We start from the raw sequence: 55,500 nt of genomic DNA, 5'->3' as shown, positions 1-55,500 counted from the left end.
GTCGACTGGCTCGTAGCCTCACATGCGGGGTTCTTCGGCGCTGCATAGGTACCCCGGCCACGGATTTGAACCCCGTTCGGCGAGATCGACTTTGCGGTGTGTGCCGTGGACGCCGGTGGCGGAGCCGCCGTCCACCCCGGCATCAGGGATCGGTCGTAATGATCAGGGACTGGTCGAAGCCGACCACCTCGAGAACGAGTGCCGATATGCCGTGCACGCCCCGGAGCAGGAACACGGAGCCGGCCTCGGCGGCGCGGTGTGCGGCGTGTCGCGCGACCGTCGCCCCCGCCGCACCGAAGAACTCGGTCCCGGTCAGGTCACAGCAGACCGGCGTTCCGTCCTTCATCGCTTGCTGCAGGATGTGGTCGAGGTATGCGGCGGCGTCGCATTCCACATCACCGTCGACCGAGATGACGACCAAGTACAGGCCCGCTTCGGGCACCATCGGCTCGGCGTGACGGTAGATCATCGCGGTCACCGTGTCGTCGGTGTCGGTGATCGAGGCAACTGTCGCACGCTCCGGCGACCGGAAATTTGGTTGAAGGCTCAATGAGAATACGCCTTCCGCCGGCCGGAATACGACGGGCACGCGGCTTGACCCGCAAGCGACTTTAAAACGTTCAGCCGCATCCGGCAAGACAGGCGCCCCGGCGATCGCCGGGCGCACCGCGGTACGGTGCCGCGCGGTGATACTGCCGCCTGACCGTGCGCCGACGCCCGCCCGAATGGCCGGTATACCGTCATCATCCGCCTGGTCGACAGCGATGCGGCGCCCGCGAGGAGCGGCCGCCGCATCATGCGATCGGGCGCCGGGGCGCGCACTCTGCTCACCGCTTGCCGAAGGCCTCGCTCACGTCGTTGGGTGAGTTGTAGCGGTCGAACGGCAGGCTCTCCAGCGTCTGGATCACGTCGTCGTCGGCGCCCTGGTCCTTCGCCGTCTTGACGAGAGTCTGCTTGTCGGTCGGGTAGTCCACGCCACTCAGGTACTTCTGCAACTGGATCGGGTTGTTCGTCATGCGGCCCGGTTACCCGTGCGATCCCGCAGTATGCGTCGGTGAACCGTGTCCGCGGCGCTGCCGTGCCCGACGAGGGCCGGAGGCCCGGCAGCTTCGCCGCCCGTCGCACGCCCGTCGCCGCTACTTACCTCGTGCTTTGCGGGTGCTCGAGGCATTGGCCTTCTCGATCGCGTCGACCAACTCGGATTTCGTCATCCGGCTGCGGCCGCTGATCTGGAGTTTCCTCGCCTGCTCCAGCAGGTGCTGCTTGCTGGCGTTCGCGTCCACGCCACCGGCCGTCCTCGCCTTCGTGTCCCGGCCGCCGGCGGCCTTGGCGTCGCTCGGGCCCTTCTTCTCCTTGGGCTCCCAATGGTCCCCGGACTTCTCGAACGAGTGTTTGAGCGAGGCGAACGCGGTGCGGTGGGCGCGCTCACCCTCGCCGTACTCCTCGACCGCCGAATCGTGTGTCTTGGCGTAGGTTTCCTGCGCCTTCTTCGGCGACCGCTTGATCGTGCTCGGCATGTCCTTGCTCGCCGGCATCACAACCTCCTTCGACGTTGATAGTCCGATGCGTGCCCGCTGACATTCCGCTCAAACGGTTCCGGTCCGGATCTGCGGGTAGCGGGCCGCCCGATCGTGCAGGAACGCGGCAGCGGTGGCCAGCGGCAGCGGCGGCGGCAGGGCGTGCCGGTCCGGCACAGCTCGCAGCGCCCGCTGAAAGTTGAAGAACGTCTGCGGATCGCTGGGGTACCGCCGCGGTGAGACACCGGCGAAGCTGCCGGCCGATCGGGCCCGCCGCAGGACGGTGCGCCACTGGTCCGCGCCGGCCATGCCGACCGAGTCGACGCCGTGGCAGAACAGTCCGAGTTGCACGAAGTCGTACGGGTCTGCCTCGTCCAGGTAATGGTGCAGCCGGTCGAGCGAGGGCCGGACCGGAAAGGCGGTCCAGTACGGCACGGCACCGATCCGCAGCGTCCACCAGGGATCCAGCATCATGAACGAGTCGACCAGCAGCCTGGTGGCCGGCAGCCCCCGTTGGGCGTACCACCACCGGTAGAGATCCGCCACGAGCGAACTGACATCCTCCGCCTCGTCGAAGGACAGCCGTTGCACCCGAAAACCACGCCGGGTGGCGAACGTGGTGACGTCCTCCCGCAGCCCCGGCTCGAAGCCCCACTCCGCCTCCGGCGCGTCGGCGTCCGCGGGCGGCGCCTGCCACCGACGCACCGGGGCCCGGTAACGGCGCAGGTAGTCCGCCAGCGGGGCGCCGGCCTCGCGGTACTCCGCCGGCGGCATGCCACCAACGGCACCGAACTGGAAAACGTGCCGTTCGCCAACGGTCGTGACCGGCCACTGCTGCCCGCATTCGGCCAGCAGGACGGTCCCGTCCGGTTCCAGGACATCGGTGAGGAACTGCTCGTAGGCGGGGCCCAACCGGGTGCGCTTCACCCGGAAGTACGCCATCCGGCGCAGGGTGAGCCGGTCCTGGTTCGGATCGTGCATGTGGTGCAGCACCAGATCCGGGTTACGGTCCAGCAGCGCGCGGGCGGTGCGGTCGAACGCATGTACGGCGCGCGCCGGATCGTCGGGCGAAATCCCCCGCTGACGTACGGGCAGCAGCATCGTCTGCGGCAGCCACGGCACTCCCAGCGCGGCGTACAGGTGAGTGAGAGCGCCGTTCGAGGAACCGATCGCCACGGCCGGGTAACGACGGCGCGGATAGACGCCGGCGATCGCCCTCGCCACCGCGTCCGCGTCGAACCGCGCGACCTCGGCCTCGGGGCGGCCCTCGGCACCGCTGAACATGCTGTAGATCCATTGCCGGGTGCCCTCGGGCAGCCGGGCCGCCACGGCGGCGACCGGGCGCAGCGCCCCGAATACGGGTTTGCCGAGGGGCGGCGTGTCCCGGCCGTGCAGGAACCGGGCAAGCGCCACCACCATGGCCGACGCCGAGTCGAACCCGGCGATCTCCCGTGGCAGCTTCATGGCACCTCCAAGACGGTTCATGCCCGATCCGCACGGGTACGAATCCCCGCATGCCGGCCTTCCCGCAGGACGTCGCCACCTCGTTCCACGACGGGGTGCTGGGCCGGATGCGCGGCCGGGCGGTCGGCGAGCCCCGTCCGGGCGTACCGGAAATCTCGCGCACACCTTCCCCTGGCGCGACCCGAGGGCCTGGTCCGAGCCCGTACGCGGCTTTGCCACGGCACCTCGGTTCTGACAAATCTCGCGTGATTCGCTGCTGTGCCCACCGAGTAGGACCGCGAGTTCGACCGCCGAGAGAGGAACCCACCATGGCCGCACATGCCGGCGAAAAAGCAGAGAAAACCGGGGACTTCCACTGTGCTACGTGCAACGCGACAGTGCACGTGCAAGAAGGCCACAAGATCCCCAAGTGCCCGAACGGCCACAGCCAGTTCGACACCCGTACCAAGGAGCCCGGAAACAAGTCGTCGTGACGGCGCGGCTCGGGCCTTCCATCGTCGTCGCGGTTCGCACCGCTTGAACCGGCGGTCAGGGCCGGTCCAGTGCCTCCAGGGTGGCGTACGTGACGGCACCGTAGAACAGGTGCGGCACCAGGTCGCTGAGCCAGTCGGTCGCCGACCACCCGCGCGGGTCACTCACCCGCAACCGGGCCATGGAAACGTCGGTCGACGCCATCGCGCTGAGCGCCACGAGAACCACGCCGATCGGCTTCGGCAGTCGCAGACCGGCATGGTGCAGCACACCGAAGACGGCACCCACGCCGACCCCCGTGGCGATGCCCGACAGGCTGGCGAGGCCACTCACCCGGTTCTCTCGGGTCGCGCCCTCACCGGGTACGGAGACCGGCAGCCGCTGCTCGATCGCCTTCACCGTCTCCTGCGGAGTGCTGCTGCTCCCTCGCCCCCGAACCGTCATGTCCAAATACGTCGCGGCGTCGAGCGCTGCCGTCCCCGCCGCGCCTGCCGCCATTCCCGCCAGGATTCCCGTCGTCATGCGTCGACCTCCGTCGTCGGTCATGCCCGTCGAGCGGTGGACGAAACCTGCGGGAAACCACGAAGGCCTTTCCACTCCTCCGGGGTGTGCTGTCCCGCCGGCGCAACCGGGACCCGGCCCGGGGTCAGCGAGCAGTTTCTCCGACGATGGCCGGCCGCTGAGGCGCCCGAGTAAACCACGCACGGGTGGGTATGCGGACGGTTCCTCTCTGCCGCTCCGGATCTGTGCCGCCCGGGAGAAGCCATGGCCGTTCAACCTTCCGCGAACCCGCATCCCCAAGAGCCAGGTCCCCTGGCCAACGCTCTGGTCACGCTGGCGGGGACGCCGGACCACGCGCACGACGTCGGCTCCCAACTCATGGCCATCGCGAAGTTGGCCGCCAATCGCATCGGCGCCACGACGTACGCATCGGTCACTGCCCTGACCGGCAGGGTGCACGTCACCGTCGCGGTGAGCGACGAACTCGTCCGGGCGGTCGACGAAGCGCAGTACACCGACAGCGCCGGTCCGTGCATCGAAGCGCTGCACACGGGCACACCGGTGGGCGTACCCGACATCGCCGCCACCGTGCAATGGCCACACTTTCACGAGGAAGCACCGCGTCTCGGCCTGCACGCCTCGGTGTCCGTCCCGCTGTGCGCCAGCCGCGGAGAGCCGATCGCGGCCCTCAACCTGTACGGTCACGACAGCGCCGCCATGGCCCCGCTGATCGACGGCATATGTGTGGTGCACGAGCACAGCAGCGGGACGACCGCCGGGTCCGACGACCTGCACCTGCTGGACGAGGGCGGCCGGGAACTGGTCACCGGCTACGCCGAAGCCCTCAGCATCCGCGCCACGATCCGGCTCGCGCTGAGCGTCATCATGAACGAACTTCATTGCGGTGCCGACGACGCGTACCTTGCCCTGTGCATCCGGGCCGGACAGGCCGGCACGGACCTCGCGCGGGCCGCGGGCCGGCTGCTCACCCAGGGCATCTGAGCGCCGGCGGCAGGTGCGTCGCTCAGCCGGCCGCCAGAGCGGCCTGCACCGCCTGCTCCAAGGTCGGGTACGCGGGGAACAGCCGATCGAGGTTCGTCGCCTCCAGCACGGTGCGCACCAGTGACTGGGCACCGGCCAGCCGCAGTGAACCACCGCGCCCGGTGACCTGTCGGTGCAGGCGGACGAAGAGGCTCAAACCGCTGGAATCGCAGAACGAGACCGCGCCGAGGTCGATGACGAGCCGGTCACTGCCGTCCGCGAGTGCCGACGCCGCGGCTTCGTCGAGCACCGACTGGCTGTCCCGGTCGATCTCGCCGGTGGCGGTCAGGACGACGACCGACTCGGTCACGTGCTCGGTGGTGACGTCCAGGATCTGCTCGGACATCAGCGGGGCTCCTCGTTCGTGGCCGGCCGTCCGGTCGTGGGTACGGTCCTCGGCACGGCCGCCTCGGACCATTCCGCCAGCAGCAACGTGGCGTCGTCGTCGGGCAGGCCGCCTTGGTGCTCGATCACGGCGTGGGAGAGCCGGCGCAGCATCTCCGGGGCAGCCAGGTCGGAGCGGGCATGCCGTTCCACCAGACCGACCAGGCGCGACAGGCCGAATCGTTCGCCGCCGGGCGTACGAGCCTCGGTGACGCCGTCGGTGTAGAACAGCAGCCGGTCATCGCGCTCCAAGGTCGCCTCCGCGATATGCATCTGCGGATCGGCCAGACCCAGCGGCATGCGCCGCGCGCCTGGGAGTTCCCGGACGAGCTTGCCGTCGCGCAGCAGCAGGGGCGCCGGATGACCGGCGTTGAGATAGCGCAACCGGCCGGTATCGAGATCGAGTTGCCCGAGAACGGCCGTGGCGAACCTCGCGTCGGAAAACTGTTCGAGTAGCGCCATGTCGGCAGCACTCGCCTGTTCCCGGAGCCCGCGGCCGGCCCGGCGCTCGACCCGGATCGCGGCGAGCGCCACCGCGCACGCCAGCGCCGCCCGCAATCCCTTGCCGACCGCGTCGAGGATCACCAGATGCGCCACCGCCCCGTCGAGTGTGTAATCGAAGCCGTCACCACCCACCTCGTAGCAGGGCTGCAGAACGGCGCTCACGACCGCGCGGTCGCAACTGGCGGTCAACGGTGGCACCATCTGCCACAGCAGTTCCGAGGCCGTCGACATCTCACGGGACCGGCGTACGACGTCGAAGTGGTCCCCGCGCTCGGACGAGGTGGTGATCAGGTGCCCGATCAGCCCCGCCAGCACCTCACAACGCCGCAGGAAATCAGGCTCCTGGGCATCACCGGTGGCCGTGACGACGAACTCGACCACGCCGAGACGGTCCGTGCCGTTCACCATCGGCACCCACCATCGGTGCCGGTCGCCGTCGGCGGCGGCCGGCATCGACTCCACCCGCGCGAACGCCCGGCCCGGCAACGACCCGTCGACCAGGACCGGTGACGGCGTCTCGCGGCCCGGCACGGGTAACGCCCGCAACGTGATCTGCTCGTAGTCGACCAGCCAGACCGTCGTACGCATGCCCAGCCTCACGACCGCCGCCTCGACGGAGGGCGCCAGCTGATCGGGTCGCCACAGGTGCGAGCCGCTCAGGATCTCATCGAAGACGTCGAACCACCGCGCCGCCTCCGCCTGTCCCATGCTCCACACCCTATGACCGGCCGGATGAGACAGCTACCGGGGTACTGCCGGAGTCACCAGCTTCGGCGTCGCGGGGCATCCCAGGGCCGTTACGAGCGCGGCGATGCGCAGCGAAGCCGGACCCCCAAGAGGTTAGCTACCGTCCTCGTTCAGAACATCACCGTAAGTGCTTCATGCTTTCGGCTAGAATCTTGTGGGCTGTTCGACTAGAGTTCGCCGCTGAAGGACGGCCGCCGTCGAATGAGCACTTCGCCCTGTCGGCGTCGACGCCTCCGGTTGGCGAGTAGGCACAACGGCTGTCGAGATCCGTACTGGCCCCGAAAGGCGCCTCGTATTGACCAATGGAGGAACCGCCGAACGGGCCCTGTCGGGTCATGCCGGCCGCGCTGAGGCTGACGCCGCCGATGCGGAAGCCGCCCGCATCACCGCAACACTGGCGGCCCTGCCCTCCAACGACCCGCGCCGCGAGATGCTGCGGCGGCAAGCCATCACCGCATGGGCGCCGCTGGCCCGCCGGCTGGCGCGTCGCTACGCCATCCGTCCCGGCACCCTGGAAGACACCGAGCAAACCGCGATCATCGGCCTCATCAAGGCCGTCGACCGGTTCGAGCCGGACCTCGGCGGCGACTTCGTCGCCTACGTCATCCCGACCATCGTCGGAGAGCTGAAACGCTACTTCCGCGACCACGGCTGGATGATCCGGGTGCCCCGCCGGCTGCATGACCTGCACCTGAAAATCAAGGAAGCCAACGCCCGGCTTCCCCACCAGCTCGGCCGGCGGCCGACAATCACCGACATCGCCCACGATCTGCAGTGCAGCGACGAAGAAATCATCGAAGGGTGGGAAGGCGGGTACGCCTACCGACCTGCGTCGTTGTCCAATCCGACCTCCACGTGTAGCGGCCAGGAGTTGGGCGACACGCTCGGCGCCCAGGCGTGCGCGGTGCTGGCTCCCGAGACGGCATCGGAGCTGGAGGAGTCGGCCGGCAAGCCATGTGCTCAAGCGGTCCTTGACGAGGACCTGCCCATGCCCGGTCCGGTCGCCGACACTGCGGTGTACGGGCAGTGGGCGCAGGTGCGGCTCTCCGACGACACCGTTTTCCTGGGGGTCTTCGGCGATGGGTGGCGGGTGGTGGCCGCCGGCTGCAGTGCCCAAGGCGACCAGCCGTACCACTGCACGCTGCAGGGAGTTTGAGGCGATGCGTTTCCCATTCGTGCTGCTTCTGCTCGTCGTGGCCGCCGGCCTGATCTATTTCTCGACGCTGGGGGTGTTGCACCGGTGAAACGGTTCCTACGGGAGAATGCCCTCGGCCTGGCGTTCGGACTGCTCTTCCTGATCGTGCTGGTCGCCCAGGCCTTCGCCGGGCACGCCGACTTCAACCAGCAGCAACTCTCCGAGGGCCTGCACCCGTGTCGTTGTTGCGGTACATCACCTCGGCCAGCTTCGGCGTCGACGTGCTCGAGAATTGGCAGTCGGAATACCTGCAGTTCTTCCTCTACACCTTCCTGACGGTGTGGCTGCTGCAGAAAGGCTCACCGGAGTCCAAGGAACTCGGCAAGGCGGGCCGCGAGTCAGAGCAGGACCAGAAGATCGGCACGTACGCCGACGACAGCTCACCGAAATGGGCCCGAGCGCGCGGGTTCAAGCTGTGGCTCTTCTCCAACTCGCTGGGTCTGATGATGGGCCTGCTTTTCCTGTTGTCCTGGCTGGGCTAGTCCATCGCCGGCGTGGTCGCCTACAACGAGGAGCAGCTGGGCAACCTGGAAGACCCCGTCTCCTGGCCGCAATACCTTACCGAGCCGGATTTCTGGAACCGCACCCCGCAGAACTGGCAGTCGGAGTTGCTGGCCGTGGCCTCGATGGCGATCTATCTGCGGCAGCGCGGGTCACCGCAGTCCAAACCGGTCGGCAGCGCACACACAGCCACCGGCGTGGAGGGATAGACAACCGTTCCGGAAGCACCGCCATGGACGGTGTCTCCGGAACGCGTACGGAGCATTGCCTTCTTTCGAAAGGGAGGCTTCACCGGTGGGTAAAGACGTAGCTGAGGTGGCATTGAAAGCCCTCGCCGGCGGCCTGCTGGTACTGGCTTTCGCCGCGCTCGCTCAGATTCTCATGCCGAAGCGGTTTGCCGGTATTCTGTCCGCCGCGCCGTCAGTGGCACTCGGGAGCCTCCTGGTCACCGCCCTGTTCAAGACACCGCAGGATATCGCTCTATCCGGCCGGGGCATGGCGGTCGGCGCGGTGGCGTTCACCGCGTATTGCCTGCTCGCCGTTCCGCTGGTGCGCCACTGGGGCGCCTGGCGTGGCGCCGCCGCGGCGCTGGCCGGGTGGGCCGTCGTCGCGGCCGCCGGATACGCGGTGACGTCATGACCGATCAGTCGCCGGACGCCATCCGTGCCAGCGGCGGCAAGCTGAGTAAGCCGCCCATGCGCGATTGGTTCATCCGCTTCGGGTTCGGCGCGGTCGTTTCTGCCGTTGCCGGCCTGGTCTCTGTGATCGGCGGTCCCCGCGCCGGCGGTGTCTTCCTGGCCTTCCCGGCCATCCTGCTCGCCAGCCTGACACTTGTCGCCAAGCAGGAGGGCGAACATCAGGCTCGAGAGGACGCACGGGGCGGTGTTTTCGGCACGATCGGTCTGCTCGCCTTCGCCGTGGTGGTCGCCGTCGCAGCAACCCGGTGGCCGCTGTGGGCCACCCTCGTGACGGCCTCCATGGCCTGGATAGTGGTGGCCCTCCTCGGATACGGAGTCGCTCGCATGGCTGCGGCCGGCGGCGACGAATCACCACGAGACGACACGTCGGATCGATAGGCCCGGTCATGAAGTGATCGCGGGTCATCACGTGATCTAAAACTCTGGCGGATGGGTATACGTGGATCTATGTCGAGGAAGACGAGGCTCGCCGTGGCGGTGACCGCGGTGGTGCTGTTCTGGGCCGGGTTCGTCTATGCCCTGTCCCGGCCGGCGGATTACCAGGTGTATCACCGCACCATGCTGCAGGTGGCCGAGTCCGCGCACGACGCGGCGCAGACCGGCCGGCTGACCGCGGAACAACAACTGGCAGGTCGAGTGACCACGTTGTTCGCCCGGACCGCATTCGACGACGCCGGCAAGGCTCTGGCGGGAGCGCAGAAGAGGTTCGCGAACCAGGGGCCGCCGGATGCCCGGTCGGCGGCACTACGTGACGGCCTGGCACCGCTGCTGTCCACGGCCGTGACCGCCCTCGGCGATACCTCCCAAGCGACCGACAACAGCACCCTGCGTAGCGGCGCGACCGAACTGGACACGCTGGCGCAGCACCTCGACGACTTCATCACGGCACACCAGTGAGCCGGCCGTGAAAAGATTTCTCGCCATCGCCCTGGGTATCCTGACCGCCATCGGCGGCTTCGTCGATATCGGCGACATCGTCGCCAATGCCGAAGCGGGCGCTCGCTTCGGTATCGCCCACGCCTGGGTTCTGCTGGTCGGTGTGATCGGCATCTGCGTATACGCCGAGATGGCCGGCCGGGTCACCGCGGTCAGCGGCCGGCCGGTGTTCGACCTGGTCCGCGAACGCCTCGGCCCGCGCGTCGCCCTGGCCAACCTCGCCGGATCGCTGCTGGTCACCGTACTGACCCTGGGCGCTGAACTCGGCGGCGTCGGTCTAGCGCTGCAACTGGCGACCAGCGTCGACTACCTGCTGTGGGTGCCGGTGGTCGCCTTCGTCCTGTGGGTGGCGCTGTGGCGGGTCAAATTCAGCGTGCTCGAGAACGTGTTCGGGGTGACCGGGCTCGTCCTGATCGTGTTCGTGATCGCGTTCTTCCGGCTGCCCGCCGACTACGGCAGCCTGTGGCAGCAGGCCGCCCATCCCGGGCCACCGCAAGGTGAGGACTGGGGCACCTACTGGTTCTTCGCCGTTGCGCTGTTCGCCTCAGCGCTGACTCCGTACGAGGTGTTCTTCTTCTCTTCCGGTGCGGTCGAGGAGCGCTGGACGACTCGCGACCTGATCACCTCCCGGGTCAACGTGTTCGTCGGCTTCCCGCTGGGCGGCCTGCTCGCCTTCGCCCTGATGCTCACCTCCGCCACCGTCTTCCACCCGCTGTCGATGTCGGTGGACACCCTGTCGCAGGTCGCCATGCCCGCAGCGATCGCCCTCGGCAAGCTCGGCCTCGCCGCGGCGATCCTCGGCTTCTTCGCCGCCACCTTCGGCGCCGCCATGGAGACCGGCCTGTCCGCCGGCTACACCGTCGCCCAGTACTTCGGCTGGACCTGGGGAAAACTACGCCGGCCGCGCAACGCGGCCCGCTTCCACACCGTGGTCATGGTCGCCATCCTCACCGGTGTGGCGGTGCTGATGACCAGCATCGACCCGATCCAGCTCACCGAGTACACCCTGGTGTTCAGCGCGGTGGCCCTGCCGTTGACCTATCTGCCGATCCTCGTCGTGGCCAACGACCGCGGCTACCTCGGCAACCGGGTCAACGGCCGGCTCGCCAACACCCTCGGCGTCACCTTCCTGGTCGTCGTGCTCGCCGCGGCCGTCGCCGCGATACCCCTCATGATCATCACCCGGATGGGAGGTGGCTAGTCATGCTCATCGGCTTCGACCTGCTCGACCGGCAGATCATCGACTCCGACGGCGCACCCGTCGGCAAGGTCGACGACGTCGAACTCACCTACGACGACACCGGCACCCCACACGTCACCGCCCTGCTCCTCGGCCAGGCAGTCCTCGGCGACCGCATCGGCGGCCGGCTCGGCCGGTGGATCGCCGGCACCGCAAGGCGCCTGTCCGACTCCCCGGACCGCCCACCCATGCGCATCAGCATCGACCTGGTCGCCAACATCGGCAGCGCCGTCAACCTGTCCGTCAGCCGCGCGCTGCTGCAAGACCCGCCGCTGGAGACCTGGCTCAGGGATCACCTGATCCAACGGATCCCGGGAGCCACCCATGAGTCCTGACCCGCGCACCGGTCGCGCCAGCGACATCCTCGGCCGGCGCGTGCACGACGACACCGGCAAGCCGATCGGCCGCATCGCCGACCTGATCACCGAACCCGCCCCGGACGGCACTCACCAACGGGTCACCGCCGCCATCGTCGTCCACCACCACTGGGGCAGGCTGCTCGGCTACGAACGCCGTGAGATGACCCGGCCCTGGATCCTCGAACACCTCGCGCGGCTCATCCTGCGCCGCAACGCCCAAGAAGTCCCCTGGCACAAGCTGCGCCTCGCAGCGGACGAACAGTGATAAGTGATCCTGTTCGCTGCGGACGCATCAACGTCGGATGCCCGGGTATGCGACCGACATATCGCATCCACCGACGAGGAGAAAGCTCATGCCCAGTGCAAGAGAGATCATGACCCCGGACGTGACATGCATCGGAGAGAACGAATCCCTGGCTGACGCCGCCCAGAAGATGGCCCAGCTCGACGTCGGTTCCCTGCCCATCTGCGGCCAGGACAATCGGCTCAAGGGCATGCTCACCGACCGCGACATCGTCGTCAAGGCCATCGCGCAGGGCCGGAACCCGGCCGAAGTCACCGCCGGCGAGCTCGCCCAGGGCAAACCCGTCACGATCGGCGCGGACGACGACGCCGGGGAAATCCTGCGCACCATGGGCTCGCACCAGGTGCGGCGGTTGCCGGTCATCGACGGTCACAACCTGGTCGGCATGGTCGCGCTCGCCGACGTGGCCCGCGCCCTGTCCGACCGCCCCGTCGGCGACCTCGTGGACGCCATCTCCAAGTCCTGAGACACCCAGCCGACCGCCCGATCCGCCAAATCAGTCCTCGTTCGCAACACCTCATCGACTGCTGGCCAAGGCCCCGCGTGACCGCCACTGGCACCGCACTCCCGGACCAGCCGGTCCGGGAGTGCGGCGGGTCGCATCAGCGCAACAGGTGCTCGCGGCAAAAGTCATTTCGCACCGCGGTCAGCGAGCGGCGATGAGCGCCTGCGGTGCGGCGGCCTTCATCCGGGTGTTCAGCCAGGAAAGCTGGCGGGACGTTTCCGCCGACGCGTGCTCACAGACAGCGATGAGGTCACCGTCGCGGAGGCTTTGAGCGGCCTGGCGAATCACCGTCCACGTGGTCTGGACGAGCGTGCCGAGCACGTGCAGGTCCTGCAGGTCGCGCAGCAGCCCGACCGGTCCGGTGCGTACGTCCGTGAGGCCGTCGGCGTGCAACCGGTCGGGTTCCTCGACGTCGTCGCCGTGTCGTTGCTCGCCGTACCGTTCGACGATCGGGGTCAGACGACGGACGTGGTCGTCGCTCATCGAGGCGAGCGTCCGGCAGGTGAAGAACACGTCGGGGTGCTGGGCGTGGCCCTGCGCGACCGTGCGCAGCGAGTCGGCCAAGGTCTGCTCGGCACGGTGCACCAGGCCGAGGTAGACGATCAGGTGCATCAGTGGCCTCCGGACGGGTCGGCGCAGGCGGGATCGTTCGAGTACGCCGGTGTCGGCACCACCCGGCTGGTTGTCGGCGCTCCCCCGGCCGTCTGCGGCACCACGCCGGGCGTGGCCGGTGCGGAGGCGGCGGTGGTCGGTGCCTTCGCCGGTCCGCCGCCGTCCCGCACTTTGCGGACGCGGCAAGCGGCAGTCTTGAAGTACGGCTGTTTCGATACCGGATCCCACACGGTCATGGTCAGCTCGTTCGCCTGCCGGGGACAGTTCCACCCACATGTCCGGGGCCGCCTCCCGCAGCGACCGCGAACGTGCCGTCTTGGTACGGGTGTGGAACTGATAGACGGTGCGCCCGGTGGTGTAGAGCAGTGGATATTCCTCGCTGGTCGGTTCGTGCGCCGGCGCGTACTCGGCACCCTTGAGAAACGCCCGGCCGGCCGGGCGCAGTGCCCGGTGTTCCTGCTCGGTGACCGCGGCGCCGGTGAGCAGATCATGGCCGTACGTCTCGCAGACGTCGGTGTCGGTCGGGAACACCGCGTCGCTGTAGAGCCGGTCGGTGCCCTCCGGGTGCGTCTCGTTGACCGGCCACGGGATGCCGGTCGGACCGCGCAGCTTCTCGTACGACAGGCCGGTGTAGTCCACAGGCCGCCCACGGGTCGCCTCCCGCCACGCGTCGAAGGCCTGCTCGGCGGTCCGCCACGCGACCAGCGGGGCGCCGTCGCGATCACGAAAATCCATCGCCTCGGCGTACGCCAGGAAGATGTCCAGATCGCTGCGCGCCTGCCCGGGCGGGTCCACCGCCTTCTCCGACAGGTGCACGGTGCGGTTGACGTTGGTGAACGTGCCGGTCTTCTCGCCCCACCCGGCGGCCGGCAGCACCACATCCGCCAGACGAGCCGTCTCAGTCAGGAAGAGGTCCTGCACCACCACGAAACACTGCTCGCCGGCCAGGATCTGGCGGATTCGCGCCGACTCCGGCATGGACACCGCCGGGTTGGTGGCCGATATCCACAAAAAGCCGATCGAGCCCTCCTGCGCATAGCTGAAGATCTCCATGGCATGGGTCGGGTCGGCCCAGTGCGGGATCACCAGCGGGTCGACGTTCCACAACTGCGCCAGCTCACCCACGTGCTGCTCGTTGTCCCAATTTCGGAACCCGGGAAGGTCGCCGTCGGCGCCGCACTCGCGATTGTTCTGCGCGGTCGGCTGCCCGTTCATCTGCAAGATCCCCGACCCGGGACGGCCGATCAGCCCGCGCAGCAGGTGCAGGTTGTTCACCGCCACCGCCACCGCCACCGCCGACGCGGTTGCCTGATGCGATTGGTAGAAGCCCTGCAGCACCGTGGAGAGCACGTTGCCACTCTCCCCGAAGATGCGCGCCGCGCGTCGCAGATCGTCCGGCTCGATGCCGCAGATCTCGGCGACCCGCTCGGGCGAGTACGAGTCGACGGTCTTGCGTAGCTCGTCGACGCCGAGCGTGTGCTCGCCCACCCACGTCTCCTCCACCCAGCCGTGTTCGAAAAGCTCCCGGGTCAGGCCGTTCATCAAAGCCAGGTTGGTGCCCACACGCGGCGCGAGGTGGACGCCACCCGTCCGCTGCGCCTCCTCGGCCACCTTGGTCCGCCGCGGATCGACACACACCAGCACCGGCGGATCGTCCGCCCGGGTCCGGTCCAGGATCCGCGTCCACAGCACCGTCTGCGTCTCGGCCATGTTGTGCCCGTACAGAAAGATCGCGTCGCAATGCTCGATGTCGGTGTACGAGCCCGGCTGCCCGTCGGTGCCGAACGACTCCTTCAACGCCGACGCCGCGGTCGCCGTGCACAGCCGAGTGTTGCCGTCCATGTGCGGCGTCCCGATGCCGGCCTTGCCCAGCACCGCGAGGGTGTAGTACTCCTCCAGGAAGAGCTGGCCACTGGTGTAGAAGCCGTGCGACAGCGGCCCCTTCTCGCGCAGCAGCCGCTTGGATACCTCCACCACGCGGCCCATCGCGGTCTCCCAGCCGCAGTCGGTCAGGATGCCCCCGTCACGAATCATCGGCCGGGTGAGCCGGTCGGTCGCACTCGCCCCGGCGGTGCTGCCGTACAACCCCTTCGGGCCGAGCCGGCCATGGTTCACCACATCGGTGGCCCGCCCCCGGATGCCGACCATGCGCCCGTCCTTCACGGCGATGTCGCAGCCGCAGCCGTTGCTGCACAGCAGGCACGCGCTGGCGACCCCCCGGTCAACCCCGTCCTCGGTCACTCCGTCGGCCAGGTGCTGGTCGACCCGGGCCGGCCACACCGTGCCCTTGGGGATGCGGCATACCGGGACCCCAGATGTCGGCAATTCCGTCCACCGCGCCGACCTTCCTGATTCACGTCCGTACTGCCGCTTCCCGCGTAGCCGCCTCCCGGAGGGAACCTAGCGCCTCAGCCACCGACCCGCCGCGCAACCATGCCCCCTGCGCTCTTTGCAATATGCAACTTTCGAGACGTACGAGCAAACGCCGTCGAAGCTTCTGATGATTCCGGTGCTTCAGTGCGTCCTCTCCAGGCGTGATCGGACACTGAGCATGCTGACGACTGAGTTGCTGAAGCAGTCGGCGGGAACCGACGGGACTCAAACCGTGGCGGGCGTGAGCGTTAGTCGATGGTGCGCGTCGATGGCCATGTCAGGTAGAGCAGGGCGGTGTCGTCACCGTGGCGGCCGCCGTCGCCGCGCTGGATCTCGGCCAACAGCGCGGTGAGGTACTCACCCGGGTCAGCGATCGCGGCCAGCCGGGAGGCGAGTTCGGCGAAGCGTTGCTCGCCCAGGCGGGTGCCGTCGTGGGTGAAGCCCTCGTAGACGCCGTCGGTGTACAGCAGCAGGCCGGCACCCGGAGGCAGCGTAACGACGGACTCCAGCCAACGGCCGCGCCCGGGAAACATGCCCAACGCGAGATCGTGGCGGATGGATGCAGGGTAGGCGCCACCGCTGGTGATCACCAACGGCGGTGGGTGGCCGGCGTTGACGATAACGGCGTGGGACCGGTCCGCGGCCACCCGTACCGTACATGCGGTGGCGAACATCGCCTCATGAGGGCGTTCCGCGACCAAGACTTGTTCGAGCAACCGCATCCGCTCGGCCTTGCTGACGCCGGCCAAGGTGAGGGTGCGCCACCCGACGCGTAGGCCGACGCCGATCGCGGCCTCATCCGGGCCGTTACCGCAGACGTCACCGACGACGGCGTGGATCGTCGCGTCGTCGTCTTGTACTACGTCGAAGAAGTCACCGCCGAGTAGCGAGCGTTGTCGACCCGGCACGTATCGGCTGACCACCGTCAGGGCGGGATCAGTAGTCAACGGCTTGGGTAGCAGCCCCCGTTGCAGGCGGGCGTTCTCGCTGGCCTGCAACCGGCTCTCCTGCAACTGCCACCCATTGACCTGCGCGCGCTGCCGCTGGATCGCGAGTTGAACCGTCCGGCCGAGCACGGCGCCGTCGACCTGGCCCTTGACCAGATAGTCCTGGGCGCCCGCGGCAACAGCCGCGGCTCCCGTAACCGCATCGCTGCGGCCGGTCAGCACCACCACGGCGGTTTTCGGCCATCGGTCCACTACGCGACGCAGCGCCTCCAAACCCTGGCCGTCCGGTAGGTACAGGTCCAGGAGCACGCAATCCGGTGTCGCGGGTAAAGCCATGCCCTGCGTCAAGGTGCTGGCCTGCTCGATACGGTCGGTGATCCCGCTGTCGCTCAGGTACTCCTGGGTGAGCTGGGCGTCGCCGGGATCGTCTTCGATCAGCAACACCACCGGGACGCCCGGCTGCGGGGCGGAGACCTGCTCAGTCGGCGCCGCCATGCCGCGAGTCGACCGCACCGCACGCAGCTCAGCGTCACCCTTCACGGGCTGTTCCTTTCCGTCCTCCCGCACCGCGGTCGGCGTGGACCCGCTCGCCCATTGTGCGCACGACCGCCCATTATCATCCAGCCGGCAGGGGGACCGACCCTCACCCCCCAAGGGACAGGCCGGCAACACCGGGTTGACGAACACCAGGACAATGCCTGCCGACGGCAGCCTCCGGGCGCGCTCAGACACCGTCAACGGCTGGATACCGGCCATGGCCTGGGTCCACTACCGACGGCGATCCGGCAGCGGCAGCCTCTGGCCCGCGGTGACGGCTACTGCTGGTTCGGCAGCGATGGGGCTTCGACCGCGGCGGCCCTGAAGGCGGGCCGGGGTTGTGGCGGTGTACCGCTGACTCGGGTGATGAGATCGCCGGCGATGTCGCGCAGTTTGCGGTTGCGGTTCTGTGATGCTTGGCGTAGCAGGTCGAAGGCGGTGGCCGCGGTGCAACGCTGCTCGGCCATCAGGATGCCGATCGCTTGATCGATGACGCTGCTGGAGACCACGGCCTGGGCGAGTTGGTCTTGCAGCTGCGCTTGGCGGATCTGACGCATGGTGAGGGTCAACGCGTCGGTGGCCTGGACGGCAAACCCTTCGGCCTGCTCGCGGAGGGGTCCGGTGAACGCGGTGGCGGTGGTCGAGTACAGGTTCAGGGCACCGAGGCGCTCGCCCTCAACGATCAAGGGCAGCGACAGGGAGCCGACGACGCCGTAGGCGATGGCGGCCGGCCGGTACTCATCCCAGCGATCCTCGTGGCTGAGGTCGTCCACCACGACGACCGATCCGCCGCGCAGCGCGTCCAGGCACGGTCCTTCGTCCGTGACGTACTGGACCTGGTCGAGCTGCGCGGCCAGGGGATCGCTGACCGCCGGGGAGAACGGGCGGCCGTCACGGCGGATCGTGATGCCGCAGACCGCGGCCGGTGTCACCACCTCACCGGCGAGGTGCGCCAGCTTGGTGAGCAGGGCGTCCAGATCGGGTGACTGCACGAGCAGGCCGAGCAGGTGCCCGGCGGTCGAGCTGGGCGTGAACGGTTGGGATGTCTCGGACACGGTATGCCGGCTTCCTGAAGCGATGCCTCGGGAATTGATCACCGAAGTCGGCGCAACCGGGACGGCAACGCGCGGAAGAACCGCGGATACATCTGAGTATGCCCCTCCCGGCGCTCTCACGCGGCGACGAGCGTGCCGATCTCTGCCCGCGCGAGGTACGCTGGCGTTCGGTTCAGACACGAGCCTGGGTAACAGCCCAACCGATCTTGCCGTGAGCCGGCCGATCCTCGACCGTGACGTCCACCGGTCGGCATCGCCGCGGTTCAGCTGCGGAGGTCCCGTGTCCACCCGATACTCAGAAGACCAGTTGCGGTCCGAGCCTGGCCAGGCGTCCGCGCTGTCGATGGAGCTGTCCGGCTGCGGTGCGGATGTCGTGATCACCATCCGCGGTGAGCTGGAGAGGGACACCGACCACCTGCTCATCGAACTGGTCGACCATGTCGTCCGTGACCATGCCGGGCCGGTGATCCTCGACATGGCCGGCGTGACGTTCCTCTGCGCCCACGGGGTTGGCGCACTCCTGCGCGTCCGCGACATGATCGCCGCCGCGGGCGGGCGGCTCACGCTTCGTGACCCGTCCCCGCCAACACGCCGGATCCTCGCCATCACCGGTGACGAGCAGCTCTTGGCACTCGCGCCCGCGCCCGCGCAGCCGTACGGTGCGGCATACAAACAGCGCTCGCATCCCGAGGATCGCCGGACCATGTCAACGGTGGTTCGATGATCCCCGACGTGGTCTCTGCCGGCGGCACGACGCCGCCGTGGCCGCCGTCCGGTACGCCACCGCGCCGCGCCGTCGACCCGCCCGTCGAAAGGGATCCAGCCCCGCTGGACACCACTACCAGGGCGCCACAGGACCCGCGGACGGCCGTCTCAGCGCTCCGGCTGGAGGCAGACCGGGCGGCGGCCAGAAGGTCCCGGCAGGATGCGGTAGCCCTCGCAGCAGCGGCCCGCCAGACCCGGATTCGCGCTCAGCGGATGCTCCAGGACAACGACGAGCGACGCGCCCGTCTGCACAGCAGCTCGACAGGCAGCGTGATGCACCCTGGAAGTGATTGTCACGCCCGCGGGTGAATGGTTCATCTCATGTTGCGTTACAGGCTCGTGCCGCTGCCGGCCCGGCCTCTCGGCATGTGAACGCTCGTGTGTAAATCTCGCGAATCGGGGGCACGCGGGGACCCGTGCACGACAGCCTACCCACCGTCGCAGGGCTCGACGACCTCACCGAACTGGTCACCACGTCGACGGAAAGAGATCAACTTTACGTACGATGGTCGGCCGGCCCCGCTGTGGACCTGCGCCGGGACGAGGTCAGCCGGGATTCGCTGACCGGGGTGCCACTGCCCGGCCTCTCGGCCAATCCGCTCGCCGTCGAACGGTGGTGGGGTGACCGGTCCCCGCGGCTCTGGGTCGCCCGCCGCCTGTACGACTACCGCCACCTGCGTAGCCTGCGCGGGCCGCAGGTCCGGCCCTGGATTCTGGTGGGCGATCAGCGCGGTCGCGGACCGGACAACGAACCCTTGGTCAAGGTGCGCCGGCCGGTCGCCTGGATCGCCGACACCGCGCTGATGGAGGCCGAGCAGATGATCGAGGCCCAGGGTTCGGCCGAGTGGGGTCCGCTGGACCGGCGCAACGCCCGATGATCACCGGCCTCTAATTAGCGTGCTTCCGGCGCGCGCTCGACGGACCCGCGTCCGAGCGCCGACCAGATCTCCGTGACCGTGTGGTAGATGATGCCGCCGGGCAACCGGTTCAGATCGTCGAGGACATCGTCCGGCGTTCGTCGACACGCGGGCTGTGCTTGCTGCCGCCTCGTTCCATGGACCGCGGATTCCCCTGAGCAAGCGGCACAAACGGTCGGCGGCGACCGTGGCGGCCGGGCGAGTCGTGGTCGTGGCGGCCGTATGCCCACCGTCCACGTCGGGACACCTGTTCGCCCGTGTCGTCCTGCACCACCGGCTGCGCCGCCTGACTCAACCGGCCAGGTTGCGCAGGAAAAGGGCCTCGGCGAGGCAGGTGCGGGCGAACTCCCCGAGGTGCAGGCTCTCGTTCGGGCCGTGCGCGGCGCAGTAGGGATCCTCGATGCCGGTGACGAGGATGGCGGCCGCCGGGTACCGCTGCTGGAACGTGGCGACGCAGGGAATGGACCCCCCGATCCCGATCTCGACGGGAGCGGTGCCGTCCCAGGCCTCGATGATGGCGGAACGGGCTGCGTCGTAGGCGGGGCCGGTCGGGTCGATGCGACAGGGGGAACCGAGGCTCTCCGCAATGACGCTGAGGTGGGCGCCCCAGGGAACGTGCTTCTCCAGGTGCTCACGTAACGCCGCGTACGCGGTCTGCGGATTGTCGCCGGGCGCGAGGCGCACGCTCAGCTTGGCCCTCGCCCGTGGCACGAGGGCGTTGGGCGCCTCGCCGGTGCGAGGCGCGTCGATGCCGAGGACAGCGATCGCGGGTTGGTTCCAGACGCGGTCGGTGAGACGGCCGCCACCGAGCAGGATGATGCCGTCGAGGACGCCGGCCTCCCGACGGAAACGGTCCTCGGCCCAGTCCGTGGTGCTTTGCTCGCTGCGCGTCAGCCCGTCGACGGCGACCTCACCGTTTTCGTTGTGCAGGGTGCTGAGCAGGCGCGCGAGTGCGGTCAAGGCGTCCGGGACCGGGCCGCCGAACATGCCGCTGTGCACGGCGTTGTGGAGCGTTGCGACCTCGACGAAGCAGCTGACGACACCGCGCAGCGAGACGGTCAGAGCCGGCCGGCCAATGTCCCAGTTGTCGGAGTCGGCGACGACGATGACGTCGGCATGCAGCAGCTCGACGTTCAGTTCGAGGAGCCTGTCCAGTGACCCGGAGCCGTACTCCTCCTCGCCCTCGACGAACACCACCACGCCGACCGGAAGCCGGTCGCCGAAGGCCCGCAGCGCGGCGACGTGCGCCATCACGCCGGCCTTGTCGTCGGCGGCGCCGCGGCCGTAGAGCCGGCCGTCCCGTTCGACCGGCTCGAACGGATCGCCGTCCCACAGCATCGGGTCGCCCGCCGGTTGGACATCGTGGTGAGCGTAGAGAAGCACAGTCGGCGCTCCGGGTGGTGCGGACCGGCGGCCGATGACCGCCGGCTGTCCGTCGGCGCGCGTGACATGTACGTCGAGGCCGCAATCGCGCAGCAGTTCAGCGACGGCGTGGGCGGACCGCTCGACGTGCGCATGGTCGAATCCGTCGAACGCGACACCGGGGATCCGGATCAGGCGTTCCAGGTCCGCGCGTACCCGGGGCAGCTCCCGCCGGATCGCATCGCGGAGGTCCTCATCGGCAAGAGTCATGAGGCACATCCTCCTCAGCGACGTCGCACCGGAAGTTTCAGCAGGTCCCGAACGTGGTACCCGGGTAATTATGGATCAGGAGACGACGCCGGTTCTCGACGCTATCGAGCAGTACCCCAAGCAGGGCAATCACACTTTCGCGCTGCCGGGTCACCGGCTCGGCCAGGGTATCGACGAGCGCACCGCCGCCGTGCTGTCGAGGGGTGCGTTCCACGCCGATGTGATCACCGCGAAGCAGGCCGTTCCGGACGCCGAACGGCTACTCGCCGACGCTGTCGGCGCTCGCGAGGCGGTCTTCACCACTTGCGGCTCGAGCATCTCCATCCACACCGCGATGCTCACCGTCACCGGGCCCGACAAGAAGATCCTCATCGACCGCAACGTGCACAAGTCCGTGGTCGCCTCCCTGGTTCTGGCCGGCGCCCGGCCGGTCTGGCTGCGCCCCCGCTGGGACCACGAGCGGCAGATCGCGCACCCGGCGACCGCCCGCGACGTCGAGGCGGCCCTCGAGCGCGACCCGGATGTGAGCGCTGTACTGATCATCACGCCGACGGAGTACGGCACCGGCGCTGACGTACGGGGGATCGCCGAGATCTGCCACAGCCGCGGCCTCCCGCTGATGGTCGACGAGGCGTGGGGCGCCCACTTCCCGTTTCATCCCGGTATGCCCACCGCTGCCATCCAGGCCGGCGCCGACCTGGTGGTGCAGAGCCTGCACAAGGCCGACGGTGGCCTCTGCCAGGCGTCGCTGATACTTCTCGGCGGTGACCTGGTCGGCCCGGTCGACCTGCGGCTGCGACTCGACCTGATCACCACCACGAGCCCGTCGGCGCTGATGTTCGGGTCGATCGACGGCTTCCGGCACCGCATGGTCGACGAGGGGCGGCAGTTGCTCGACGACGCGCTGCAGCGGGCCAACGGTCTCCGGGCGCGGCTGTCGAAGACGCCCGGCCTGACCGTGCTGGACGAGTCGATCATCGGACACGACGGTGTCGCCGAATGGGACCCGCTCAAGCTCAGCGTCGACGTGTCCGCCCTCGGTATCACCGGCTACCAGGCCAAGGAATGGCTGCAGGAACAGCGGCGGCTCACCGCGCAGCTCGGGGACGCGCGCCGGGTCGTCTGCTCACTCACGTACTCCGACGACGACGAAGCGATCGAGCGGCTCGCCGAGGCCCTGGAGACGTTGGCCGCCGAGCCGCCGCAGCCGGATCGACCCGCGCCGCGGATTCCCGCCCTGGAGGATCTGAACCTGGAACAGGCGATAACCCCTCGGGAGGCGTACTTCGCCGACACCGAGCAGGTCGCTGATCCGGTCGGCCGGATCAGCGCGGAAATGATCAGCCCGTATCCGCCGGGCGTCCCGGCGATCCTGCCCGGCGAGCGGTTCGATGCCGCGGTCGTGGACTATCTGCGGGCCGGGCTCGCGGCTGGCATGACCCTGCCTGATGCCTCCGACCCCAGCCTGAAAACCTTCCGCGTCGTAAACGAATAATCGAGCGGTGGAGCCGCCGTCCTCCGTACCAGCCGCGGCGAACTGTGCTCGGCACGAGTGGTCGGGGCGCTGGCAAGGTCAGTGGCCTGGTCGCGCTCTCCCCTTGCTCAGCCGGTCCGATGTCCTCGGCGGCCCGGGCCTGCCGCGTTCCTGATCCACGGACCGGTGGTGACCATTGAGGGACTCTGCTCCGTGCTGTTCGACGGAGTATGGGCACCTGCGTTTCCTGATCATGAATGAGAAACTGGACTACCTGGTGCTCCGGCAACGATCGGTGGCACTTCAGGCGGTCTGAGCCCGTACCGGGATGCACGGGATCGACAGCCTCCTGCTCGGTACCGCTCTGGTCGGGTACGCGCTCGTACACGTGGCACGGCAGTGCCGGGTACGCCAAATCTGCGGCGGCCCGGGCGGATTGCAGTCGAGAACGCCCAGCCGCGTGAGACCGGCCCGCGCAGGTCGCAAGGTAAACGCGGTCGCCGCGGACGGCGATGCCTCGATGTACAGTGCCAAGGTCCTGCACGACCGCGGGGGCATGTTGCAAGAACTCAGCCTGGGCAGGTGGGTCGCTCAGGTCATCCTCGGTCTCGTCGAGGTATCCGGCTGTCTCTGCATGCAGCGTGAACCTGAGCTACGACGAGGAAGTCTGTTCCCAGTTGGCTTGCTTGCTGGAGCTGGCGAGTACGTGCTGGGCGACGAACCTGATCAGATTCATGTCGTGCCGCAGGCGTTTGGCCTCGGGACCGAACGGGTGTAGCGGTTCGGCGTCGGTATGGCTCTCTTTGCTGTGCACGATCCGGCAGCGCAGGTCGTAGATGCGCTCGGCGATCTGGCGTGTGAGGCTCGGCTGGGAGTCGCCGGTGACGATGACTCGCACGCCGGTGATCCATTCTCGGTTGCGCAGGGCCTTCGCCGCGGCCGGGCGATCCTCGAGGAATTGGGCGACGGTGGCGTCATCCAAGCAGGCTTCGACCGCGGCGAGGACTTGGTCTCGTTCGCGGGCCTTGCCGCGTCCGCCGGGCAGCACAGCATCGATGAGCCGGCCGATGGCGAGCTCATCGTCATGGTCGAACCGGGAATCCTTGAGCATGGTACGGACGCTCTCGATCGTCGCGGCTTTGCTGAACGCCGCCATGTACTACTCGATGACCTGGTAGTAGCCGAGGTATTCCAGCAACGGCGCCTGCGACCGTACGCTGCGCGCGTAGAGATACAACGATGCGGCGTCGCGCCCGTATCGCGCTGGCGGTAGCCGCGGCAGACTGTTGCTGATGGCTTCCTTGTCGTATTCCTGCTTCGTCAGGTCATCGGCGGTCGTCCGGTGGAGCGTGCCGGCGAGGCCGTAGCTGCGGTCGAGTTCGATGAACACCGCGGTAGACAGGTCCTCGAGCAGCGCGCGTGCCTGGTCATGACCGCGCGCTGACACACTGCCCGGATGATCAACTGGCTCCGGCGCCGCTCGAGATGCCGTGCAACGCGCTGATCTCGGCCGGTGCCCGGGCCGCAGCTCAACGGCCAATCCGCCATCGCCGCCCGCGATCGTCAGGCTGCTCGGACCCGGCGCAGGACCGAACTTGAACGCCAGACGCAGTCCAGCAGCACCGTCGGTGACCGGCTCGTCCGTCTCCGGCGGCCCCACGACCACGCCAGGAATCCTGCTCAAACTGGTCCCCAGAAGAGTGACCTCCGCAACGATCCGCTGTTGGTCGGGATCGAGGATCGCCTCGTAGCCCTGCAGAGCCGTCCATCGCTCGAACGGAAACTTCAGCAAGACCTCGGCTTCGTCGCCACCGTGGAGGCTCACACCGCGGAAACGCTGCCCGGACGGCAGAAAGACGCGCATCCCGTACGGCCCTTCGCCCTGGCCGGTCTTCGGGTTCGTGAACTGCGTCCACCACGCCTCGAGACCCGCTGCCACCGCACGATCCGCAACCTTGGCCAGCCGTGGGTCACGCCCGGGCACCGACCCGCCGCTACCGCCCTCCGCGTCGAGACCCTCGTGTTCATCGCCCACATCACGAAACATCGCACAACATCAATGTCCGGAAATTCGAGCTAGGCGGCGAGCTCTCCCGTGGGCCCCGAGACTTCACAGCACTCCGCTCAGTCGATGATCTCTTCGAGCTGCTGACGTCTGCCCGCCGCTACCCGCATAGACCTGCGAACGCCGACGGCTGCCCCTGTTGCTGGCGTACGAGGTCGGTGACGCGAGGCACTTGGGAAAGATCGCAAATCACCGGTCTCACCGGTGTAGTAGTTGCTCTCAGGGTCAGTGGGAGCTCGCTGGTCGGCGTACACGCTCACGGACGATTCGGACGTGATGAGGCTGCCGTCGGTGCCTGTCGGCTCGTTTCTCAGGCGTGTCCGTCGATGTGGCCTGCCGGATAGCGGTGAGGATCGTCTCGGCCGTGCACTTAGCCTCGGCTCGGGCGAGTGCGTCGGGGACGGTGCCGTAGACGTCGGCGGTGAAGGCGTGGCTGGAATGCCCGAGCAGGTGTTGCACGGTGTGCAGGCTGGCCGAGCCGTGCAGTGCGTTCATCGCGGTCCCGTGTCGCAAGTCGTGCAGCCGGACCGGCGGCAGCCCGCACTCGACCACCAGGGCGGTGAAGCGGTGCGTAAGCCAGCCCGGCCGGATCGGCCGCCCATCCGGCCACGCGAACACGAAACCGGTGTCCTCGGCGATCGTTCCGTGAGCCTCGTACCTGCGTTGTTGCAGCCGCCGGTGGTCGGTGAGGACTTGGACGGTGGCGGGGTCGAGGGTGATGGTCCGGTTGCCGGCAGCCGTCTTGGGTTCGGAGTCGGCGACAGCGCCGGGTAGTTCGACCAGGGTTTGGGTCACCGTCAGGGTGGCGTCGGCCAGGTCGACGTCGACCCAGCGCAGTCCGACGAGTTCACCGCGGCGCAGCCCGCGCAGGCCGGCTAGCCACCACAAGGCGTACAGGTCGTCGTCGACGACCGCGGTCAAGAAGGTGGCCAATTGCTCCGGTGTCCAGACCGCGATCTTCGGGCGGGTGCCGTCCCGCCGCCAGGCCGCCACCCGCGGCTGCGACCAGGCAACCGGCCGGGTCCGGCGAGGCGAGGGCAGCTCGAGCATCCGGGCCGGGTTGTCGGTCAGGTAGCCGTGGGCGACCGCCGCGTTCAGCGCCCGGCGCAAGGTGGCCCGGACCTGCTGCACCGTCGAAGCGGTGATCTTCACGTGGTACCGGTTCGTGTGCTCCGCGAGTTCGTCGAACATCGCCTGAACCTGTGCCCGGGTCAACGCGCCGAGCCGGTGATGGCCCAGGGCGGGACGCAGCACGTTGACGACGTGTGCGGTGTACGCGGTGGCCGTGGACGGGCGGACCCGCTTCGGCAACGACGCGACCCAGGTGTCCAGCCAGGCGGCGACGGTGAGCCCGGCATCGTCGGCGGGTTGCGGCGCCTGACCGACGAGATCCTGGCGGGCCTGCTCGGCGTCTTGCGCGGTGCGGAATCCACCGCGGCGGACGCGTTGACGGCCGAGCCGGACCGAGAAGTACCAGGAGCCGTGACCGGGGTCGGTTGCCAGCCACGGGCAGTTGTCGCCGTAGCGGCGGCCGGTGGCGGGGTTGGTGCAGCCGCACCGACGGTAGACGGGAGAGTAATCGTTCATGGCTGTTGTTCCATACCTATCTGCGCATCTTGCGCGATAGTCGGAACGGCCGGCTTCAACCAACGCTTCCGCGCACCCGGAACAACTACACGATCGTGGTTCACGTTTGATGGCCTCGCCGATCAGCCGCGTCCGCCCTTGCACCCAACATCACGCCGCCCGGCGAGTACCAGCCGCCGTCGAGAGGCGAACCGACTCCCAGTCGCGCAAGCAGGGCCGCGAGCGGCAAGACTCCCGCGTCGCTCCCGACCAGCACCGCCTTCTGCGCGGTAGCACCATCCATAGTGGATGGTTTGGGGGCACGTTGGGGGACGACTCAGTACCGGAACAGGGCGGCAGCCGACGGCATGACGTGTCACGCCGTCGGCTGCCTCACCTGCTAAAATGACACCTGGCGGCACGCCGCGAGAGTCCGCGACAGTCAAGATCGCAGACTCTTAATCCGCGGGTTGTAGGTTCAAGTCCTACGCGGCGCACCACGCTTCACCAGGGCGTATACCTTTTTGAGCTATGCGCCCTTGATCTTTGTGGGACGTATGTGGGATTGCGGGCCGCAGCGGCGAGCACCAGCTTCGCGGTGGCTTCGGCCGCGTAGGCCAGCAGGTCGGTCAGGACGCTGGTGTAGGTGTCGGCCGTGAGCAGCCCGGGCTGCGCCTACACCGTCTTGAGATCGACCCTGGCGCATTGCGCGAGACTCGCCGCGCCGTGGCGCAGATCGTGCCGCCAGACCGGCGGCAGCCCGGACTCGCCGACCGGATGGTGGAGGCGGCGGGTCAGGAAGTCCGGGTGCAGCGGCGGCAGCGCGGACGCGGACAACTACACGATCGGGCGCCGGGCGGCGCACGCGTGGGGGTTCGAGTCGCCGTCGCCGCTGACTGAGCGTTGAGTCGAACCGCCGAGCTGGAGGGGGACCCCGGCAGGCGGTTCGACGTTGCGGGTCGTGAAGCGGAAACCGGGCGGACGGTCGACATCGACGATGTTAAACTCCCCCAGCCCTGCCGGTTGAGCAGGGAAAATGGGGGAAATCCTTGATGGACCGCTGGCGATCCATGCTGCGCTACGCGACCGTAGCCGCGCTCGGCACCACTGCCCTGGTCGCGGGCTTCGCGCCACCCGCCCAGGCCGCTTCTGCCACTACACCGCCGACTGTCACCGACGAAGGTTTGCTGAACCCGGACCGGCCCTGCGGCACGCAGGCCGACCACCCCAGCGCCGGGCAGTTCACCATGTTCACCGCGCACACGGTCGACACCAATCCGCCGCCCTCACCGACCACTTCGTTCGCGATCTGGCCGGACGGCCACCCCGACCAGCGGACCGTGGTCGGCTCGTCAGTCGGCGCCACCCCGCGCCTCCAGGTCGACCTTCGCGGCTACGCCGACGGGACGGTGCTGGCGTGGACCGCCCAGGCCGGCGACGCCTCCGGGCCGGGGCCGGACGGGGCGGTCTGCTACCTGACCGTCGACAACACCGCGCCGCCGACCCCGCTGGTCTCGTCGAAGAAGTACGCCACCGCCGACTACCCGGGCACCGGCGGTGCCGGCGTGCCGGGCACCTTCGTCTTCGACACCGGCGGCAGCCGCGACGTGACCAGCTTCGAGTACTCGGTGAACAGCATGCCGCGGTCGGCCGGCAACCCGGTCGTGGCGCCCAACCATCCGGGCGGCCGGGCCAAGGTCAGCATCACGCCGTCCAGCTGGGGCCCCGAGTACGTCGAGGTGCGCTCGCTGGACGCGGCCGGTAACGCCAGCGACTGGACGAAGTACACCTTCTATGTGCGCAACAGCGCCCCGTTCGCCACCATCGACGTCGCCGGGATCGGCCTGAACAGCCACATCAGTCTGCAAGCGGTCTCCACCGACGTGACCTCGTTCGGGTACGCGGTCGACGGCGGACCGGAGACGCGGGTACCCGCGGCCGGCCAGAAGGCGACCGGCGACCTGGTCTTCACCAGCGCCGGGACGAAGGCGATCGTCGAGCACTCGTACGCCGGGAAGAAGCTGGCCGGCGCGCACACCGACCAGATCGTAGTGACCGACGCGCCCGGTGTCAGCGGCGGCGCCGATCCGATCTCGGGCCGGCCCGACACCTTCACCCTCACCGCGCGTTCGGTCGGGGTGGTCGCCTTCAAATACGACTTCGGCGGTGACCAGCAGCAGATCACCGCTGGAGCGGACGGCTCGGCCACGCTGTCGTGGACGCCCCCCGCCGGCGGCACCTACACGATCATGGTGACCTCGGTGGACCCGGCCGGCCACGAGTCGGCCGCGGCGCAGCAGACGTTCTACGTGATCGACGCCCACCCGAGCGTCGGGATCAACGACACCCCGGTCCTCGGTCAGCCGATCGAGGTCTTCCTGTGGACCGACGTTCCGGGGGTGACCGGTTTTGTCTACACCTTCGACGGTGGGGCGCAGCAGTCGGTCGACGGGTCGAACACGGCCGTCGACGTGGTGCCCGGCCATGCCGGGGACAGCCCGTTTACCGCGCAGGGGGTGCTGGCCGACGGCACGCTGACACCGCCGACGACGATCCAGATCAGCGTGCCGGATGCGCCGGGGGTGGCGCTGACCGGGCCGTACGGGAACGATGCCGTCGCCGGACGGCCGGCTACCTTCACGCTGAGCCCGGCCACCCCCGACGTCGTGGGTTACCGGTACACGCTGGCCGACGGGACGAGCGGGACGGTCGACGGGGCCACGATCACCTACACCCCGTCCGACCCCGGCTACGGCGCACTGACCGTCCGCGGTGTGCACCGGGACGGCTCGCTGTCGGCCAGTGCGGAGTTCGACTACACCGTGCTCGATCCGCAGGTCGACACCTGGGGCATTTACGAGAACGGCTGGTTCACCTTCTCCGGCCAGCTGATGGACGTGACGGTCTCGTACCTGTGGCATGTGAACGACGGCGCGGTACAAGAGACGCCGGCCGACCCGGACGGCAACGCGACCTTCGTGCAGTACGCGGCGCCAAACGGAGAGAACCACCTCTACATCCAGCGGGTCTTCACCGACGGCGCGGTCTCGCCGCTGCAGGACGTGACTTTCTAGTAGTGCCATCTCTGAGCGCCGGCCCCGGCTTGCACGGTTTTGAGGTCGATTTCGGCGCAGTGGGCGAGGCCGGCGGCGCCCTGGCGCCGGCGGACCGGCGGCGCGCCCCGTCCTCGGTGATGAATGCGTAGCCGGAGTCCCGCCACGCTTTCTCCGGCTGCGCGTTGCCGGCGGCGGTATGAAAACCCCGCCACCGCGCCTCGCCCGGCATCGCTGTGGTGCCGGTTTCGGAGTCGTCTCCGATTGTTCCTCGGCGTGAGGCTCAACCTGATCGGCTGGGTCAGCGTCGTGGTGTTGTGCCGACCACGAGACCGTAGGAATCTCTCACCAGCCGCCGCACCAGGGCCTCGTCGATGCCGGGACCGGCGGCGGCGCTGACCCAGTGGCGCTTGTTGGTGTGGTAACCAGCCGTGATCTCCGCAAACTGCCCGCGGAGCATGACTGCCTCTTCTGGGTCCGCCTTGACGGTCACGACGGCATGACCCGGCATGTCGGTCATGAGTAGGAAGACCTTGCCGCCGACCTTGTAGGTCTCCCAGTTCGGGTTGACGCGGTGTTCGAGGGTGACGCCGGGCAGCGATGTCGCCATATCGTGCGCGACCTGCTGCAGCTCCTGCTCGTCCATGACGTTCGCCTCATTCCTCGATCAGGCGAAGGTGAACAGCTGGTCAGGCTCAAAGCGGGAGATCGCGGTGGTGTACTGCTTGTTCAGGTCGGGGTATCCCAGCGCCAGCAGCACGGTCGTGGTGTATCCGGTCTTGCGGATGTCGAACGCCTTGTCGACCGTGACCGGGTCGAAACCCTCCAGCGGCATGGCCTCGACGCCGAGCTCGGCGGCGGCCATCATCAGCAGGCCCATCACCATGTAGGTCTGCTTCTCCATCCAGTGGTAGGTGTCCTTGTAGGTATAGGTGCGCAGGTTCACGAAGTCGCGGGTCATGTACTCCCAGTTCTCCTGCTTCGCGACGGTCGGGAACCGGCCGTCTTCGCGCTCCTTGTCGAACACAGCGTCCAGGTGCTCGGCGGGGATGTCCGCGCGGGTGGTCATGATGATCGTGTGCGAGGAGTTCGTGATCTTCTCGCCGTTGTCGGCGAACCGCTCGCCGAGGTTCGCGGCCAGCTTCGCCTTACTCTCCGGGGTGGACAGAACGATGAAGTGGTTCGGCTGGATGTTCGTGGAGGTGGGGGCAGACCGGAGGAACTTCAGCAGCTGCCGGATCGTCTCCTCGGGGATCGTCTTGGTGCCGTCGAAGTACCGGCTGAGGTGCTTGTTCATGATCTTGTCGAGGTCCACGGAGTTCTGCTTTCTCTAGGTCAGGTTGATGTGGCGTCGATGGTCTGCGGGTCAGGACGCGGCGGCGAGCAGGTCGTTCACGCGGCCGAAGCCGATACCGGCGGTGGCCGTGGCGATGTCGCCGCGCTGTAGTGCCTGCGCGGCCTGCTCGAGCGCGGTGAGTGCGTTGGCGTACAGCGCGGGGCCGAGGCTTACCCGCTTGACGCCCACTTTCTGCAGTTCGGCGACGGTCAGCACGTGGTCCGCCGGGGAGATGAGCACGTTCACCGGCGTCGGTGCGACGGCGGTGATGATCTTCACGAGGGAGTCGAGGTCGGGCGGGAACGGTGCGAAGAGCACGTCGGCGCCGACTTCGGCGAACGCCGTCAGCCGCCGGATGGTGTCGTCGAGGTCGGGACGTCCCTGGAGGTAGTTGTCGGTGCGGCCGGTGACGACGATCCGTCCCTTCGCGGCCCGCACTGCGGCGCGGACGCGGTTCACCGCGTCGTCGAAGCCGCGGATCGGGGCCTCGGTGTTCCCGCTGGTGTCCTCGATCCCGATGCCGGCGAGCCCGTGGTCGACCGCGGCGTTCACCGTTGCGGCGACGTCCTGGGCGGTCTCGCCGTAGCCGTCTTCGAAGTCGCCGTTCACGGGCAGGCCGGTCACGCGAGCCAGCAGCGCAGCGTGCCCCAGGTGCTCCTTGGCCGACACGCTGTGGCGTCCGTCCAGTCGTCCGAGCGTGGCCGCCAGCGCCGCCGATGAGGTGCCGATGGCCTCGAATCCGGCGTCGGCGAGGATCAGCGCCGAGACCGCATCCCAGGCATTGGGCAGCACGTGGCCGCCTTCGCGCGTGTGGAGTGCCATGAACTTCTCGTAGAGCTCAGTGCCGGCCATGATTTGTTCCTTCGGGTGGGGGTGTTCAGGCGGGAGATGAAGACACCGCCATCAGCACGTGGTTGACGATTCCTGGTGACCGGCATTGCTGCGTCGTGTCCGCCGATTCGTGACGCTTCGGTCAGATGGCCAACCCCGCGCCTCCGGATACGACGATCTCTTGCCCGGTGATGTACGCGGCGTCGTCCGAGGCCAGAAACGCGACCGTCCCGGCGATGTCTTCCGGTGTAGCGAGGCGGCCGAATGGATGGCGCTCGGCCATCGCTGTCATCGTCCCGGCGACGTCCTCGGTTGCCGTTCGGATCGAGGCTCTCGTCATGGGAGTGTCGGTCATGCCCGGGCTGACCGCGTTGATGCGAATCCGGCGCGGTGCGAGTTCGAGGGCAAGGGTTGGGATCATGGACAGCATCGCGCCGTGGGAACCAGCCGCGACACTGCTGCCGGTAAGGCTGCGCGTTGCTCCGATCCCTACGGTGACGATGACCGATGCGCCGTCAGCCAAGAGCGGCAGGGCCTTGGCCAGGGTGAAGAACACGCCTTTGGTGTTGACGGCGAACACCTCGTCGTACCCCGCTTCGTCCCAGTGCTCCAGTGTCATGGGACGGTTGACGCCGGCGTTGAGGAACAGCGTGGTCAGGCTTCCGAAGCGTGCTCCGACTTCGGATATGACCTTGTCGATGTCCGACAGAGACCGTGCGTCAGACTGCAAGACCACGATGTCGTCGGGCAGTTCTTCGCGCGCGCGAGCCACGCTCTCCGGGCGTTGTCCGGTGACGGCTACGCGGTAACCGCGATCGTGCAGAGTCCGTGCGGCAGCCTTCCCGATTCCGCTGGTGCCACCCGTAATCAGGGCCGTACGTGCCGACATGACATTCTCTCCTTCGTTATTTGATGGACTAGAAGGTCCACAGGAATGCGCTGAAGCCATGGTATCCGCTGGTACGGCCGGAGTCAGACCACCTTGTGATGGACTATACAGTCCGAGTTGCGAGGCTGTTCGCGTGACCGCGACTCGCACCGGGACGAGTGCGACCAAGGAGCGGGCCTTCGCGTTCGATATGTCGCGCCATCGGGCAAGGGCCGCGGGTTTGCCGCGAGGACAGCGGGGGATACACGGACATCGATATGTTCGACCACTGGGAGCATCCCATGAGACGAGGAATTCGCAGCGTGGCCGTCGCGGCGCTGACCACGGCCGTTGCGGCAACGGCACCGGCGCCGCGGGCGTCGGCCGCGGCGGACGGCGACTGGACGACCTATCACCACGACAACGCACGCTCCGGGGTTACCGCCGGCCTCGCACCGCTGGGCACCCTGTCGCGTGCCTGGACGGCGACGCTCGACGGCGCGGTCTACGGGCAGCCCCTGGCGGTCGGCGACCGCATCTTCGCCGCTACCGAGAACGACACCGTCTATGCGCTGGACGCGTCCACCGGGGCCGTGGTCTGGTCGACGCACGTCGGAACTCCGGTGCCACGTTCGTCGCTGCCCTGCGGCAACATCGATCCGCTGGGCATCACCAGCACGATGGTGTACGACCCGGCGACCGGCCTGCTCTTCGCGCTCGCCGAGCGCACCGGCCCGGAACACGTGCTGGTGAGCATCGACGCGGCCACCGGACAGATCAGCGAGCAGCGGACCGCCGAGCCGCCGAGCGGGGACGTGATCGCGCACCAGCAACGCGCCGCGCTCAACCTGCTCGGCGACCGGGTCTACATCGCCTACGGCGGCCTGGCCGGTGACTGCGCCAACTACATCGGGTCGGTCGTCTCGCTGCCCACCACCGGCACCGACGCCCCGGACTCCTACGCCGTGCCGACCACCCGGGAAGGCGGCATCTGGGCGCCCGGCGGCGCCACCGTCGTCGGCAACAATCTTCTGTACGCGGTCGGCAACGGCGAAAGCACCTCGGGCGCCTACGACGGCAGCGACTCGGTCCTCGCCCTGAGCCCTGACCTGCAGCTCGCGGATCGGTTCGCGCCGAGCACGTGGGCGGCGGACAATGCTTCCGACCTCGACCTGGGCTCGATGACGCCCGCGCTGGTCGGGTCGTACGTCTACGCCGACGGCAAGCGCGGCACCGCGTACACGATGCGTTCGGGTTCCCTGGGCGGCATCGGCGGGCAGGTGGCACAGGCCACGGTCTGCCGCGCGTACGGCGGCGCCGCCGTGGACGCGGACACCGTCTACGTGCCGTGCACCGACGGGCCACGCGCGGTCCGGGTCGACTCCGCGGGCGGAATGCAGGTGCTCTGGCGCGGGCCGTCCACCGCGAAGGGTTCCCCGGTCGTGGGCGGCGGCGCGGTCTGGGTCGTCGACTACGACGGCGGCACCCTCTTCGCGCTCGACCCGGCGACCGGAGCGGTGCTCCAGCAGATCTCCGTCGGGGTCTGCCCGCACTTCACCTCCCCGACGCTGGCCCACGACCGGGCCTATGTCGGCACCACCACGGGCGTGGTGGCCGTCGCCGGCGCCTGACCGCCGACACGGAAACCTCGCCCGAAGGCACCTTGGCGTCGACGAGCATCGGCACAGAGCTCACGCGTCCCTCTTTGCCCCTGCCGTGAGGGCTATTCCTCGGCGATGGAGAGGGCTCGGGACGGGCCGAGCCCGACGGCGTCGCGTACGTGTTCGGCGGCTTCGCCCTCGGGGTGGTCGGTCAGCAGCGTCACGATGCCGTCGTCGTCCTGGTCGAATACGGCCGGTTCGGCCAAGACGCATTGTCCGGCACCGACGCAGACGCCGGTGTCTGCCGTGATCCGCATCGGGTGCTCCTTACCAGGTGACGGGAAGTTCGTAGGCGCCGTAGAGGCCGGCGTCCGTCTTGAACGCGAGGTCGTCGACCGGCTTGGCGAGCCGCAGGCCGGATGCGGCGGAACAGCGTGTCGAAGACGATGCGCAGCTCCATCCGGGCCAGGTTCTGACCGAGGCCAGCAGCAACGCCATGCTGACCAGGCTCGCGTGGTCGAGGGTGCGGTCCCTGCCGCTCCGCTGAGGGCACGCTCCGGCGGATCGCCGTGGCGGTGCGGCTCTGGAAGAAGTCATGGTCGTGTACGGCGCGCCGAGCAGCTCACAGATCACCAGGGACGGCACCGGCAGGGAGAGGGCCTGGACCAGGTCCACCGGGCGCTGCCCGGTGGCCAGGATGTCGTCGATGAAGCCGTCGACGATCGCCTGGATCCGCGGCTCCAGGGCGTTCAGCCGCTTCATGGTGAACTCGCCGAGTACCACGCGGCGGGTGGCGGCGTGCTGTTCACCGTCCATGCTGAGCATCACCGGCGGTTGGTCGCGGAACCGTTGCCGCGCCGCCGGATCGGAGTCGACGAGCGGGAAATTCTCGTCGCCCCGGTTGGCGGAGAAGCGGCGGTCGGCGAGGACGGCGCGGCTTTCCTCGTGTCCGGACACGACCCACACTTCGGGGCCGGTCACCAGGTGGGCCCGGTTGATCGGGGCCTGCTCGCGCAGCCGCGCGTAACCCGCGGGTGCGGCGAACGGACAGCCACGCTCGACCGGAAGCTCAAGGTCGGGCGGCATTGCAGCGGATTCTGGTGTCGGCCGAGCAGGAACTGGCCGCCGACGGGTCCGACGACCTCACGATGGCCGCCGTCGCGGAACGCGCCGGCATGTCGGTGGGCTCGATCTAGCGCCGGTTCGAGGGCAAGGAGCAACTGCTCAACGCGGTCAAGGACCGGCTGCTGACCCGCGTGGAGGACGACATCGCCGCAGCCCTGCGCTCCGTGGAGGGTGGCCTGTCCGGGTCATCGACGTGTTCACCCGTACTCTCGCCGAAGGGTTCTCCGCCGGCGCCCACGTCATTCCGCACGTGGTCGGCGGCGCCCGGCCCATCGGGTCGTCCGAGCGTTCCCGGCGCGCACTGGAGCACATCCAGCAGCTGTACCTCGACGCGACCATCAACCACCTGGACGAGGTCCGCCGCTCCGACCCGGCGACCGCGCTGGCCATCGCCGGCCGGACGATCACGACCACCTGCATCCACCGGGCGGTCATCGGCCGGGACACCCTTGACGGGGTCTCCTTACCCCGGTGGTGCGAACAGGTCGCCGACATGGCCACCGTGTACCTGACCACCCCCGACCGCGGTCACCGTCCGGCCTGACGCGGACCACCCGGCGCCTGAATCGGCGGCGCGGTTCATCGAGGAAAGCGCGGAACCCCACCTATCGCGCGAGGCGTAGGAGAGTGGCGGCGTCCAGCTCATCAATGGCGGCTTCGTCCGGGTTCGAACCGGTGTGGCCGATGTGCACGACGCGGCAGCCGGCCGCGGTCGCACTGGCGACGCCGGTGACGGAGTCTTCGACCGCGACGCATTCCGGCGGGGTGAGTTGGAGGCGCTCGACGGCGTACAAGTATGGGGAAGGATCGGGTTTCGGCCGTTCGACGTCATCACCGCAGACGATCACGTCGAACAGGTCGGGCCGACGGTCGGGCAGGGCGCTGTCGACGAGAGGCCGGCTACTACTGGTCACGAGGCCGGTGGCCAGCCCGGCGGCCCGCACTTCCGAGACCAGCCGCAGAGCGCCCGGCAGCCACGCGACATGCTTGCGTAACGCCTGGCTGACGTTCGCCTCAAGCCACGCCACGTCGGTCGGCACGTCGCCGTCCCACCGCATCCGGCGGTGGACGGTGGCCACCGCGTCGGGAGTGCTCAGGCCGGTGAGGTCGTCGAGGACGCCGTCCGGCAGTTCGGCGAAGCGCGCGGTCGTCAGCGCCCGCCAGGCGGTCTGCCAGTAAGGCGCGCTGTCGAGCAAGGTCCCGTCGAGGTCGAAGAGCACCGCCCGCAGGATCACTTCTTCTCCTCCCTTGTCCGTGGGCCACGGCAAGCCGGACTCCGCCCATCATGATCGTGATCAGATCACGAAATCAATACGCCGCACCTCCGGTGGAATCCTGGGCCCAGAGGTTCGCCCAAACATATGTCGGATAGCTGACACATCTGCTGGCCGCCGCCGGGAGAAAGGAATTCCGGGAACCGGCCTAATCCAATGCCCTCTGCTTCGGCGATGGGTGAACCTCGTCGTTGTCGTCCCGGTCGGCCGAGGCGCCGGTTGCCCATCGCACGGCCATCTCGATGCTCTGCAGCACCGCGGGCAAGGCGGCCAGCAGCAGCAATGACCGGTTGCCCGCGTTCACGAGGACGATCGCCGAGCCCAGCCCGCCGGCCATGTATCCGACGGCGACGGTCACCCGAAGCGCCTTAATCACCGATTGCCTTGTCATGATTCCTCCCTGAGTCAATGGTCGGCCAGGGCGAATCCGCTCAATCGGGTTATGACGAGAACTGTGGAAGTCGGATGAAGTTCCGGTCCGGCGGGGACTGTGGAACGATGCCTGTTGACGGAACCTGACGCTTTCCTGAAGCGCGGTGATCAATTTGACGGTCCGCCTTCCGAGCTCCGCCGACCTCCCCGTGGGTCCTCATCGCGATCTGCTGGAATCGGTGCATCGCCTCTATCAAGCCGCGGGCCTGCCGGGGGTGCGGCGGATCAGTGACGAGATCAGGCGGCGCGACGAGTTCGCCGACACCGTCAGCCCGGAGACCGTGAGCAACATCCTCAACGGCAGCAGCGTCCCGCGATGGTCCAAGCTGGAGCCTGTCGTCCGAGTGCTCGCCGACGGTGCCACCGGTTCGTTCGATCGGGCCGTCGCGATCGAGAGGATCCACCAGTTGTGGCTGGCCACCCAGGATCTCGGATCCTTGCCGCCGGACGGGTCGGCGTCCGCGGACCAGCCGATGGAACCCGCGCTGGACACCCAGCTCACCTATCCGCCGGGGCTCGCGGTCATCAGCGAGGACGTCCGCATCCGGTACTCCGGGGGCCGATACGAATATCTGGTGGAGCGGCTGCTTTTCAACGAGGGCGACGACGGTGTGGATCAGTTCGACGTCAAGATCTCCGTGGATCGGTATCCGTATGACGCGGGCCGCTCCGCCGAACACCACCGCAACCACCCGCTGGCGTGGGACGAAATCTGTTTCGACGCCTCGTGCGACGGCGAGGCGATGGATTGGCTGCCACTGGAGGAGAACGACAAACTCAAAGTGGTGCGGCTGCGCTTCGGCAACGACGAGGCCGACTTCCCGCTGCTGCCGGGCCGGAAGTGCAAGATCCATTACGTAAGCACGTTCACCGATCAGCAGTGGGGGCGGTGGCTGCAACGGAGTATCCGGCTGCCAACCACGTCCCTGGTCATGCGGCTCGAGTTGCCCGCCGAACTGCAGCCGAACGTCTGGTCGTTGACCATGGACCCCGAAGGCGTGCCATCCTTCCGGAGTCGGCGCAAGGGCATACGCAAACACGCGACCTCGCATTTCGTCTGGCAGCCACGCGAGGTCCGTACCGGGTGGATGTACCGCATGGAATGGAGCTTCGGCGCCCTCTGACGCGACCACCCGAAGCGGCCGTCGAGACGGGTGTGGGCCCCCGGGCGGATGTTCCTGGCCGCCGGCCGGGTCACGGCAGGGTCAACCAGAACCGGCTTCCGCCACCGATGTTCTCTTCGATACCGATCCGGCCGCCGTGCCGCTCGACGATCCGCCGGCAGATGGCCAGCCCGCGCCCGGTGCCTGGGTAACCGCCGCTGTTCGCCGACCGGTGATATTCGTTGAACACCCGCGGCTGGTCGGCCGCCGGGACACCGATGCCCCGGTCGGCCACCTCGATACGTACGCCGCCGTCGCTCAGGGCCGTCGCGCTGAAGCGCTGGGCGGTGGGCTCGCGGTCCGTTCCACCGACGGCGGCACCACCGTCACTGCCACGTTGCCCCTGAGGAGGCTCTGATGCCCGTCCGCGTACTCATCGCCGACGACCACCCCATGTTCCGCTTCGGGCTCACCGCCGACCCGGAGATCGAACTGGTGGGCGAGGCATCGAACGGGGCCGAACTCATCACCATGGTGGAGCGCCTCGTCCCGGACGTGGTCATCACCGACCTGGCCATGCCGGGCATCGACGGCCTCGCCGCCACGCGCCGAATCAAGGACGAGCACCCGAAGGTCGCCATTCTCGTACTGACCATGCACGAGGACGATGAGGCGGTGTTCGGCGCCATGCGGGCCGGCGCCCGCGGCTACCTACTGAAAGGCGCCGACGGCGGCGGCATCGTCCGCGCTGTGCTCACCGTGGCCCGCGGAGACGCCGTTTACGGGACGGGCATCGCCCAGCGGATCATGGACTTCTTCACGAGCGCCCACAAGGACTACGCCACCACCGTGTTCCCGGAGCTGACCTGCCGCGAACGCGAGATCCTGGAACTGGTTGCCGCCGGGCACAACAACCATGAGATCGCCCGCCGGCTGGTGCTGTCCGAGAAGACGATCCGCAACCACGTCGCCGCCGTCCTCACCAAGCTCCAGGTCAGCGACCGCGCGGCCGCCGTGGCCAAAGCACGCGACGCCGGCCTGGGCACGGTTCGAGGCTAGCCCTACCGGGGCCGGCCTCGCGATCCTTCATGAACGGCAGTTGAACGATCGCGGCGGTGCACAGCAAAGCTCGCCGGCCGGGCGTGTCCCTGGTGAGAATCACCGACCGGGAGGGTCCATGGAGTTTGAGGAGTTCGCGGCCGCGCGATCACCCGCACTGCTGCGGTACGCGATTCTGCTCAGCGGAAACCGCGAGGAGGCCCGCGACATCGTCCAGGAGGTGCTGGCCCGGGCGATGCTGAGATGGCGGCGGCTGACGGGCGCGGGCGAGCCGTACGCGTACGTCCGCCGGATGGTGACCAACGAGTTCCTGTCGTTGCAGCGCCGCCGGCGCAAATACTCGTTCGTTCCGTTGCGGCAGCGCGATCTGGACGGGCCGGGGGCACCGGTCGCGCCGAACCCGCCGCACGCCGACGACGAACTGTGGCAGTTGCTCGGCACCCTGCCGAGACAGCAGCGCGCGGTGATCGTCCTGCGGTATTACGAGGGACTCGGCGACGAGGAGATCGCCGACGTGCTGCGCTGCCGCCCGGGCACGGTGCGCGGCTATGCCAGCCGGGCCCTGGCGGCCCTGCGAATCGAACTCACCGACACGGCCGCCCGAGGAGCGCTGCGATGACCACGCTGGATGACCTGCGGGAGACCTTGGACCAGCACGCGGGGCAGGTGCCGCTCGACGCCGCCCTGCTGCCGGACGTACGGACGCGGGCGGCTGGGCTCCGGCGCCGTCGCCGGATGCTGCACGGTACGGCTCTGGTGGTGGCGCTCGTGATGGCGGCGGTGACGATCCCCTGGGCCGTGCGTTCCGCCCAGCGCACGCCGGTGGCCGGACATAGCGTCGCACCGACGTTGTGGCAGACCGGCATCACGCTGCGCGAAGGGTCGAAGTATCAGATCAGGATTCGGCAGAGCGACACGGTCGCGCAATACGTGCAGGTGCACGGCAAGGGGGACGGTGACGCCGTAGAGGTGCTGGCCCTCGATGCCGGCGCGTTCGATCCGGCCGCCCTGCGGCGGGGTGAGCCGGTGGCGATCGGCGGACCGCAGGCGTGGTACGTCGCGAGTTACACGCCGGAGGTCGCCGGCATCTCGGTGATCGGCCCGGTGATCGGCTGGAAGGACGCCGCCACCGGTGCCTGGGTGCTGGTGATCGGTTACTCCGAGAAGAAGAAGGCCGGCATGGTCGAGGTGGCCCGGGACGTCCGGCTGGCCGGGAACGTCGAGGAGGTGTCACCGGTGTCGTTCGGGTGGGTGCCGCCGGAGTTGCGGGCGGTGCAGACCGATGTGGACACCGGGCCGGGGGTTCCGTCGGCGAGCTTCGGTCTCGGTTACGGCGGCGAGCAGGGTGCCGTCGGAATCCTGGCTTTCAGGAATGTCCTGCCGTTCCGGTTCGAGGCGACGCTGAAGGTTGAGGACAAGGACTGGAGCAACTTCGAGCGCGACCTGGCGGGCCGGACACCAAAGGTGATCAACGGGGCTCAGACGTGGTATCTCCCGGGGCCGAACAAGATTTTCACCCCGACGCCGAACGAGGGCGCGGACATGGTGGTCGCGGCCGGCAACTGTCAGATCGGCATGCACGTCACCGATCGGAACCGGATCACCGAGGCTGATTTGGACCGGATGCTGGGCAGCGCCACCTTCGGGGACTGCGCGAATGCCTCCGGATGGCGGCCGGCACTGGGCTGAGTTCCTCGATCGGGGGTAAGCGGCCGCGGGTCAGCCCGGGGCCGCTTCCGCCGTGCGTTCAGTTGTGCCTGTTCAGCGAAGTCCGCCATCGAAGAATATTGATTAGTTAACTTAACTGACATACCGTGAGCGCACATCCTCGGTGACGTGACCGGCCTTCACCCCTCCAGGCCCGCATGTCGCCCGACCCCCATCGAGGAGCGCCATGCCCATTCCCCAATCCCCCTCCCCTCGCCGACGGCTCAAGCTGGTGGCGTACCTGACGGCCGCCGTCGTCATTCCCAGCGCGGCCCTGCTGTTCGGACTGCTCCCGGCCAGCGCCGCGACGGCCGGCCCGATCACCGGCATCGGCGGCAAATGCGTCGACATCGCGGCCGCCGGCACCACCAACGGCACCGCGGTGCAGCTCTACACGTGCAACGGAACCGGCGCCCAGCAGTGGACCCTGTCGGGGAGCACCCTGGTCAATCCCAGTTCAGGCCGGTGTCTCGACGTGGCGAGCGCGTCCACCACCAACGGCGCCCAGGTCCAGATCTACGACTGCAACTCGACCGCGGCCCAGAAGTGGTCGTTCAGCAACGGCGAACTGGTCAACTCGGGCTCCGGCAAGTGCCTGGACGCGACCGGCCAGAGCTCGGCCGACGGCACCCGGCTGCAGATCTGGTCGTGCACCGGCGCCGGCAACCAGCTCTGGAGCCAGTCCGGCGGCGGGACGACGACACCGCCGACCACCCAGCCGGCGGGCTCGTACACGGCGGCGCAGGTGCTGGCGGGCGTCCAGAAGAACATGACGACCGCGAAGCAGGTCAACTCCAAGCCCCACATCAACACCATGACGCGGGCCCAGAACGTCAACGTGTACCAGGTGGCGACGGGCGTCTACGCGTACAGCTCGAGCCTGGCCGTCGACGATGACGGCAGCGACCCCGACTCCGATCCCGATCACCAGGGTCAGACGACGTTCCAGGACAGCAACGGCGCGCAGCTGGCCGCGCACCACGTGCCGTTCTACGTGCTCGGCGACGACTGCTGGGACCGGACGTCGCCCTGCCCGCACTTCTTCTACAAGGAGCACGGCATCTCGGGCCGGCAGTTCGCGCTGATGTTCTACCAGAGCAAGTGCATCGGCGCGATCTTCGGCGACACCCAGACCGGGAACAGCCAGACCACCTCGGACAACGACTCCCGCGAGCTGGGCGAGGCGTCCGTGGAGTCGGCTGCGCTGCTCGGCATTCCCAGCAGCGGCACTACCGGTGGCGTGGACAACGGCGTGACCGTGGTCATCTTCTCGGGCTCGTCCTGGGTCGTGAACGGCACCAACGCCAACCTGAACACCAACGCCCAGGCCCAGGTCACCAAGGCCCTGAACAGCCTCGGCTCGAGCATGGGTCTCTAGCCCGGCGACGAATCCAGCCTGAACACGATCACCACCATCCGCCGGGGGCGCATGGTGGTGGTCGTGTTCGATGGCGTCCGACTAACGCAGGTAACCCTGCTCGGCCATGATCCGGCCGCGTTGGTCGTATTGGGCGGGGTCGTCCGGGAGCCTTGTGTCGAGGCCGTCGACGTATCGGTTGAACATGGAGAAGGCCGCGGCTATCAGCACGGTGTCGTGAATGGTCGGGTCGTCGGCGCCGGCCGCGCGGGCACGGGCGATGTCGTCGGCAGTCACCGAGCGCCCGTCCACGCGCACCCTCTCGGCGATCGCCAGCAGTGCCTCCATCAACGCGTCCGGACCGGGTTCGACATCGCCGGCCAGGTGCCGGGCGGCCGCGCCGTGCGTTTCGGCGCAGAAGGTGCATTCGTTGCGCCGTGACACGTACGCGGCGATGGCCTCCCGCTGGTGGGCGGTGAGCGGCGACGGCCCTCGGAGCAGGGCCTCGGCGAGGCTGCTGAGCGGGCCGGCGGTCTGCGGGTAGCCGGCCAGCAGACCCGCGATCCCGGGCAGTGGCGGCAATTCGATGTGCGGCACGCCTTACGGCAACACGTCGGGAAGGCATCGGCAAGGCCAACCGGGGGCTGAGTGTGCTCATCTATGCTTCGATCTCGTGAACGGATTTCCCCGGCCGCCGGAACCGGACCACCACTATCCGGTCTGGGTGCCGCCGCCGGCCGTTCCGCCGCCTCCGCCGTCTCCCCGGCGCTGGCTCGGCGGCTTCTTCATCGCCTACTTCGCGGCCGGCCTGGCGCTGCTGGCGGTCGGCGTGATCGCCGTGGTCGTCCTGGTGCTTCGCCCGCCGCACGACGACCGAGCCAACGCCCCGCTCCGGCCGGTCGCGTCGGGAGCGGGCACGACCGAGCCCTCGGCGGCGGCCACCCTCGGCCCGCAGTTGCTCACCATGGGCAAGCCCCTCGCCGTGACCGGCGAAAACCACGAGAAATTCGAGGTTACCGTCGCCGCCGGCAAGTACCGGAAGACCGCCTGCAACGAGTACGCGGTCAAGCCCAGGAACGGCGGATACCTGCCCGCGACCGTACGGGTCAAGGTGCTCGACGGCGTACCCGATGTGTCGGAATTCGACTTCCGGTTCCAGAAGCCGGACGGCGAGTGGCTGGACTCGGTCGGGGGCAGCGGCTGCGAGACGACCGGCTCGACCGGCCTGTTCCGGCGGCTGACGGCCGGCCGCACCTACGTCACCACGGTCGTCTTCGACGTGCCCAAGCAGCCGCTCAAGGGCGACATCGTGTTCGTCTGGCCGCTGCAGGACGTCATCGGTTCGTGGAAGGTGGGCTAGCTCGCCTGGCCGAGGGAAGTCTTTTCCGTATTACCGTCCACATTAGGCCAATGCCCGGCAGCGCCCGTTCACGCCGTCCTCAGGTTCCTCATAGGTGAGGAGTACTAAGAAAGGCATTGAAAGGAAGAGGGCCGCGGAGTGGGGAGGAAATAGCCCGAGCCGACACGAAATGGCGCTATAAGTCGGTAGCGAACATTGGCGACCGCAGGGTTTCGCGAAAATGCTTCGCGGGCCGCGTTGATCTGGTTGTATAGTCTCCCGGCTATGCGCGTCTTTGCTCTTCGGGGGCGTTGAGTATGCGCGTCGTCACTCCGTACGGGACTGCCCACCGGCCGTGTCGATGGGAGACGATCCATCTATCGACCGCCGGAGCCACGTGAAGGGCGCGCCGGCCACTGATCCAAGGGGGGCACCGGGGTGGATCAGAACAGGGGAATGAGCTCATGACTGACGTTGCCACAGGCACAGGCACAGTCGCCGGGGACGACAACCGCATAACCGGCGATATTCTCAAGGTCGCCGGGGTTGTCGTGCTCGGCGCGATCATGTCGATCCTCGACATCACCGTCGTCAACGTCGCCTTGCCGACGTTCCAGACCACCTTCGGCACCGACGGGCACCCGCTTCAATACTCGACCGTGGCCTGGACGGTCACGGCGTACACGCTGGCCCTGGCCACGGTCATCCCGCTCACCGGCTGGGCGGCCGACCGCTTCGGCACCAAGCGTCTCTACATGACGGCGCTCGCGCTGTTCGCCATCGGCTCCGCGCTCTGCGCGATGGCCTCCAGCATCAACATGCTGATCGGCTTCCGGGTGCTGCAGGGCCTGGGCGGCGGCATGCTGATGCCGCTCGGCATGACGATCATGACCCGGGCGGCCGGCCCGAAGCGGATGGGCCGCCTGATGGCGATCCTCGGCGTGCCGATGCTGCTGGGCCCGATCGGCGGCCCGATCCTCGGCGGCTGGCTGATCGACGCCGCGAGCTGGCACTGGATCTTCCTGATCAACGTGCCGATCGGCGTCATCGCGCTGGTCTACGCGTTCTTCGCGCTGCCCAAGGACTCGCCGCACCCGTCCGAGTCGTTCGACTTCGTCGGCATGCTGATGATGTCGCCCGGCCTGGCGCTGTTCCTCTACGGCGTCTCCTCGATCCCGGCCGAGGGCCGGGTCGGCGCGCCCAAGGTGCTGATCCCCGGAATCATCGGCCTGGTGCTGGTGGTCTCGTTCGTCTTCTACTCGTTCAGGCCGAAGCATCCGCTGCTCGACCTGCGGCTGTTCCGCAACCGCAACCTCGCGGTCAGCATCATCACGATGTTCCTGTTCGCGGTCGCGTTCTTCGGTGGCCTGCTGCTCGTACCGACCTACTTCCAGCAGATCCGCGGCGAGTCGGTGCTGCAGGCCGGCCTGCTGGTCGCCCCGCAGGGCATCGGCGCGATGCTGACGATGCCGATCGCCGGTGCGCTGAGCGACAAGTTCCCGGTCGGCCGGATCGTGCCGTTCGGCCTGGTCCTCATCGCGGGCGGGATGGCGGCACTGACCCAGATCACCTCGACGACGTCATACACGACGCTGATCGCGATCCTGTTCGTCATGGGTCTCGGCATGGGCAGCACGATGATGCCGATCATGACTTCGGCCCTGAAGACGCTGCGGTCGATCGAGGTGGCCCGCGGGTCGACGCTGCTGAACATCACCCAGCAGATCGCGAGCTCGATCGGTGTCGCGGTGATGTCGGTGATCCTGACCAACGGCCTGAAGCACGCCGCGAACGGCGGCGCGGCCATCCAGTCCCGGCAGAACCCGGGGATCGCGCAACAGCTCGGTCCGTCCGGCATCAAGACCGGGCTGGCCAACGCGGCGCACGCGTTCGCGCACACCTACTGGGTGGCGTTCGCGCTGGTGCTGGTGACCGTGGTCGCGGCGCTCTTCCTGCCCCGCAAGCAGGAGGAGTCGCACCTGCTCGACGACGACCAGGCCGAAGCGGTCCCGGTGGTCATGCACTAGTTCGCCGCACGCCGAGAGCGGGCCCGCGGTCGGTTGACCGCGGGCCTTTCTCGACCAGGGTGTCTCCCGGGGTCGAACGGCACCCGGAAGCGGCATGCTGAAGCCCTCACACATCCGAGGGGAGACAGCGATGCCGGACATCGACATGAAGCTGGAAGTGGTCGTCATCCCGGTGGCCGACATCGAGCGGTCCACCGCGTTCTATCAGCGGCTGGGCTGGCGCAAGGACGTCACGCCGCCCGGGGTCGTCCAGTTCACGCCGCACGGGTCGTGGTGCTCGGTGCAGTTCGGTGCCACGCTGACCGCCGCCGAACCGGGCTCGGCCAAGGAATACCTGATCGTGTCGGACCTGGTGGCGACCCGGCAGGCCCTGGTCGCCGCCGGGATCGAGGTGAGCGAGATCTTCCACGTCACGCCCGACGGGCCGGCGGACGGACTCGACCCGGAACGCGCAGCTACCGGTCGCGGGCGTCGTTCACCGACCCGGACGGCAACTTCTGGCTGCTCCAGGAGATCACCAACCGGCTGCCGGGCCGGGTCGACCCGGCCCTGGTGAATTCGTTCGGCTCGGCCGGCGACCTGGAGGCGGCCCTGCGCCGGGCCGAGGCGGCCCACGGCGAGCACGAGAAGCGCACCGGTGAGCCGGACGAGAACTGGCCGGCCTGGTACGCCGCCTACATGGTCGCCGAGCAGGCCGGCACCGAACTGCCGCTCTGAGCGCCTCGGCGCCTTCGCCCGGAACCGGTCGCTCGTATGATTCCGGTGACGAGCGGAGGGTCGGATGGCGCTGGCGGACGAGGCGATCAACAAGATCAAGGAAATGATCGTCTCGGGGGCGCTGCGGCCCGGCGACCGGCTGCCCAAGGAGGCCGACCTCGCCGAGCGGCTCGGGCTGTCGCGCAACTCGCTGCGCGAGGCGGTCAAGGCGCTGTCGATGATCCGGGTGCTCGACGTGCGGCAGGGCGACGGCACGTACGTGACCAGCCTCGAACCACACCTGCTGCTCGACCTGCTCGGCTTCGTGGTCGACTTCCACACCGACGACGCGGTCATGCACTTCCTCGAGGTGCGGCGGCTGCTCGAACCGGCCGCGACCGCGCTGGCCGCCCAGCGGATGAGCGCCGGCGACGTCGAGAAGCTCCAGGCCGTGCTCGACGAGCTGGACGCCGACCCGTCGATCGAGGCGCTGGTCGCCAACGACCTCGAGTTCCACCGCCGGATCGCCGCGGGCGCCGCCAACCCGGTGCTGTCGTCGCTGCTCGACGGCCTCTCCGGGCCGACCACCCGGGCCCGCATCTGGCGCGGCCTGACCCAGGAGGGCGCGGCCGCCCGCACCCGCGAACAGCACCAGGCGATCGTCGACGCCATCGCCACCCGCCAGCCCGAACTGGCCCGGTCGTGGGCGACCGTGCACGTGGCGGGCGTCGAGGAGTGGCTGCGCCGGGCCCTCTAGATCGAAGTCGGGTTAGGGTCACGTCATGCGACGAGATCATCTCTACGACGATCTGCTCGCGGCGGCGATCCAGCTCGCGTCGTCACGGCTGTCGCTCGCGATCCCCTCGCTGCGGGCGGTCGCGCGCGCCTGCGACGTTTCGGCGACCGCGGTCTATCGGCACTTCGCGTCGCAGAGCGACCTCAACCGGGCCGTTCTCCTGGCCGTCGACTCGTCCTTCGTCGGGGCCGTGACCAGCGCCGACGATCCCGGCCGGGCGCCGCGCGAACGGCTGCGGCTCCTGGCCTACGCCTACCTGGGGTGGGGACTGGCCAACCCGGGCCTCTACCAGCTCCGCTTCGAGAGCGCCGACCAACTGGGCGACGACCATGTGCACACCGACGGCGCCGACATGCTGCTCGCCCAGATCGGCGAGCTCATCCGGGCCTCCGCCACGGCGTCGCCGGTGACCGCGACCGACCTGTGGGCGGGCATGCACGGACTGACCTCGCTGCGCGTCCACAAGCCGGGCCACCGGTGGCACGAGGACGGGCCGGCCCACATCGACCGCCTGCTGACGGCGTGGGGGCTCGGCCCGACCGGAGTCAGCTGACCGAGCTAGCTGACTTTGAAGGCGTCGACGATGACGACCGAGGTCGACCGGCTGACTATGCGGATGGTGTGGCTGCCCGAGGCCAGGCCGGTTTTCGAATAGACGACCTGCTGCGCCTGCCGGGCGCCGCTGACGTAGAAGTTGACGTTCTGCTGGAGCACGCCGTCGAGGTAGACGTCGGCGTTGCCCATGTCGCCGTTGCGTTCCGACAGCAGCTGGATGCCGGTGCCGGTGAAGGTGAACTGGGCTGCCGCGCCGTTCGTCGTGGTGTGGTGGGTGTCGTCGTTGTAGTCGCCGTACCCGCGGTTGGTGGTCAGGTACCAGTTGGCGTCGTAGGTCGCGGCCGAGTCGTTGAAGGTGCCGGCCGTCGTGCTGCCGCCCGGCAGGCCGAGCGTCGACGCGGTGTTGCGCAGCGACTTCGGGCCCTGGTTGGCGCTGCCGGTCAGGCGGGTGCTCGCGTACGAGGTGAGCGGCTTGGCGACCCGCTCGACCACATAGACCGTATTGGCCGCGGTGGCGAACGAGATCGTGGCCGCCGTGGTGGTGGCCAGGATCGCGTTGTCGGAGGCCCGGCGGACCCGGATCTGCTGGCCCGCCCACGGGTTCACGACCGTGGCCTGCTTGCCGTACAGGCTCTTGATCCCGATGTATTTCGTCTCGCCGGATTCGCGCTCGCTCGAGACCAGGAAACCGTCCTTGGCCAGCAGCGTGAACTTGCCGTTGAACGTCGAGTCGGTCGGCGCCGCCGGGAACACGGCGATCTTGTCGTTGTAGCTCTGCAGCAGCGACTCGTTCATCGCGGTCAGGTGCACGCCGAGATATTCGAAGACGCCGTTGGTGTTGGCGGTCAGGCCGTTCGGATAGTTCTGGTACTTCTGCAGCATCGTCTTCATGCCCGAGAACGCCTGGTCACCCAGGCCGAGGCGGGCCGCCTGCACGGCGTCGTTGGCCCACACGTTCCCGTACGGGAAGGGCCGCGCGTTCCATGTGTTGACCGCGGTCTGCTGGTCGGGCGCCCCGATGCCGGTCCGGTCGTACGGCCAGATCAGCTCGGACGCGACGTTCTCGTTGTTGCGGGTCTGCGCGATCGGCGGGTCGTGCGGCAGATAGGCGCCGTTCGACACCTGGTAGGGCGCGAGGTGGTCGACGATGTTCTGCCAGCCCGCCCGCTGGTCGGCGTCGAGCCCGAGGGTCTGGCTCGCCGAGATGGTCAGCGGGAAGAGCAGGCGGACGGCGGCCAGGTCGGTGATCGCGTCCTGCACGTTCCAGTACGTCTCGTGGGCGTTCGAGTTCGCCATGTAGTAGCGGTTGTTGGCGCTGTCGTAGGACAGCTTCTTCGAGTAGAACGCCACCACGTCGCGCATGAACGGATAGGCCGTGCTGGACAGGTAGTTGGTGTCGTTGGTGTACCGGTATTGCAGGTACATGTTGTACGCGGCCTCGGTGCCGGTCGACATGATGCCCTTGGTGTAGTCGCTGCCGGTGGTGCCGCGGGCGTTACCGTCCCAGCCCATCGTCTCCGGCACCCAGAGCCCCGCGATGCCCTGGTAGGACTGGGTGAACGACTTCAACGCGGCCGAATTCCGGCTGTAGAGGTTGTTGAACGTCTTCAGCAGGTCGGGATGGTTGGACGCCAGGAACGAGTTGTAGACGTCCCGCTGGTTCCAATACCAGTAGCCGTTGCTCCACTTGGACTGGTCGCCGGTCGCCCGGAACACGCCGTTGATGAAGTGGACCGGATAGTTGCCGTAGCCACCGGCGGCGATCATGTACGTCGCCAGGTAGTAGACGTTCTCCAGGTAGTCGGCGTCACCGGCCGAGTTGCTGTACTGCACGAACGACTTCTGCCAGAACCCGTGCCAGAAGTTCTGGTAGCTGGAACGCACAGCGGTGTACCCGGAAGATTTGACCGCGGAAAGCTGGCTGCGCGCCGCCGAGAGCGAGTCGTGATTGGCCGCGTCGAGGCGGCTCGCCGCCGTGAACCAGATCGTGTACGACGAGCTCGGCGTGATCGTCAGCCGCACGTCGGTGCCGTTGACCACCTTGGTGCTGAAGGGGGTGCCCTCGACCGTCGCGGCCAGCGTGTAGCCGAAGTTGTTCGGGTCGGCCTGCCCGCGGCTGAGCCCGGCCCCGGTCGAGTCGGCGAACGTCGAGACCGTCTTCCAGGTGGTCAGGTTGGGCACGTCGGCGATGTTGGTGACGGTCGACATGTCCCACAGGCTCAGGTCGAAGCTCACCGCGGTGACGTTGGTGCGGTTGTCGTCGACGTGCACGCCCATCGTCTCCGAGCCGGGCTGTCCGAGGATCGTGACGGTGCGGCCATCGGCGTACTTCGTGGAGAGCAACCCGTCGTAGAGCGAAAGTCGCTGCTGATAGCCGGTGGAGCCGCTGGAGAGCGCGGGGGTGGTCTGGAGATTGATGTTGCCGGCGGCGTACGTCGACTGCTCGGCCAGGTCGACGCCGGAGACCTGGGCGGTGATGCCGTTCTGATCCCAGACCATGGCGCCGGTGCGGCCGTTGCCGACCGTGAGGCCGTTGCCGGGGGTGGTGTTAGGGCGGTTGTAGACGATGTCGTGTTTGGACAGATAGCCGGCGTAGTCGACGTTGAGCGTGCCGGTGCCCGGGTTGAAGGCCGCGTCGGTCGGGGAGGCTTGTGCGGCCGTCGCGGGGAGAACGAGGCCGACCAGGGGGAGGACGAGGAGCAGGGCGAGTCTTCGCATGGGGATGCCGCCGATCCTGCTGATCGATGGAGTTGGATTCCCCAGGCTAGCGGATTCATCCGATGTTTGGCAGGGTCACCGCCGAGCCGGGATGAATCGTGATCGGGCCCTTGGCGTGGGCGACAATGTCCCAGCGCGGGAAGGAACTCCAGGTTATCTGCACTCTGATGCGGTGGCCGGCGCGGAAGACGTGGCCGATCGACCAGAGGTCGACTTCTCTCTGCGCCTCGCCGTTCGCTCGAAAGATCCCATCAGTGAGGTTGAGCGAGACGCCGTCGGGGTCGACGTCGCAGAGGCGGACGACGAGGTCGGCGCTCCCGGTCGCCCTGATCGACGCGGTGACCCGGCCCTGCACCTCGAGGTCGCTGGTCAGCGGCTCGCCGGTGATCACGAGGACGTCCGGGCGGCTCTCGACGCGGGCCTGATCGAGCGGACCGGGCGGGAAGCCGGGCGAGATCAGGAGGTTGCCGCCGTGCGTCGGCACGGGATCTCCGGGACCGAAACCGAACGCGCCGGCCACCGGGAAGAGGTGCGGCCGGGAGGGCGGCGGCCACTTCTCGTACGTGCGCCACTCGTCGACTCCGGTGAGGAAGACCTGGGCCTCGGGCCGTCGGGGCGGGTCGCGGAGGAAGTCGAGCTGGCGGCCGAACAGGTCGAGGCGGCCCTCGTCGGCTTTCAGCCCGGCGTTGCGGTTGCCGACCTGGGCGGTGTGGTTGTTGTGCGACCACGGGCCGACGATCAGCGACGCGGTGTCCGACCGGTGGTAGATGTCGAGGCTGCCCTGGAGGAAGACGTCATACCAGCCGGCGATGATCAGCAGGGGGCGCTGTGGAGGGCCGAAGGGCGGCACTGCGGCGACAACCGGCATCTCCAGCGCGGCCAGCACCTTGGCGGCGCTCAACGGGTCCGCGTCGAAATGGTCCAGCGCGCGAACCACTTCGGCGTCGGACAGGCCACTCCGGCGCAGGTAGTCCAGCGCCAGGCGCAGCGACCAGTTGGTCACCAGACCCACCTCGGCCGCTCCCCCGCGCGCGACCAGGCCGTCGGCCGGGTTCGACCACGTATAGGAGATCACCGACGCCGCCACCAGCGGCGAGTCGTTGGCCACCTGCACCTGGCCCAGATAACTCGGCCCGTAGGTTCCCACCCGGCCGTTGGAGCCCGGCAGCCCGGCCGCCCACCGCGCCGAGTCGCGCCCGTCCGACCGCTCGTTGATCACGGGCGACCACGAGCCCGAAGAGGCGAAGCGGCCGCGGACGTCCTGGATCGCCACGATGAAGCCGGCGCGGGTCGCCCGCAGCGGGTCGAGCACGCCGAGGATCGTCGGATCCTGTTTGCCGTAGGGAGTGCGGACGAGCAGCACCGGGAACGGGCCCGGCCCGGACGACGGCCGGTAGACGTCGGCACGCAGAAGCACGCCGTCGGCCATCGGAACGCCGACGTCGTAGGCGACGACGGTCACGGGGCGACCTCACCCGAGCCTCGGACGATCAGGGTCGTCGGGACGATGACGGTCTGGACCGGGCGGCCCGGGTCGGCCAGCCGGGCCTGGAAGAGTTCGACCGTCGTGCGGCCGATCTCGGTCACGCCCTGGGCGATGACCGTGATCGGCGGGTGGAGCAGGTCCGAGAGCGGGAAGTCGTCGAAGCCGACCAGGGCCCGCCGGCCGAAGTCCGGGCCGAGCGCGCGGATCACCGCGACCGTGATCGAGACGTTGCCGGTGATCAGGGCGGTCGCGCCGGCGGTCGCGGCGAGCGCGGCGGCTATCCGGTCGGGCTCCACCGGGCCGGTGTGGACGAGACCGCTGTACGGCGTACCCGAAGAGCGCAGGCATTCGCGGAAAGCCGTCGCCCTCTCCCGGCCGGTGTAGATGCGCTCGTCGTCGCCGATGTAGGCGATGCGCCGGTGGCCGTGGCCGGCGAGGTGCCGGAAGGCCGTCTCGATGCCGGCCCGGTTGTCGCTGAGCACCGCGTCGGCCTCGACGCCGGTGGCCGGCCGGTCGAAGGCGACCACCGGCAGGCCGGAGTCGATCTCGGGTTTGAGGTACTGATGGTTCTCGGCGATCGGCTCGATGATGATGCCGTCCATCCGGCGGCGGGTCATCGACATGACGGCGTCGCGTTCGCGTTGCTCGTCGTCCTCGGTCGACATGGCGACCACGGTCAGGCCGGCCGCCCGGGCGGTGTCGTCGATCGCCTTGAGCACCGGGTGGGCGTCCGAGATGTTGCGGACCGCGGCGCCGATCGTGCCGGTGCGGCCGCTGCGCAGCTGGCGGGCGCGCTCGTCCGGCTCGAAGCCGAGTTTGGCGATCGCGTCGCGCACCCGGGCCGCGAGCGGGGCTCCGACCGTGGCGTCCTCGTTGACCACCCGGGAGACCGTGCGCAGCGCGACTCCGGCCTCGTGGGCCACGTCGCGCATGGTGGGTCGCCGTCTCGCGGGCATCCGTTGATCATCCTCCCCTTCGCGCCGCCGCAAAACCCGTAAGACAAAGCCTTGACAGCGCCGCGCGAAACCTTACTGTAACTCCAAAGATAACGTTATCTCGGCCAGGACCTCGGGAAACCGAAGCAAACCGAAAAAGGGCGACTTCATGATTCGACGCTGCCTGGCCGCCGCGGCGGCCGCTATAGCCCTGCTCGCTGCCGGCTGCTCCCACAGCACCGGAAGCGGCAACGACTCAGTCACGCTCACCTACCTGACCTTCAACTCGCCGTCCCTGACCCCCGCCTTCTGGCAGACCTCGATCGCGAACGCCCAGAAGACCGTGCCCGGCCTGACCATCAAGCAGGTCGTCGCGCCGAGCACCGACCGCGACTCGTACGCCAAACAGCTCCAGGCGTCCGGCCAGTTCCCCGACCTTCTGCAGTCGATCACGCCGTCCCAGTACACCGGGGCCGGCCTGCTCGTCCCCTACGACCAGCAGTGGATCAACAGCAACTTCCTGCTCCCCGAGGGCAATGCGATCAAGGGCAAGGTCTACATCCCGCCCACCAACTCGCAGATCATCCCGCTGGTCTTCTACAACAAGAAGCTGTTCACGCAGGCCGGAGTGCAGCCGCCGACAACCTCGGCGCAGTTCCTGTCGGTGTGCGCTGCCCTGAAGGCCAAGGGCATCACCCCGCTCGAACTCGGCGGCAACGACCCGTTCGCGGCCGGCATGCCGCTGACCGGGGCGATCAGCGCCGACGTGCTCGGCAAGAACCCACAATGGATCCAGCAGCGGTTCGCCGGCTCGGTGCACTTCGCCGACCCGGACGTGGTGGCCGCCGCGACCAAGGTGCGCACGCTGGTGACCAGCGGCTACTTCGCCAAGGACGCGCTCAACGTCAGCTACGCCGACTCGATCAAGGCGTTCAACGCGGGCAAGGCCGCGATGTACCCGATGGGCAGCTGGTACCTCGGCTCGATCCCCAAGGACCAGTGGAACGACTTCGGCGTCTTCCCGTGGCCGACCGACGACGGCTCGGTCGTGCTGCCGTTCGCGGTCGGCGGCTCGATGGCGATCAGCGCCAAGGCGCCCGACGTCAAGGCGGCCACGGCGTTCGCGCAGGCCTGGTCGCTCGACCCGGCCAACCTCAAGTCGCTGATCGAGGGCGACGGCGCGTTCCCGATGCTCAAGGGCAAGACGCTGACCGACTACCAGGTCACGGTCAGCCCGGTCTTCCAGCAGTCCTACAAGTTCGTCACCGACGACAACAAGAAGGTCAGCGCGATCGCCTGGGTCACCAACGACGACGCGATGCCGGGGACGCTCAACAACGACATCTACGCCGCCTCCCAGGCGCTGTTCAACACCGACGACGTGGCGGGCGAGATGAAGAAGCTCGACGACAAATGGGCGAGCGCTACCAAGTGACCTTTTTGAAAAGGCGGCTTCGCGGTGCCACGCAGGACCTTCCCTTGCGCGGCATCGCGGGTCTCGCTCTCCTCCTGTACGCCGTGTTCATCGTGCTACCCGTGCTCATGAGCCTGCGCAGCAGCTTCACCGACGAGAACCCGCTCAAGGGGGCGGGCGCGTTCATCGGCCTGGCCAACTACCGGGAGATGGGCGGCGACGCCGAACTGCGGTCGAGCGTCGTCTACACGCTCGCCCTGTCGGTCGGCGTCACGCTGGTCGCCAACGCGTTCGGGCTGGCCTTCGCGGTGCTGCTCAACCGGTCCCGGCTCAGCTACCGGGTGCTGCGGACGATCGCGTTCCTGCCCCAGGTGATCTCGGGCGTGATCGTCGGGTTCGTGTGGAAGACGGTCCTGACCGAGGACGGGCTGCTCAACTCCGTACTCGTCCGTTTTAAAGTCGTCAACAACCCGGTCAACTGGCTCGGCGAGCCGCACCTGGCCCAGGTGTCGGTCGGCATCGTGGTCGCCTGGGTGCTGACCGGCTTCACCACCGTGGTGCACCTCGCGGCGCTGCAGAGCATCCCGCCCGAGCTGTACGACGCGAGCGCCATCGACGGCGCGAGCCGGGCCCAGCAGTTCCGCACGATCACGTTCCGGATGGTCGCGCCGGCCACCACGATCGGCGTCACCATCTCGCTGATCACCGTGCTCAAGCTCTACGACGTGATCACGGTGCTGACCGGGGGCGGGCCGGCCTACGCCACCGAGTCGACCGCGCTCTACATCGTCAAGACCGCCTTCACCAGCAACCGCTTCGGGTACGCCTCGGCGATCGCGATGTTCCTGCTCGCCCTCTCCGCGGTCATCGCGCTGACCGTGACCAGCCTGCTCCGCCGCCGGGAGATCGACCTGTGACGAGTTTGCGAAGACTCCGCCTGCCGGGCGCGATCGTGGTGATCCTGCTGTTCGTCAGCCCGATCTACCTCACCGTGGTCAACGCGTTCAAGCACGAGAAGGACATCGTGGCCGACCCGGCCGCACCGCCGCTGCACCCGACGCTGGCCAACCTGTCGACCGCGCTCGGGCGCCCCGACCAGCTGCTCCAACTCGGCCTGCGCAACTCGCTGATCGTGGTGGTCTGCTCGGTGCTGCTGCTGGTGCCGCTCGGCTCGGCGTTCAGCTTCCACCTGTCCCGGCGGCGCACCCGCACCCGCGCGGTCATCCTGGCCGTACTCGCGGCCGGCCTGATGATCCCGCCGCAGGTCGTCCTGCTGCCGACCATCAAGATCCTGACCTGGGTCGGGCTCGACCACACGTACGCCGGCCTGATCCTCTCCAACGTGGGCGGCGGCTACCTGTCGTTCGCCGTGTTCGTCTACGTCGGCTTCATGCGCGCCATCCCGAACGAGATCGTCGAGGCGGCCCGCATCGACGGCGCGGGCGGCCTGCGCATCTGGTGGAAGATCATCATGCCGC

The 55,500-nt window shown here is 68.4% G+C and carries 57 protein-coding genes and 2 pseudogenes (1 of these 59 only partly in view); 31 read left to right on the top strand and 28 right to left on the bottom strand.

Annotation, left to right across the window (positions count from 1 at the left end; translation table 11 throughout):
• Nucleotides 1-142 precede the first annotated feature (142 nt).
• The 5 genes from AB0M88_RS09035 to AB0M88_RS09015 form a co-directional block, all read right to left on the bottom strand.
• Nucleotides 143-667 (bottom strand): STAS domain-containing protein, encoded by a 525-nt coding sequence (locus AB0M88_RS09035; RefSeq protein WP_364097743.1) that lies wholly within the window; start codon nucleotides 665-667, stop codon nucleotides 143-145.
• Between the two features lie 160 nt (nucleotides 668-827).
• A complete protein-coding gene (locus tag AB0M88_RS09030; RefSeq protein WP_364097740.1) occupies nucleotides 828-1,016 on the bottom strand; it encodes a DUF2795 domain-containing protein in 189 nt (62 codons plus the stop codon).
• Nucleotides 1,017-1,136: 120 nt separating this feature from the next.
• Complete coding sequence (locus AB0M88_RS09025; RefSeq protein WP_364097737.1) at nucleotides 1,137-1,535, bottom strand: ChaB family protein; 399 nt, start codon at nucleotides 1,533-1,535, stop codon at nucleotides 1,137-1,139.
• Between the two features lie 51 nt (nucleotides 1,536-1,586).
• Entirely contained in the window at nucleotides 1,587-2,981 is a 1,395-nt protein-coding gene (locus AB0M88_RS09020; protein WP_364097735.1) for a hypothetical protein, read from the bottom strand.
• A 528-nt stretch (nucleotides 2,982-3,509) separates the two neighbouring features.
• Nucleotides 3,510-3,974, bottom strand: a complete 465-nt coding sequence (locus AB0M88_RS09015; protein WP_364097732.1) for a hypothetical protein — start codon at nucleotides 3,972-3,974, stop codon at nucleotides 3,510-3,512.
• A gap of 243 nt (nucleotides 3,975-4,217) precedes the next feature.
• On the opposite strand from AB0M88_RS09015, the gene AB0M88_RS09010 reads away from it, so the two are divergent.
• Nucleotides 4,218-4,955 carry a GAF domain-containing protein gene (locus AB0M88_RS09010; protein WP_364097729.1) on the top strand — a complete coding sequence of 246 codons (738 nt, stop codon included), beginning with the start codon at nucleotides 4,218-4,220 and terminating at the stop codon, nucleotides 4,953-4,955.
• 22 nt (nucleotides 4,956-4,977) lie between these two features.
• On the opposite strand, the gene AB0M88_RS09005 is transcribed toward AB0M88_RS09010, so the two are convergent.
• Both AB0M88_RS09005 and AB0M88_RS09000 read right to left on the bottom strand, forming a co-directional pair.
• On the bottom strand, nucleotides 4,978-5,340 hold the full coding sequence (locus AB0M88_RS09005) for an STAS domain-containing protein (RefSeq protein ID WP_364097726.1): 363 nt from the start codon (nucleotides 5,338-5,340) through the stop codon (nucleotides 4,978-4,980).
• Nucleotides 5,340-6,590, bottom strand: coding sequence for a PP2C family protein-serine/threonine phosphatase (locus AB0M88_RS09000; RefSeq protein ID WP_364097724.1), 1,251 nt, complete (start codon nucleotides 6,588-6,590; stop codon nucleotides 5,340-5,342). The genes AB0M88_RS09005 and AB0M88_RS09000 overlap by 1 nt, the downstream gene beginning before the upstream one ends.
• Before the next feature lie 334 nt (nucleotides 6,591-6,924).
• Between AB0M88_RS09000 and AB0M88_RS08995 the strand changes: the two genes are divergently transcribed.
• The 9 genes and pseudogenes from AB0M88_RS08995 (at nucleotide 6,925) to AB0M88_RS08955 (ending at nucleotide 12,328) form a co-directional block, all read left to right on the top strand.
• On the top strand, nucleotides 6,925-7,785 hold the full coding sequence (locus AB0M88_RS08995) for a sigma-70 family RNA polymerase sigma factor (protein ID WP_364097721.1): 861 nt from the start codon (nucleotides 6,925-6,927) through the stop codon (nucleotides 7,783-7,785).
• A gap of 84 nt (nucleotides 7,786-7,869) precedes the next feature.
• Nucleotides 7,870-8,534: pseudogene (locus AB0M88_RS08990) on the top strand (DUF6766 family protein).
• An 85-nt stretch (nucleotides 8,535-8,619) separates the two neighbouring features.
• Nucleotides 8,620-8,964 (top strand): DUF3147 family protein, encoded by a 345-nt coding sequence (locus AB0M88_RS08985; RefSeq protein ID WP_364097720.1) that lies wholly within the window; start codon nucleotides 8,620-8,622, stop codon nucleotides 8,962-8,964.
• A complete protein-coding gene (locus AB0M88_RS08980) occupies nucleotides 8,961-9,401 on the top strand; it encodes a DUF3147 family protein (protein WP_364097717.1) in 441 nt (146 codons plus the stop codon). The genes AB0M88_RS08985 and AB0M88_RS08980 overlap by 4 nt, the downstream gene beginning before the upstream one ends.
• A gap of 93 nt (nucleotides 9,402-9,494) precedes the next feature.
• A complete protein-coding gene (locus AB0M88_RS08975; RefSeq protein ID WP_364097714.1) occupies nucleotides 9,495-9,920 on the top strand; it encodes a hypothetical protein in 426 nt (141 codons plus the stop codon).
• A 7-nt stretch (nucleotides 9,921-9,927) separates the two neighbouring features.
• The gene (locus AB0M88_RS08970; protein WP_364097711.1) at nucleotides 9,928-11,160 is read left to right on the top strand and encodes a divalent metal cation transporter; all 1,233 of its coding nucleotides are present in this window, start codon (nucleotides 9,928-9,930) and stop codon (nucleotides 11,158-11,160) included.
• A gap of 2 nt (nucleotides 11,161-11,162) precedes the next feature.
• Nucleotides 11,163-11,534 carry a PRC-barrel domain-containing protein gene (locus AB0M88_RS08965; protein ID WP_364097708.1) on the top strand — a complete coding sequence of 124 codons (372 nt, stop codon included), beginning with the start codon at nucleotides 11,163-11,165 and terminating at the stop codon, nucleotides 11,532-11,534.
• Nucleotides 11,524-11,823 (top strand): hypothetical protein, encoded by a 300-nt coding sequence (locus AB0M88_RS08960; protein WP_364097705.1) that lies wholly within the window; start codon nucleotides 11,524-11,526, stop codon nucleotides 11,821-11,823. Before AB0M88_RS08965 ends, AB0M88_RS08960 begins: the two co-directional genes overlap by 11 nt.
• An 88-nt stretch (nucleotides 11,824-11,911) precedes the next feature.
• On the top strand, nucleotides 11,912-12,328 hold the full coding sequence (locus tag AB0M88_RS08955) for a CBS domain-containing protein (RefSeq protein ID WP_364097702.1): 417 nt from the start codon (nucleotides 11,912-11,914) through the stop codon (nucleotides 12,326-12,328).
• 180 nt (nucleotides 12,329-12,508) lie between these two features.
• On the opposite strand, the gene AB0M88_RS08950 is transcribed toward AB0M88_RS08955, so the two are convergent.
• From AB0M88_RS08950 to AB0M88_RS08940, 3 genes are all read right to left on the bottom strand, one after another.
• Complete coding sequence (locus tag AB0M88_RS08950) at nucleotides 12,509-15,304, bottom strand: molybdopterin-dependent oxidoreductase (RefSeq protein ID WP_364097699.1); 2,796 nt, start codon at nucleotides 15,302-15,304, stop codon at nucleotides 12,509-12,511.
• Between the two features lie 296 nt (nucleotides 15,305-15,600).
• Entirely contained in the window at nucleotides 15,601-16,839 is a 1,239-nt protein-coding gene (locus tag AB0M88_RS08945; RefSeq protein ID WP_364097696.1) for a fused response regulator/phosphatase, read from the bottom strand.
• A gap of 275 nt (nucleotides 16,840-17,114) precedes the next feature.
• Nucleotides 17,115-17,891 (bottom strand): GAF and ANTAR domain-containing protein, encoded by a 777-nt coding sequence (locus AB0M88_RS08940; RefSeq protein ID WP_364097693.1) that lies wholly within the window; start codon nucleotides 17,889-17,891, stop codon nucleotides 17,115-17,117.
• A 343-nt stretch (nucleotides 17,892-18,234) separates the two neighbouring features.
• On the opposite strand from AB0M88_RS08940, the gene AB0M88_RS08935 reads away from it, so the two are divergent.
• Together AB0M88_RS08935 and AB0M88_RS08930 are read left to right on the top strand one after the other, a co-directional pair.
• On the top strand, nucleotides 18,235-18,615 hold the full coding sequence (locus AB0M88_RS08935) for an STAS domain-containing protein (RefSeq protein ID WP_364097690.1): 381 nt from the start codon (nucleotides 18,235-18,237) through the stop codon (nucleotides 18,613-18,615).
• 457 nt (nucleotides 18,616-19,072) lie between these two features.
• The gene (locus AB0M88_RS08930) at nucleotides 19,073-19,534 is read left to right on the top strand and encodes a DUF6098 family protein (RefSeq protein ID WP_364097687.1); all 462 of its coding nucleotides are present in this window, start codon (nucleotides 19,073-19,075) and stop codon (nucleotides 19,532-19,534) included.
• Between the two features lie 330 nt (nucleotides 19,535-19,864).
• On the opposite strand, the gene AB0M88_RS08925 is transcribed toward AB0M88_RS08930, so the two are convergent.
• Nucleotides 19,865-21,205, bottom strand: coding sequence for a dipeptidase (locus tag AB0M88_RS08925; protein ID WP_364097684.1), 1,341 nt, complete (start codon nucleotides 21,203-21,205; stop codon nucleotides 19,865-19,867).
• A 70-nt stretch (nucleotides 21,206-21,275) separates the two neighbouring features.
• Here AB0M88_RS08925 and AB0M88_RS08920 point away from each other — a divergent pair, with 70 nt between their 5' ends.
• Nucleotides 21,276-22,700 carry an aminotransferase class I/II-fold pyridoxal phosphate-dependent enzyme gene (locus AB0M88_RS08920; RefSeq protein ID WP_364097681.1) on the top strand — a complete coding sequence of 475 codons (1,425 nt, stop codon included), beginning with the start codon at nucleotides 21,276-21,278 and terminating at the stop codon, nucleotides 22,698-22,700.
• A gap of 631 nt (nucleotides 22,701-23,331) precedes the next feature.
• Here the strand turns inward: AB0M88_RS08920 and AB0M88_RS08915 are convergent.
• From AB0M88_RS08915 to AB0M88_RS08900, 4 genes are all read right to left on the bottom strand, one after another.
• Nucleotides 23,332-23,835 (bottom strand): hypothetical protein, encoded by a 504-nt coding sequence (locus AB0M88_RS08915; protein ID WP_364097678.1) that lies wholly within the window; start codon nucleotides 23,833-23,835, stop codon nucleotides 23,332-23,334.
• A gap of 3 nt (nucleotides 23,836-23,838) precedes the next feature.
• Nucleotides 23,839-24,726: a hypothetical protein gene (locus tag AB0M88_RS08910; RefSeq protein ID WP_364097675.1), complete on the bottom strand. Its 888-nt coding sequence runs from the start codon at nucleotides 24,724-24,726 to the stop codon at nucleotides 23,839-23,841.
• A gap of 243 nt (nucleotides 24,727-24,969) precedes the next feature.
• Nucleotides 24,970-26,331: a tyrosine-type recombinase/integrase gene (locus AB0M88_RS08905; protein WP_364097672.1), complete on the bottom strand. Its 1,362-nt coding sequence runs from the start codon at nucleotides 26,329-26,331 to the stop codon at nucleotides 24,970-24,972.
• Between the two features lie 654 nt (nucleotides 26,332-26,985).
• On the bottom strand, nucleotides 26,986-27,147 hold the full coding sequence (locus AB0M88_RS08900) for a hypothetical protein (protein WP_364097670.1): 162 nt from the start codon (nucleotides 27,145-27,147) through the stop codon (nucleotides 26,986-26,988).
• A gap of 215 nt (nucleotides 27,148-27,362) precedes the next feature.
• Here AB0M88_RS08900 and AB0M88_RS08895 point away from each other — a divergent pair, with 215 nt between their 5' ends.
• On the top strand, nucleotides 27,363-29,384 hold the full coding sequence (locus AB0M88_RS08895; protein ID WP_364097667.1) for a hypothetical protein: 2,022 nt from the start codon (nucleotides 27,363-27,365) through the stop codon (nucleotides 29,382-29,384).
• A gap of 280 nt (nucleotides 29,385-29,664) precedes the next feature.
• Here the strand turns inward: AB0M88_RS08895 and AB0M88_RS08890 are convergent, their stop codons facing one another.
• The 4 genes from AB0M88_RS08890 to AB0M88_RS08875 form a co-directional block, all read right to left on the bottom strand.
• Nucleotides 29,665-30,009, bottom strand: coding sequence for an MmcQ/YjbR family DNA-binding protein (locus AB0M88_RS08890; RefSeq protein ID WP_364097664.1), 345 nt, complete (start codon nucleotides 30,007-30,009; stop codon nucleotides 29,665-29,667).
• 21 nt (nucleotides 30,010-30,030) lie between these two features.
• Nucleotides 30,031-30,678 (bottom strand): nitroreductase family protein, encoded by a 648-nt coding sequence (locus tag AB0M88_RS08885; RefSeq protein WP_364097661.1) that lies wholly within the window; start codon nucleotides 30,676-30,678, stop codon nucleotides 30,031-30,033.
• A gap of 51 nt (nucleotides 30,679-30,729) precedes the next feature.
• Nucleotides 30,730-31,551: an isocitrate lyase/phosphoenolpyruvate mutase family protein gene (locus AB0M88_RS08880; RefSeq protein WP_364097658.1), complete on the bottom strand. Its 822-nt coding sequence runs from the start codon at nucleotides 31,549-31,551 to the stop codon at nucleotides 30,730-30,732.
• Between the two features lie 121 nt (nucleotides 31,552-31,672).
• Entirely contained in the window at nucleotides 31,673-32,419 is a 747-nt protein-coding gene (locus AB0M88_RS08875) for an SDR family oxidoreductase (protein ID WP_364097655.1), read from the bottom strand.
• A gap of 281 nt (nucleotides 32,420-32,700) precedes the next feature.
• On the opposite strand from AB0M88_RS08875, the gene AB0M88_RS08870 reads away from it, so the two are divergent.
• Nucleotides 32,701-34,029 carry a PQQ-binding-like beta-propeller repeat protein gene (locus tag AB0M88_RS08870; protein ID WP_364097652.1) on the top strand — a complete coding sequence of 443 codons (1,329 nt, stop codon included), beginning with the start codon at nucleotides 32,701-32,703 and terminating at the stop codon, nucleotides 34,027-34,029.
• A gap of 92 nt (nucleotides 34,030-34,121) precedes the next feature.
• On the opposite strand, the gene AB0M88_RS08865 is transcribed toward AB0M88_RS08870, so the two are convergent.
• Both AB0M88_RS08865 and AB0M88_RS08860 read right to left on the bottom strand, forming a co-directional pair.
• Complete coding sequence (locus AB0M88_RS08865) at nucleotides 34,122-34,316, bottom strand: (4Fe-4S)-binding protein (protein ID WP_364097650.1); 195 nt, start codon at nucleotides 34,314-34,316, stop codon at nucleotides 34,122-34,124.
• Between the two features lie 10 nt (nucleotides 34,317-34,326).
• Nucleotides 34,327-34,480: pseudogene (locus tag AB0M88_RS08860) on the bottom strand (cytochrome P450); the annotation flags it as partial.
• Between the two features lie 604 nt (nucleotides 34,481-35,084).
• Between AB0M88_RS08860 and AB0M88_RS08855 the strand changes: the two are divergent.
• Nucleotides 35,085-35,195: a TetR family transcriptional regulator gene (locus AB0M88_RS08855; RefSeq protein ID WP_364097647.1), complete on the top strand. Its 111-nt coding sequence runs from the start codon at nucleotides 35,085-35,087 to the stop codon at nucleotides 35,193-35,195.
• A gap of 122 nt (nucleotides 35,196-35,317) precedes the next feature.
• The gene (locus tag AB0M88_RS08850; RefSeq protein ID WP_364097645.1) at nucleotides 35,318-35,668 is read left to right on the top strand and encodes a hypothetical protein; all 351 of its coding nucleotides are present in this window, start codon (nucleotides 35,318-35,320) and stop codon (nucleotides 35,666-35,668) included.
• 61 nt (nucleotides 35,669-35,729) lie between these two features.
• Here the strand turns inward: AB0M88_RS08850 and AB0M88_RS08845 are convergent, their stop codons facing one another.
• Both AB0M88_RS08845 and AB0M88_RS08840 read right to left on the bottom strand, forming a co-directional pair.
• The gene (locus AB0M88_RS08845) at nucleotides 35,730-36,359 is read right to left on the bottom strand and encodes an HAD family hydrolase (protein ID WP_364097642.1); all 630 of its coding nucleotides are present in this window, start codon (nucleotides 36,357-36,359) and stop codon (nucleotides 35,730-35,732) included.
• A 187-nt stretch (nucleotides 36,360-36,546) separates the two neighbouring features.
• Entirely contained in the window at nucleotides 36,547-36,756 is a 210-nt protein-coding gene (locus tag AB0M88_RS08840) for a hypothetical protein (protein ID WP_364097640.1), read from the bottom strand.
• A 355-nt stretch (nucleotides 36,757-37,111) separates the two neighbouring features.
• Here AB0M88_RS08840 and AB0M88_RS08835 point away from each other — a divergent pair, with 355 nt between their 5' ends.
• Complete coding sequence (locus AB0M88_RS08835; RefSeq protein WP_364097637.1) at nucleotides 37,112-37,954, top strand: hypothetical protein; 843 nt, start codon at nucleotides 37,112-37,114, stop codon at nucleotides 37,952-37,954.
• 70 nt (nucleotides 37,955-38,024) lie between these two features.
• On the opposite strand, the gene AB0M88_RS08830 is transcribed toward AB0M88_RS08835, so the two are convergent.
• Nucleotides 38,025-38,255, bottom strand: a complete 231-nt coding sequence (locus AB0M88_RS08830) for a HAMP domain-containing sensor histidine kinase (protein ID WP_364097797.1) — start codon at nucleotides 38,253-38,255, stop codon at nucleotides 38,025-38,027.
• Between the two features lie 95 nt (nucleotides 38,256-38,350).
• Between AB0M88_RS08830 and AB0M88_RS08825 the strand changes: the two genes are divergently transcribed.
• From AB0M88_RS08825 to AB0M88_RS08810, 4 genes are all read left to right on the top strand, one after another.
• Nucleotides 38,351-38,992, top strand: coding sequence for a response regulator transcription factor (locus AB0M88_RS08825; protein WP_364097634.1), 642 nt, complete (start codon nucleotides 38,351-38,353; stop codon nucleotides 38,990-38,992).
• 118 nt (nucleotides 38,993-39,110) lie between these two features.
• The gene (locus tag AB0M88_RS08820; RefSeq protein WP_364097631.1) at nucleotides 39,111-39,611 is read left to right on the top strand and encodes a SigE family RNA polymerase sigma factor; all 501 of its coding nucleotides are present in this window, start codon (nucleotides 39,111-39,113) and stop codon (nucleotides 39,609-39,611) included.
• Nucleotides 39,608-40,681, top strand: coding sequence for a hypothetical protein (locus tag AB0M88_RS08815; RefSeq protein WP_364097628.1), 1,074 nt, complete (start codon nucleotides 39,608-39,610; stop codon nucleotides 40,679-40,681). Before AB0M88_RS08820 ends, AB0M88_RS08815 begins: the two co-directional genes overlap by 4 nt.
• A 205-nt stretch (nucleotides 40,682-40,886) precedes the next feature.
• Complete coding sequence (locus AB0M88_RS08810; RefSeq protein ID WP_364097625.1) at nucleotides 40,887-42,077, top strand: RICIN domain-containing protein; 1,191 nt, start codon at nucleotides 40,887-40,889, stop codon at nucleotides 42,075-42,077.
• Nucleotides 42,078-42,158: 81 nt separating this feature from the next.
• Here the strand turns inward: AB0M88_RS08810 and AB0M88_RS08805 are convergent, their stop codons facing one another.
• The gene (locus AB0M88_RS08805) at nucleotides 42,159-42,653 is read right to left on the bottom strand and encodes a carboxymuconolactone decarboxylase family protein (protein ID WP_364097622.1); all 495 of its coding nucleotides are present in this window, start codon (nucleotides 42,651-42,653) and stop codon (nucleotides 42,159-42,161) included.
• Nucleotides 42,654-42,729: 76 nt separating this feature from the next.
• On the opposite strand from AB0M88_RS08805, the gene AB0M88_RS08800 reads away from it, so the two are divergent.
• The 6 genes from AB0M88_RS08800 to AB0M88_RS08775 all read left to right on the top strand — a co-directional run bounded on the left by AB0M88_RS08800 (nucleotide 42,730) and on the right by AB0M88_RS08775 (nucleotide 47,467).
• Complete coding sequence (locus AB0M88_RS08800) at nucleotides 42,730-43,416, top strand: hypothetical protein (RefSeq protein ID WP_364097619.1); 687 nt, start codon at nucleotides 42,730-42,732, stop codon at nucleotides 43,414-43,416.
• Nucleotides 43,417-43,859: 443 nt separating this feature from the next.
• Nucleotides 43,860-45,422 carry a DHA2 family efflux MFS transporter permease subunit gene (locus tag AB0M88_RS08795; protein WP_364097617.1) on the top strand — a complete coding sequence of 521 codons (1,563 nt, stop codon included), beginning with the start codon at nucleotides 43,860-43,862 and terminating at the stop codon, nucleotides 45,420-45,422.
• 130 nt (nucleotides 45,423-45,552) lie between these two features.
• Nucleotides 45,553-45,978 (top strand): VOC family protein, encoded by a 426-nt coding sequence (locus tag AB0M88_RS08790; protein WP_364097615.1) that lies wholly within the window; start codon nucleotides 45,553-45,555, stop codon nucleotides 45,976-45,978.
• Entirely contained in the window at nucleotides 45,975-46,139 is a 165-nt protein-coding gene (locus tag AB0M88_RS08785) for a hypothetical protein (protein WP_364097612.1), read from the top strand. Before AB0M88_RS08790 ends, AB0M88_RS08785 begins: the two co-directional genes overlap by 4 nt.
• Nucleotides 46,140-46,203: 64 nt before the next feature.
• The gene (locus AB0M88_RS08780; RefSeq protein WP_364097609.1) at nucleotides 46,204-46,875 is read left to right on the top strand and encodes a FadR/GntR family transcriptional regulator; all 672 of its coding nucleotides are present in this window, start codon (nucleotides 46,204-46,206) and stop codon (nucleotides 46,873-46,875) included.
• A 25-nt stretch (nucleotides 46,876-46,900) separates the two neighbouring features.
• Complete coding sequence (locus tag AB0M88_RS08775; protein WP_364097607.1) at nucleotides 46,901-47,467, top strand: TetR/AcrR family transcriptional regulator; 567 nt, start codon at nucleotides 46,901-46,903, stop codon at nucleotides 47,465-47,467.
• A 5-nt stretch (nucleotides 47,468-47,472) separates the two neighbouring features.
• Here the strand turns inward: AB0M88_RS08775 and AB0M88_RS08770 are convergent, their stop codons facing one another.
• From AB0M88_RS08770 to AB0M88_RS08760, 3 genes are read right to left on the bottom strand one after another with little or no spacing between them, the layout of a single operon-like run.
• Nucleotides 47,473-50,187 (bottom strand): carbohydrate-binding protein, encoded by a 2,715-nt coding sequence (locus AB0M88_RS08770; protein WP_364097604.1) that lies wholly within the window; start codon nucleotides 50,185-50,187, stop codon nucleotides 47,473-47,475.
• Nucleotides 50,188-50,242: 55 nt separating this feature from the next.
• On the bottom strand, nucleotides 50,243-51,649 hold the full coding sequence (locus AB0M88_RS08765) for a CocE/NonD family hydrolase (RefSeq protein ID WP_364097601.1): 1,407 nt from the start codon (nucleotides 51,647-51,649) through the stop codon (nucleotides 50,243-50,245).
• Nucleotides 51,646-52,629, bottom strand: a complete 984-nt coding sequence (locus AB0M88_RS08760; protein ID WP_364097598.1) for a LacI family DNA-binding transcriptional regulator — start codon at nucleotides 52,627-52,629, stop codon at nucleotides 51,646-51,648. The genes AB0M88_RS08765 and AB0M88_RS08760 overlap by 4 nt, the downstream gene beginning before the upstream one ends.
• A gap of 148 nt (nucleotides 52,630-52,777) precedes the next feature.
• Between AB0M88_RS08760 and AB0M88_RS08755 the strand changes: the two genes are divergently transcribed.
• The 3 genes in view from AB0M88_RS08755 to AB0M88_RS08745 are tightly spaced (at most 44 nt apart) and all read left to right on the top strand, a layout consistent with a single transcriptional unit that may run on beyond the window.
• The gene (locus tag AB0M88_RS08755; protein WP_364097595.1) at nucleotides 52,778-54,043 is read left to right on the top strand and encodes an extracellular solute-binding protein; all 1,266 of its coding nucleotides are present in this window, start codon (nucleotides 52,778-52,780) and stop codon (nucleotides 54,041-54,043) included.
• Nucleotides 54,044-54,087: 44 nt separating this feature from the next.
• A complete protein-coding gene (locus AB0M88_RS08750) occupies nucleotides 54,088-54,939 on the top strand; it encodes a sugar ABC transporter permease (protein ID WP_364097593.1) in 852 nt (283 codons plus the stop codon).
• On the top strand, nucleotides 54,936-55,500 hold the 5' portion of the coding sequence (locus tag AB0M88_RS08745; protein ID WP_364097590.1) for a carbohydrate ABC transporter permease. The gene runs 260 nt beyond the window's last position; only the first 565 of its 825 coding nucleotides appear in the window; its start codon is at nucleotides 54,936-54,938; its stop codon lies beyond the right edge, outside the window. The genes AB0M88_RS08750 and AB0M88_RS08745 overlap by 4 nt, the downstream gene beginning before the upstream one ends.

The sequence above is a fragment of the Actinoplanes sp. NPDC051411 genome (genome assembly GCF_040682075.1).
Lineage (GTDB): Bacteria > Actinomycetota > Actinomycetes > Mycobacteriales > Micromonosporaceae > Actinoplanes.
The sequence above is the reverse complement of the archived record's forward strand: the minus strand, read 5'-3'. Positions and strand labels throughout refer to the sequence as shown.

Coding starts and splice junctions, on each gene's coding strand:
- AB0M88_RS09030 (WP_364097740.1), bottom strand. CDS start 1,016: ATGACGAACAACCCGATCCAGTTGCAGAAGTACCTGAGTGGCGTGGAC.
- AB0M88_RS09025 (WP_364097737.1), bottom strand. CDS start 1,535: ATGCCGGCGAGCAAGGACATGCCGAGCACGATCAAGCGGTCGCCGAAG.
- AB0M88_RS09020 (WP_364097735.1), bottom strand. CDS start 2,981: ATGAAGCTGCCACGGGAGATCGCCGGGTTCGACTCGGCGTCGGCCATG.
- AB0M88_RS09015 (WP_364097732.1), bottom strand. CDS start 3,974: ATGACGACGGGAATCCTGGCGGGAATGGCGGCAGGCGCGGCGGGGACG.
- AB0M88_RS09010 (WP_364097729.1), top strand. CDS start 4,218: ATGGCCGTTCAACCTTCCGCGAACCCGCATCCCCAAGAGCCAGGTCCC.
- AB0M88_RS09005 (WP_364097726.1), bottom strand. CDS start 5,340: ATGTCCGAGCAGATCCTGGACGTCACCACCGAGCACGTGACCGAGTCG.
- AB0M88_RS09000 (WP_364097724.1), bottom strand. CDS start 6,590: ATGGGACAGGCGGAGGCGGCGCGGTGGTTCGACGTCTTCGATGAGATC.
- AB0M88_RS08980 (WP_364097717.1), top strand. CDS start 8,961: ATGACCGATCAGTCGCCGGACGCCATCCGTGCCAGCGGCGGCAAGCTG.
- AB0M88_RS08965 (WP_364097708.1), top strand. CDS start 11,163: ATGCTCATCGGCTTCGACCTGCTCGACCGGCAGATCATCGACTCCGAC.
- AB0M88_RS08960 (WP_364097705.1), top strand. CDS start 11,524: ATGAGTCCTGACCCGCGCACCGGTCGCGCCAGCGACATCCTCGGCCGG.
- AB0M88_RS08955 (WP_364097702.1), top strand. CDS start 11,912: ATGCCCAGTGCAAGAGAGATCATGACCCCGGACGTGACATGCATCGGA.
- AB0M88_RS08935 (WP_364097690.1), top strand. CDS start 18,235: ATGGAGCTGTCCGGCTGCGGTGCGGATGTCGTGATCACCATCCGCGGT.
- AB0M88_RS08925 (WP_364097684.1), bottom strand. CDS start 21,205: ATGACTCTTGCCGATGAGGACCTCCGCGATGCGATCCGGCGGGAGCTG.
- AB0M88_RS08920 (WP_364097681.1), top strand. CDS start 21,276: ATGGATCAGGAGACGACGCCGGTTCTCGACGCTATCGAGCAGTACCCC.
- AB0M88_RS08915 (WP_364097678.1), bottom strand. CDS start 23,835: ATGGCGGCGTTCAGCAAAGCCGCGACGATCGAGAGCGTCCGTACCATG.
- AB0M88_RS08910 (WP_364097675.1), bottom strand. CDS start 24,726: ATGTTTCGTGATGTGGGCGATGAACACGAGGGTCTCGACGCGGAGGGC.
- AB0M88_RS08905 (WP_364097672.1), bottom strand. CDS start 26,331: ATGAACGATTACTCTCCCGTCTACCGTCGGTGCGGCTGCACCAACCCC.
- AB0M88_RS08895 (WP_364097667.1), top strand. CDS start 27,363: ATGGACCGCTGGCGATCCATGCTGCGCTACGCGACCGTAGCCGCGCTC.
- AB0M88_RS08890 (WP_364097664.1), bottom strand. CDS start 30,009: ATGGACGAGCAGGAGCTGCAGCAGGTCGCGCACGATATGGCGACATCG.
- AB0M88_RS08880 (WP_364097658.1), bottom strand. CDS start 31,551: ATGGCCGGCACTGAGCTCTACGAGAAGTTCATGGCACTCCACACGCGC.
- AB0M88_RS08875 (WP_364097655.1), bottom strand. CDS start 32,419: ATGTCGGCACGTACGGCCCTGATTACGGGTGGCACCAGCGGAATCGGG.
- AB0M88_RS08870 (WP_364097652.1), top strand. CDS start 32,701: ATGAGACGAGGAATTCGCAGCGTGGCCGTCGCGGCGCTGACCACGGCC.
- AB0M88_RS08865 (WP_364097650.1), bottom strand. CDS start 34,316: ATGCGGATCACGGCAGACACCGGCGTCTGCGTCGGTGCCGGACAATGC.
- AB0M88_RS08825 (WP_364097634.1), top strand. CDS start 38,351: ATGCCCGTCCGCGTACTCATCGCCGACGACCACCCCATGTTCCGCTTC.
- AB0M88_RS08820 (WP_364097631.1), top strand. CDS start 39,111: ATGGAGTTTGAGGAGTTCGCGGCCGCGCGATCACCCGCACTGCTGCGG.
- AB0M88_RS08815 (WP_364097628.1), top strand. CDS start 39,608: ATGACCACGCTGGATGACCTGCGGGAGACCTTGGACCAGCACGCGGGG.
- AB0M88_RS08810 (WP_364097625.1), top strand. CDS start 40,887: ATGCCCATTCCCCAATCCCCCTCCCCTCGCCGACGGCTCAAGCTGGTG.
- AB0M88_RS08795 (WP_364097617.1), top strand. CDS start 43,860: ATGACTGACGTTGCCACAGGCACAGGCACAGTCGCCGGGGACGACAAC.
- AB0M88_RS08790 (WP_364097615.1), top strand. CDS start 45,553: ATGCCGGACATCGACATGAAGCTGGAAGTGGTCGTCATCCCGGTGGCC.
- AB0M88_RS08780 (WP_364097609.1), top strand. CDS start 46,204: ATGGCGCTGGCGGACGAGGCGATCAACAAGATCAAGGAAATGATCGTC.
- AB0M88_RS08775 (WP_364097607.1), top strand. CDS start 46,901: ATGCGACGAGATCATCTCTACGACGATCTGCTCGCGGCGGCGATCCAG.
- AB0M88_RS08770 (WP_364097604.1), bottom strand. CDS start 50,187: ATGCGAAGACTCGCCCTGCTCCTCGTCCTCCCCCTGGTCGGCCTCGTT.
- AB0M88_RS08760 (WP_364097598.1), bottom strand. CDS start 52,629: ATGCCCGCGAGACGGCGACCCACCATGCGCGACGTGGCCCACGAGGCC.
- AB0M88_RS08755 (WP_364097595.1), top strand. CDS start 52,778: ATGATTCGACGCTGCCTGGCCGCCGCGGCGGCCGCTATAGCCCTGCTC.